Source organism: Chitinophaga sp. (assembly GCF_035538455.1).
GTDB lineage: Bacteria > Bacteroidota > Bacteroidia > Chitinophagales > Chitinophagaceae > Chitinophaga.
The window spans coordinates 1-45116 of the sequence record NZ_DATLKJ010000020.1 but is presented as its reverse complement, the minus strand read 5'-3'; the positions used below and the strand labels follow the sequence as shown (position 1 = coordinate 45116).

General features: G+C 45.4%; 32 protein-coding genes. 25 read left to right on the top strand and 7 right to left on the bottom strand.

Going from position 1 to position 45116, the window contains the following annotated elements:
* Nucleotides 1-244: 244 nt before the first annotated feature.
* The 7 genes from VM802_RS01960 to VM802_RS01930 all read left to right on the top strand — a co-directional run bounded on the left by VM802_RS01960 (nucleotide 245) and on the right by VM802_RS01930 (nucleotide 8703).
* Nucleotides 245-2293 (top strand): thioredoxin domain-containing protein, encoded by a 2049-nt coding sequence (locus VM802_RS01960; protein WP_325527406.1) that lies wholly within the window; start codon nucleotides 245-247, stop codon nucleotides 2291-2293.
* 285 nt (nucleotides 2294-2578) lie between these two features.
* Nucleotides 2579-3847, top strand: coding sequence for a T9SS ring complex lipoprotein PorK/GldK (gene porK / locus VM802_RS01955; protein ID WP_325527404.1), 1269 nt, complete (start codon nucleotides 2579-2581; stop codon nucleotides 3845-3847).
* Between the two features lie 144 nt (nucleotides 3848-3991).
* On the top strand, nucleotides 3992-4729 hold the full coding sequence (porL, locus tag VM802_RS01950; protein WP_325527402.1) for a type IX secretion system motor protein PorL/GldL: 738 nt from the start codon (nucleotides 3992-3994) through the stop codon (nucleotides 4727-4729).
* A gap of 56 nt (nucleotides 4730-4785) precedes the next feature.
* Nucleotides 4786-6327 carry a type IX secretion system motor protein PorM/GldM gene (gene porM / locus VM802_RS01945; protein WP_325527400.1) on the top strand — a complete coding sequence of 514 codons (1542 nt, stop codon included), beginning with the start codon at nucleotides 4786-4788 and terminating at the stop codon, nucleotides 6325-6327.
* A 21-nt stretch (nucleotides 6328-6348) separates the two neighbouring features.
* The gene (porN, locus tag VM802_RS01940) at nucleotides 6349-7386 is read left to right on the top strand and encodes a type IX secretion system ring subunit PorN/GldN (protein ID WP_325527398.1); all 1038 of its coding nucleotides are present in this window, start codon (nucleotides 6349-6351) and stop codon (nucleotides 7384-7386) included.
* A gap of 118 nt (nucleotides 7387-7504) precedes the next feature.
* Nucleotides 7505-8041, top strand: a complete 537-nt coding sequence (locus VM802_RS01935) for a Crp/Fnr family transcriptional regulator (protein ID WP_325527395.1) — start codon at nucleotides 7505-7507, stop codon at nucleotides 8039-8041.
* Nucleotides 8042-8109: 68 nt separating this feature from the next.
* Nucleotides 8110-8703 carry a DinB family protein gene (locus VM802_RS01930; protein WP_325527393.1) on the top strand — a complete coding sequence of 198 codons (594 nt, stop codon included), beginning with the start codon at nucleotides 8110-8112 and terminating at the stop codon, nucleotides 8701-8703.
* Between the two features lie 8 nt (nucleotides 8704-8711).
* Here VM802_RS01930 and uvrC read toward each other — a convergent pair whose 3' ends face one another.
* From uvrC to gpmI, 3 genes are all read right to left on the bottom strand, one after another.
* A complete protein-coding gene (gene uvrC / locus VM802_RS01925) occupies nucleotides 8712-10523 on the bottom strand; it encodes an excinuclease ABC subunit UvrC (RefSeq protein WP_325527391.1) in 1812 nt (603 codons plus the stop codon).
* 2 nt (nucleotides 10524-10525) lie between these two features.
* Nucleotides 10526-11107, bottom strand: coding sequence for a hypothetical protein (locus VM802_RS01920; RefSeq protein WP_325527389.1), 582 nt, complete (start codon nucleotides 11105-11107; stop codon nucleotides 10526-10528).
* Between the two features lie 240 nt (nucleotides 11108-11347).
* Nucleotides 11348-12871, bottom strand: a complete 1524-nt coding sequence (gpmI, locus tag VM802_RS01915) for a 2,3-bisphosphoglycerate-independent phosphoglycerate mutase (RefSeq protein WP_325527387.1) — start codon at nucleotides 12869-12871, stop codon at nucleotides 11348-11350.
* A 307-nt stretch (nucleotides 12872-13178) separates the two neighbouring features.
* Here gpmI and VM802_RS01910 point away from each other — a divergent pair, with 307 nt between their 5' ends.
* The 4 genes from VM802_RS01910 to VM802_RS01895 all read left to right on the top strand — a co-directional run bounded on the left by VM802_RS01910 (nucleotide 13179) and on the right by VM802_RS01895 (nucleotide 15857).
* On the top strand, nucleotides 13179-13595 hold the full coding sequence (locus VM802_RS01910) for a DUF4783 domain-containing protein (RefSeq protein WP_325527385.1): 417 nt from the start codon (nucleotides 13179-13181) through the stop codon (nucleotides 13593-13595).
* Between the two features lie 162 nt (nucleotides 13596-13757).
* Nucleotides 13758-14609 carry a carboxylating nicotinate-nucleotide diphosphorylase gene (gene nadC, locus VM802_RS01905; RefSeq protein WP_325527383.1) on the top strand — a complete coding sequence of 284 codons (852 nt, stop codon included), beginning with the start codon at nucleotides 13758-13760 and terminating at the stop codon, nucleotides 14607-14609.
* Nucleotides 14610-14619: 10 nt separating this feature from the next.
* Nucleotides 14620-15501 (top strand): diacylglycerol/lipid kinase family protein, encoded by an 882-nt coding sequence (locus VM802_RS01900; protein WP_325527381.1) that lies wholly within the window; start codon nucleotides 14620-14622, stop codon nucleotides 15499-15501.
* A gap of 17 nt (nucleotides 15502-15518) precedes the next feature.
* On the top strand, nucleotides 15519-15857 hold the full coding sequence (locus VM802_RS01895) for a translation initiation factor (RefSeq protein WP_325527379.1): 339 nt from the start codon (nucleotides 15519-15521) through the stop codon (nucleotides 15855-15857).
* 132 nt (nucleotides 15858-15989) lie between these two features.
* Here VM802_RS01895 and VM802_RS01890 read toward each other — a convergent pair whose 3' ends face one another.
* From VM802_RS01890 to VM802_RS01880, 3 genes are all read right to left on the bottom strand, one after another.
* Nucleotides 15990-16982 carry an aldo/keto reductase gene (locus VM802_RS01890; RefSeq protein WP_325527377.1) on the bottom strand — a complete coding sequence of 331 codons (993 nt, stop codon included), beginning with the start codon at nucleotides 16980-16982 and terminating at the stop codon, nucleotides 15990-15992.
* 90 nt (nucleotides 16983-17072) lie between these two features.
* The gene (locus VM802_RS01885; RefSeq protein ID WP_325527375.1) at nucleotides 17073-18008 is read right to left on the bottom strand and encodes an AraC family transcriptional regulator; all 936 of its coding nucleotides are present in this window, start codon (nucleotides 18006-18008) and stop codon (nucleotides 17073-17075) included.
* Nucleotides 18009-18689: 681 nt separating this feature from the next.
* A complete protein-coding gene (locus VM802_RS01880; RefSeq protein WP_325527373.1) occupies nucleotides 18690-19433 on the bottom strand; it encodes a biotin--[acetyl-CoA-carboxylase] ligase in 744 nt (247 codons plus the stop codon).
* A gap of 159 nt (nucleotides 19434-19592) precedes the next feature.
* Here VM802_RS01880 and rsfS point away from each other — a divergent pair, with 159 nt between their 5' ends.
* The 4 genes from rsfS (at nucleotide 19593) to VM802_RS01860 (ending at nucleotide 23629) form a co-directional block, all read left to right on the top strand.
* Nucleotides 19593-19997, top strand: coding sequence for a ribosome silencing factor (rsfS, locus tag VM802_RS01875; protein ID WP_325527371.1), 405 nt, complete (start codon nucleotides 19593-19595; stop codon nucleotides 19995-19997).
* 73 nt (nucleotides 19998-20070) lie between these two features.
* Nucleotides 20071-22098: an ATP-dependent zinc metalloprotease FtsH gene (gene ftsH / locus VM802_RS01870; RefSeq protein ID WP_325527369.1), complete on the top strand. Its 2028-nt coding sequence runs from the start codon at nucleotides 20071-20073 to the stop codon at nucleotides 22096-22098.
* A gap of 8 nt (nucleotides 22099-22106) precedes the next feature.
* Complete coding sequence (locus tag VM802_RS01865) at nucleotides 22107-22748, top strand: LutC/YkgG family protein (RefSeq protein ID WP_325527367.1); 642 nt, start codon at nucleotides 22107-22109, stop codon at nucleotides 22746-22748.
* Nucleotides 22749-22810: 62 nt separating this feature from the next.
* The gene (locus VM802_RS01860) at nucleotides 22811-23629 is read left to right on the top strand and encodes a UDP-2,3-diacylglucosamine diphosphatase (protein WP_325527365.1); all 819 of its coding nucleotides are present in this window, start codon (nucleotides 22811-22813) and stop codon (nucleotides 23627-23629) included.
* Here VM802_RS01860 and recO read toward each other — a convergent pair.
* Nucleotides 23594-24331 (bottom strand): DNA repair protein RecO, encoded by a 738-nt coding sequence (gene recO / locus VM802_RS01855; RefSeq protein WP_325527363.1) that lies wholly within the window; start codon nucleotides 24329-24331, stop codon nucleotides 23594-23596. The genes VM802_RS01860 and recO overlap by 36 nt on opposite strands.
* Before the next feature lie 165 nt (nucleotides 24332-24496).
* On the opposite strand from recO, the gene VM802_RS01850 reads away from it, so the two are divergent.
* The 10 genes from VM802_RS01850 to VM802_RS01805 all read left to right on the top strand — a co-directional run.
* Nucleotides 24497-26887 (top strand): efflux RND transporter permease subunit, encoded by a 2391-nt coding sequence (locus VM802_RS01850; protein ID WP_325527361.1) that lies wholly within the window; start codon nucleotides 24497-24499, stop codon nucleotides 26885-26887.
* A gap of 269 nt (nucleotides 26888-27156) precedes the next feature.
* Entirely contained in the window at nucleotides 27157-27855 is a 699-nt protein-coding gene (locus tag VM802_RS01845; RefSeq protein WP_325527359.1) for an IS1595 family transposase, read from the top strand.
* A 501-nt stretch (nucleotides 27856-28356) separates the two neighbouring features.
* Nucleotides 28357-31431: a SusC/RagA family TonB-linked outer membrane protein gene (locus tag VM802_RS01840; RefSeq protein WP_325527357.1), complete on the top strand. Its 3075-nt coding sequence runs from the start codon at nucleotides 28357-28359 to the stop codon at nucleotides 31429-31431.
* A gap of 41 nt (nucleotides 31432-31472) precedes the next feature.
* On the top strand, nucleotides 31473-32924 hold the full coding sequence (locus tag VM802_RS01835; protein ID WP_325527355.1) for a RagB/SusD family nutrient uptake outer membrane protein: 1452 nt from the start codon (nucleotides 31473-31475) through the stop codon (nucleotides 32922-32924).
* Nucleotides 32925-33175: 251 nt separating this feature from the next.
* Nucleotides 33176-36334, top strand: a complete 3159-nt coding sequence (locus VM802_RS01830; RefSeq protein ID WP_325527353.1) for a SusC/RagA family TonB-linked outer membrane protein — start codon at nucleotides 33176-33178, stop codon at nucleotides 36332-36334.
* 28 nt (nucleotides 36335-36362) lie between these two features.
* Entirely contained in the window at nucleotides 36363-38081 is a 1719-nt protein-coding gene (locus VM802_RS01825; RefSeq protein WP_325527351.1) for a SusD/RagB family nutrient-binding outer membrane lipoprotein, read from the top strand.
* A 34-nt stretch (nucleotides 38082-38115) separates the two neighbouring features.
* Entirely contained in the window at nucleotides 38116-38628 is a 513-nt protein-coding gene (locus VM802_RS01820) for a hypothetical protein (protein ID WP_325527349.1), read from the top strand.
* Between the two features lie 441 nt (nucleotides 38629-39069).
* The gene (locus tag VM802_RS01815) at nucleotides 39070-42315 is read left to right on the top strand and encodes a SusC/RagA family TonB-linked outer membrane protein (RefSeq protein WP_325527347.1); all 3246 of its coding nucleotides are present in this window, start codon (nucleotides 39070-39072) and stop codon (nucleotides 42313-42315) included.
* Between the two features lie 18 nt (nucleotides 42316-42333).
* Nucleotides 42334-43776, top strand: a complete 1443-nt coding sequence (locus VM802_RS01810; protein WP_325527345.1) for a SusD/RagB family nutrient-binding outer membrane lipoprotein — start codon at nucleotides 42334-42336, stop codon at nucleotides 43774-43776.
* Between the two features lie 604 nt (nucleotides 43777-44380).
* The coding region (locus tag VM802_RS01805) for a TonB-dependent receptor plug domain-containing protein (RefSeq protein WP_325527343.1) at nucleotides 44381-45116 on the top strand (736 nt) is incomplete at its 3' end.

Genomic DNA, 45116 nt, shown 5'->3' with positions numbered 1-45116 from the left:
AATGGCTGCTGCACTGGACCAGTACCTTGCCTCTTTAACAAAAAAATAAGCTGAGCGATTTCATCGCAAAATAACTACCAGGGATGGCACCATGCTATCCCTGTTTTATTGAATGCAGATACGCCGCAGTCCGCTCCGGGTAACAGTTTGAACAATTGTAGTAAAAAACCTTTGCGTACTTCAGGAAAAAATATTTACTTGGACATGAATATTTTATCAATCAGACAATTGCAATGCGGATTCCATGAATAAACTCTCTGGTGAAACCAGCCCTTATCTGTTGCAACACGCCCATAATCCGGTAAATTGGTATCCATGGGGGGATGAGGCTTTACAAAAGGCCATCGCTGAAGACAAGCCGATACTGGTAAGTATCGGATACGCGGCATGTCACTGGTGCCATGTGATGGAGCGGGAAAGTTTTGAAGATGAAGACACTGCCCGCATCATGAACGAGCATTTTGTCAATATCAAAATAGATCGCGAAGAACGACCAGATCTTGACCACATCTATATGGATGCGGTGCAGGCTATGACTGGTTCCGGTGGTTGGCCCCTGAATGTTTTTCTCACTCCTGACAAAAAACCTTTCTATGGAGGTACTTACTTCCCTCCTGTTAAAGCATATAACCGCCCTTCCTGGAAAGATGTGCTACTATCGTTGGCAGATGCCTTTGCCGGCAAAAGGAATGAAATAGAGGCGCAGGCAGATAATCTTACACAACACATAGATCAGTCCAGTCAGTTTGGTATGCAGGCTGCAGCCATCCTTGGCATACCTCGCGAAGAGCTTTTCACCAAAGACCAATGCGATACCATCTGCGAAAATATCCTGAAGCAGGCAGATAAAACGTGGGGTGGTTTTGGCCGCGCGCCTAAGTTTCCGCAGACTTTTACGATTGCCTACCTGTTACGTTATCATCACGCATATAAACACCCTGAAGCTTTACAGCAGGCATTATTGTCGCTTGATAAAATGTTGCAGGGAGGGCTGTATGATCAGCTGGGCGGCGGATTTGCAAGGTATTCGACAGATGAGAAGTGGCTGGCTCCTCATTTTGAAAAGATGTTGTATGATAATGCATTGCTGATAGATATATTAAGTGATGCCTGGCAACTTACACATAATGAAGTGTATGCACAGACTATAAGAGATACTATAGGGTTTATAGAAAGAGAGATGACTTCCCCTGAAAGCGGCTTCTATGCTGCACTGGATGCAGATTCAGAAGGCGTAGAAGGGAAGTTTTATACCTGGAGCAAGGCGGAGATTGAGTATGTTTTGGGGGAGCAGGCAAAAATATTCTGCCAATTCTACGACGTAAGTGAGCACGGCAACTGGGAAGAACAGAATATATTATGGGTACAGCAACCGCTAAAACAGTTTGCGGCAGAGAAAGGATATGATGCTGCTGTATTAGATGCGATGTTGAAAGGATGCCGGGAAAAACTGCTGGCAGTAAGGGCAGAAAGAATCAGACCAGCCCTGGACGACAAGATACTGCTGGGGTGGAATGCCCTGATGATTCATGCCTGCTGTAAGGCCTTTAACGCATTGGGGGACGAAAAATACCGGCAGATGGCTATTGGCAATATGCAATTCTGTTGGACGCATTTCCGCCAAAGCGAAGCGGGACAGGCTTTTTATCATACCTGGAAAAATGGACAGGCAAAATATCCGGCTTTTCTGGACGATTATGCAGCACTGATCAGGGCACTGATTGCATTACAGGAAATCACCGGCAATACCGATTATCTCTATAAAGCCCACGATCTTACCGCCTTTGTGAATGATCATTTCAGTGATGAAAGCGGCCATTTCTTCTATTATACTATAGAAGGGCAGAATGATGTAATTGTGCGCAAGAAAGAAGTGTATGATGGCGCAGTGCCTAGCGGCAATGCGCTGATGATCCAGAACCTTTGGTATCTTTCTGTTGTTTTCGATAATAAGAACTGGGCGGATAAGGCACTGGGGGCTACTTCCAGCCTGGCGCAGACAGTGGTCCGTTATCCCACTTCCTTCGGCGTGTGGGCGTGTCAGTTATTACAATTTGTAAAAGGAACTCCTGAACTGGCGGTAGTAGGAAGAGATTTTCTGGCAAGAATGAATGATGTGGGTAATTGGTTCCTTCCTTACCGGGTGCTGGTAGGGGCAGAGAAAGATATTTCTGAAATTCCGCTGCTGTCAGGCAGGGAGCGGGAAAACGATACATTAGTGTATTTGTGCAAGGATTATCATTGCATTAAACCTGTCTTTTATATGCAAGAAATAATTAATTTAATAGAATAATTATGTAATTTGCCCGTTATAAGGGTAGAAAAAGGACGTATAAATGTTAATACGGAGATATAATAAAATGTTAAAAAATACGTTTAAATTAGTTGCCGAACCAAGATGAGTGGAATTGAAAAAGTTGTGTAAAAAGTAACTACGGATTAAAATTAATTATTACATTTGCTATCTTTCATATAAACAAAGCGGGTGATCAAGGTATGAGTAACATATACCCTTGCATATGGTTGAAAGCACCAGGCTGGTTAATAGAAAAAAAGTATTCTGATGAAAGCTACCCTTATGAAGCTTAATTATTTAAGAGGTCTGTTGGCACTTTTGCTGGTATCCCTGCTGGCCAGCTGCGGCGGTAGTAAAGGCCCCAAAAATGCGCAAGGGCAACTGATTGGCGTAAGCCCCAGACCAAAATACACTCCCCCTGTACCGTACGGGATGGTATACGTACCACCTGGAACCTTTCATATGGGTCCCAGCGATGAAGATGTAAACTATGCCTATACTGCGCGTAACAAGTCGATCTCGATTTCCGGCTTCTATATGGATGCTACGGAGATCACGAACAATGAGTACCGCCAGTTCGTACAATGGGTGCAGGATTCTATTGCGCATATTCTGCTGGGACATGTTAAACAGGATGATGGACACGATATCATCGACTGGAAACAGAAGATTAACATGAAAGACAAGGGTACGGTTGAGAAACTGGATGCCATGATCTACACAGAGGCAGACAGGCTCTATGGCCGTAAAGATATAGATGTGGGCAAACTGATTTATCACCAGGAAACTTTCAACTGGGATAAGGCCAAGTTGAGGGAAAACTTCGGTAAACCCCGTTCTACCTTCATTGTGAAGAAAGACGTGCCTATCTATCCGGACACATTGTGCTGGATCAGGGACTTCTCTTACGCTTATAATGAGCCAATGACACGTATGTACTTCTGGCATCCGGCGTTCGACAACTACCCGGTAGTAGGTGTAAACTGGCATCAGGCAACAGCTTTCTGCGAATGGAGAAGTAAATTCTGGGAGGATTACAGAAACTCCAAGAAATTATTTACGGAAGATAAATTCCAGCTGCCTTCTGAAGCACAGTGGGAATATGCAGCACGCGGCGGAAGAGAACAGACGCCATATCCCTGGGGTGGTTATTACATCCGTAACAAAAAGGGATGTCTCCTGGCCAACTTTAAACCAGGCCGCGGTAACTATCCTGAAGACGGAGGTTTCTACACCGTTCGTGCAGATGCTTACTGGCCAAATGATTATGGCCTGTACTGCATGGCTGGTAACGTAGCAGAATGGACTGCAGATATCTTCTACGAAAATGCTTATTCTTTCACTTCCGATATGAACCCTTACCTGAGAATGGACGTGCCAGACGACGCTCCGCTGAAAATGAAGCGTAAGGCCATTAGGGGTGGTTCCTGGAAAGATGTGGGATATTTCCTGCAGACAGGTACCAGAACATACGAGTACCAGGACAGCTCTAAATCATATGTCGGTTTCAGATGTACGATAGCATTGAGCAGAAGAAACAAACATAAGTAACAACCTGGTCGCCGATGATCATTATTATAAACTTGTAAAGCCTTTTATAATATGTATACTATCAGCAAATCAGTGAGAAATAACTATTCCAGACAGAGAACTTTAACACTAAACACTTTAACCAGTAAATTTTAACCTATGGCTATGAATCCTAACAAAGCTAAATGGCTGAACTTTTTCGTATGTATTGCAGCTTCAGTGGTAATCGTCGGAGCATTGTTTAAACTGCAACACTGGCGGGGAGCGGATATCGCTTTGATTTTAGGTCTGAGTGTGGAAGCACTTATTTTCTTTGTGTATGCTTTTGTACCTGATAGCGGTGCAGCGCATGCTGAGGCAACCGTTGCGATTGCAGGTTCCCCAGCCGTTGCCGGCCTGGACAAAATGCTGCAGGAGGCTGATATTACGCCTGCCAGCTTACAACGCTTAAGCGAGAACTTCCAGAAACTGGGTACTACCGTTGACAAGATGAGAGACATCAGCGATGTAGTAGCGGCTACCGGAGATTACACGCAGAAAACAAGAGAGGCAGCTAGCGCAATTGGCAATGTAGCAAACGCTTACACTACTGCCGCCGCTGCGGTGTCTTCCTTCAACAGCGCTTCTGAATCTACCAAAAGCTTCCATGAGCAAATGCAGGGTATGACCAAAAACCTGGCTTCCCTCAACGCTATTTACGAGCTGGAATTACAGGATACCAATAACCACCTGAAAGCAATGAACAAATTCTACAGCAACCTGCAGAATGCTTCAGCTGCAATGAGTGGTAGCATTGATGATGCCAAGAAAACACAGGAACAGATCTCTTTGCTGGCTAAAAACCTGAGCAACCTGAATTCCATCTACGGTAACATGCTCTCTGCAATGCACGGAGGTAGATAAAGTATTGCTAATAGTTTTTTGAGCTAACAAATCTTAATTAAATCTGAAAACAAACTATGGCACTACCTAGAGATCCTAGGCAAAAGATGATCAACATCATGTACCTGGTCCTCACGGCCATGCTCGCGTTGAACGTCTCTGCCGAAATACTGAACGCATTCAATATCGTCAATAATTCTATCAATACTTCCAACAAATCCTTGACTGACAAGAACGATCTGATCTATCAGCAGTTCGAAGCTCAAATGAAGGAAAACGCCGCGAAAGTGGCGCCACTGAAAGCTAAAGCTGAAGAGGTGAAAAAACTTTCTGCTGATGCCTACAGCTATGTTGAGTCTCTCAAAGATCTCATCATCACTGAAAGCGGTGGTAAAGACGAACATGGCGAAATCAAAAGTAAAGCTGACCTGGATGCTCCTACCCGTGTAATGGAGAACATGAGAAACGGTCCGAAACTGGAAGAAAAACTGAAAACGCTTCGTACCCAGTTCCTTTCTTTTGTAGAAGCTAAAAACAAAGAGAAGTTTGATAAAACATTACCGCTGAAAATAGTAATGGGTAAATCCACAGATGATCATGGTGGCGGTGCCCCCAAATCATGGACTACCTACCACTTCAACATGGTGCCTACTATTGCAGCTGTAACCATCCTGAGCAAATTCCAGAACGATATTAAAAACTCTGAATCTGCTATCATCGATGACCTGTTCCGTCAGATTGACGCACAGAACTTCAAATTCGATAAAGTAAGACCTTTCATCTCGCTCAATTCCAAAAACCTGATGGAAGGCCAGACACTCACTGCACAGATTGCAGTAGGTGCCTACAGCAGTACTGTGAATCCTACCATTACTGTAAACGGCCAGTCCGTTACTGCTAATGAAGGTCTGGGAACATTTACTTTACCTGTTTCCGGTATCGGCGAAAAATCTATCTCCGGAACTATTACCCTGCCTAACCCTAATGGTGGCGATCCGGTATCTTATCCCTTTTCCGAAAGTTATAATGTAGGTGCTTCAACCACCTCCATTTCAGCCGACAAAATGAACGTACTGTATATCGGTCTGCAGAACCCGATTTCTATCTCTGCTGCCGGTGTACCTGCTGAAGCGGTATCTGCTTCTATCAACGGTGGAAACATCACCAAACGCGGTTCCGGTGAATACATTGTTACTGTAAGCCAGCCTGGTAAAGCTGTAATCAACGTAGTTGCCAACATCGACGGTAAAACCAAATCACTCGGCCAGAAAGAATTCCGCGTGAAAAGAGTACCAGATCCGGTGCTGAAGGTTGGTGTGAACAAAGGCGGTAACATGAAAGCTGCTGACTTTAAAGTACAGGGCGGTTTACGCGCTGACCTGGAAGATTTCGAATTTGAAGGCGTGAAATATGAAGTGGTGGGCTACCGTGTAGGTGTTTCTGCAAAAGGTAAGGAATACCAGGAAGGTGAGGCTAACTCTGCATACTTCCCAAGCAATATCGTTTCCTCCATCCGCGCACTGCGCCCAGGTGACGAAGTATATTTTGAAAACGTGAAAGTGAAAGGTCCGGATAACATTGTTCGGTCTATGCCTAGCACTATCTATAAATTAAACTAACGGTCAATAAATTACTGAAATATGCGAGCAGTAATATTTAACAGAATTGGTTGGTGCACATTATTGCTGGTTATGCTGGCAACAGCCGCCGATGCTCAGCGCCGCGGAGGTACAACACGCCGCAGAACTGCTACTGAAGCTGCACCTCAGCAGGATCCCAATGCGCCGGTTGTAAACCCCGCAACAGGGAATGCTGTTACGCCTCCTCCTGCTCAGCCCACTCCTCCTACCCCTCAGCGCCCGGACGGCCTCTCCGCCCCGATCGTTGATACTCCACGCAAATCATTGCGTATTGACGGAGTAGTGGAAAGAAACCTCACCAGGGAACGTACTCCCATCCCATACGACTACATCCGCGAAGATGACCGCTTCTGGGAAAAACGTATCTGGCAGGTGATCGATGTAAGAGAAAAGATCAATCTTCCTTTCCAATATAACGTGGAAGATGAATCAGGCGTAAATCAGCTGTTCATCAATATTCTGCTGACCGCAATCAAGAATAAAGAGGTAGAGGCTTTCAGCGCTATCGACGACCGTTTCACTACCATAATGCCTTACGCCGATATCCTTAACAAGATCAGCGGTGAAGAAAGAACAGTACGCAGCATCGATCCGGTTACCGGTGAAGAAAAAATGGTAACCACCCGCGATGACTTTGATCCACGTACTATCAAACAGTACAAGATCAAGGAAGTATGGGTGTTCGATAAAGAAGCATCTGCGCTCAAAGTTCGTATACTCGGCATCGCGCCCATGGTATCACGTATGAACGAAGACGGATCTGTGCGTGCATCTATTCCACTCTTCTGGGTATACTATCCTGACCTGCGTCCTACCCTGGCTAAATTCGACGTATATAACCAGAATAACGACGCGGCCACCATGAGCTGGGAAGACCTTTTCGAAATGCGCTTCTTCGGTAGCTATGTGGTGAAGGAAAACAATGCCTACAACCGCGAGATCAAGGATTACATCAAAGATGGTACAATGCGTCTCTTGGAAGGCCAGTCTATCAAAGACCGTATCTTCAACAAGGAACAGGACCTCTGGCAGTATTAATAGTACAACAGATCAACGATCCATATAGAGATGCAATCAGTATTGTTTACTGATTGCATCTCTTTTTTTATCTTTCTGTATGTCTCTGGATCTATTACAACAAACTGTATGCAATGTCATGCCTCTCCCACAGGCAGAATGGGAGGCTTTTGCCGCATGCTGGCTCCCCGTAAAGTATAAACGGAAAACGATTATTACCACAGCAGGGGAGACTGAACGTTACCTGTATTTTGTGCTGGATGGTGTACAGCGTGTATTCTGCCTCGATGGGGACAAAGAATCAACCATGCTATTTACCTATACGGGCTCCTTTTCAGGCATTATGGATTCTTTCCAGTTGCAGCGCCCTTCGCCCTGGTATCTCGAAACACTGACCGCAAGCAGGTTGCTGCGCCTGAGCTATACAGATTTTGATCAGCTTATTGGGAGGTACCCATTGATAGAGCGTATGGTGCGGTTAGGTACTGTAGCCGCTCTATCAGGCCTGCTGGAAAGACACCGGGAGCTGCTTTCCTTCAGCGCTGAACAGAAGTTCAGAGTACTGCTCACCCGCAGCCCACATGTGTTGCAGCTTATCCCCCAGAAATACCTTGCCTCTTACCTGGGTATAGACCCCGCTACTTTCAGTAAGCTAATGCATTCTGTAAAGCTGTAAAATGTTGATCTGTACCAACTTTTTATCTTTCTGCCCGGTTTAGTTTTGTAGTGGAAAATTTGAAGCATATGATTTCATCCGCATTACTACAATACCTGCGTGAACAGACTGTATCTGTGAGTGACAAAGCACAAGCCCGTTTTGGCGGCGTGCCGGAAGCAATACTGCAGCATAATCCCGCTCCTGGTGCATGGAGCGCTATCCAGTGCCTGGAACACCTGAATACCTACGGGAGGCATTATCTGCCTGCACTGGATAAGGCAATAACCAAAGCAAAACAACGTGGAGGCAGACCTGCTGCATCATTCAACAGCAGTTGGCTGGGAGCATACTTCACCAAATTGATGCAGCCGCAGCAAAATGGTACGCTACGCTCAAAGATGAAATCCCCCAAAGACCATCTGCCTGCTGAAAAACCTGATGCTGGCGCTATTCTCAGTGAATTCATACAACAACAGGTTACTATGCTGCAATTGCTGGAACGAGCCCGGGAAATAAATATGCAGAAGGCGAAAGTGCCCACTTCTTTATCTCGATTTATAAAGCTGTCTGTTGGGGATACATTCAGTTTTGTAATAGCGCATATCAACCGGCACGTGCTGCAGGCTGAAAATGCCATTGCTGCCGGCAAACAGCAGCATAAGCAATACACAGAAAACTGATAATTCGTTTAGCTCTGGGTGTTATGAAAATGATTCCAGACCAGTTTGGCTTTTGACGGGCCTATTTCTTTGGAGAGGTCTTCTTCGGTCAACTGCTTTACCTTGGCAACGGAGCGGAAGGTTTTTAGCAGCTGGGTAGCCGTATTCTCCCCGATGCCCTTGATGCCTTCCAGTTCATTTTTGAAAGTGCCTTTGCTGCGTTTCTGACGGTGAAAGGTAATACCGAAACGGTGTACTTCATCACGGACCCGGCGAATGAGCTTCAGGCTCTCACTGTTGAAAGGAAGACGGATACTTTCAGAGTCGCCGGGGAAGAAAATCTCTTCTTCATTTTTTGCGAGCCCTACTACTGTCATACTACCTATCAATCCCAGCTCACGGATGCTCTCCATTGCGGAACCCAGCTGACCTTTACCTCCATCAATAATCACCAGCTGGGGCAGTGGCTGTTGTTCAGCCAACAGACGGCTATAGCGGCGGTACACCACTTCTTTCATAGAGGCAAAGTCGTTGATGCCCTCCACGGTTTTGATATTGAAATGGCGATAGTCTTTTTTGGATGCTATCCCGTCTTTGAATACCACACAGGCAGATACGGGGTAGCTACCCTGGAAGTTAGAGTTATCGAAGCATTCAATATGTTCAGGCAGTGCTGGCAGCTCCAGATCAGCCTGGAGCTGGTACAGCACCTGTTTTCTTTCCATATCGCTTTTGCCTTCCAGGTGGAGGATCTTTTTCCGGAATAATTCGTCTTTAAAATAATTCACATTCTTCTCAGACAATTCCAGCAGTTTCTTCTTATCTCCTCCTTTAGGGACCGTTACTAAAATATTGCTTTCCGGATAAGATAAGGGGAACGGTACTACGATTTCTGTAGTGATGCTTTTGAAAACCTCACGGAGGTAAGCAATTGCGTAGCTCAGTACCTCTTCGTCACCTTCCTCCAGCTGCTTCTCAAGGGTAACGGTTTTGGTATCAGCGATAGTTCCGTTCAGAATACGCAGGTAGTTGACATACGCATGGTTGCCATCGCTAATGATGGAAAACACATCCACATTGCCCATACGGGTATTCACTACTGTTGATCTGGCAGAATACGACTCGAGGCTCTCAATTTTTTTGCGCATAATCTCCGCCTTCTCAAACTCCATATTGGTAGCATGGTGCAGCATCTGATCCTTGAAGAGGTTCACTACCGGGGTGAGGTTCCCTTTCAGTACGTTCTTTACCTGCTGCAGTCCTTCGCGGTAATCTTCTTCTGTCTGTAATCCTTCACATGGGCCTTTGCAGTTACCAAGATGATATTCCAGGCATACCTTGAATTTGCCCTTCCTGATATTCTGTTCTGTCAGGTTGAGGTTGCAGGTACGCAGCGGTATATTGTACCGGATTACGTCCAGTATCTCACGTACGCGGCCTACTGATGTAAAAGGTCCCAGGTAATCAGAGCCGTCCTTCACCACATTGCGCGTGAAGAATACACGGGGGAAGGCCTCATGTTTGATGACGATATACGGGTAGGTTTTGTCATCTTTCAGATTGATGTTGTACCTGGGCTGAAATTGTTTGATCAGCGAGTTTTCCAGCAGAAACGCATCCTGCTCGGAGTTAACGATGGTAAACTCAATATGATGAATATGCTCAACAAGCTTCCGTGTCTTATAGTTGTCGTGGTTCTTTACAAAATAAGAGCTGACGCGCTTGCGCAGGCTTTTGGCCTTCCCTACGTATAGAAGGGTGCCATTGATGTCGTAATATTTATAGATGCCCGCATCCAGCGGTATGGTGTGAGATATTTGTTGAAATTCCGCTGCAGTCATTTTCAGATCCCGGTTTTAGGTAAAATTGCTACGTTTATTTCCAGCTGCTTCGGCGTCAGGAAGGCAATTTTCTGATAAGTGGCTATACGCATGCTTTTATTGCGCTGATATGACAGATCCTGCCGGAATTCGTAAATCATATTGCTGGTGTAGGAGTGAATATTTACCTGCTGGATGTTACTATTCTTATCTAGATCCATGGTGATCTCTGAAGGAAAGGTTTGTTTCCCTTTAGATTTATAGATCACGGACTTTCTTCCTGAAAATGGATCATAGAGGCTGGAGGTATCATATTCATCCCGCAGGGATGGTTTGTTCAGGTCTATGGCAAATGGTTTCAGCAGATCCTGTACAGCGGAGCTGTCCGTTCCGCTGATGAGGGTGGTGTCTGTCTGGCCGTTGAGCGCCACGGTTTTCCGGAGCATATAGTTCCCCTCCCCGATGTGTGACCTTTCCCCTTTGAAGTATACGGGAAGCGGTTCATATTTATTGTCTTTGGAACTGGTTCCCTGTTTATTGTCTGTATTACAGGCTATACAACCGAGTATGGTTAATAGTACCGTTACGTAGCGGTAATTTTTCATACAGTAAAATTAGCACTTAAATATGGGGAAGAAAAAATGCGCCGTAAAAACGGCGCATCGATGCATGAGCAAATCTGTCGAGAGCACTAAAAATATGAAAATCAGCCTTTCGGCCTCTTTTATTTCTATTGTATTCGTAGTTAAACGGAACTGTTAGTGTAAAAGTTACAGGGCAATAAAAAAAGCGGACTTGTCTTTTTCTGCAAGATAAAACTCCTTTTCTGATTATTATAGTTTTACTTACACAAGTAAAGTTCCAGTCATCTCCTTCGGAGCTGGCAGCCCCATAAAATGAAGAATGGTTGGTGCAATATCTCCCAATTTACCATCTTTTACTGTGCCTTTAAAATCATTGTTGATAATAAATAAAGGCACCAGGTTCAGTGTATGGGCTGTATTGGGAGTACCGTCTTCATTGACCATGTAATCTGCGTTACCATGATCTGCTGTGAGGAAAACAGTGTAGTTGCTGGCCAGGGCCGCCGTTACTACTCTTTCCACACAATGGTCTACCGTTTCCACTGCTTTTACTGCTGCAGAGAAGACACCTGTGTGCCCTACCATGTCAGCGTTAGCGAAGTTAAGACAAATAAAGTCAGCTGTCTTCTTTTCTATTTCCGGTATGATGGCATCCGTTACTTCGTTCGCACTCATTTCCGGTTTCAGATCGTAAGTAGCTACTTTAGGAGAAGGTACCATGATCCTGCGTTCTCCGTCAAATTCTTTCTCGCGGCCACCGGAGAAAAAGAATGACACGTGCGGATACTTCTCTGTTTCTGCAATACGGATCTGCGTATAGCCGTCTTTTGCCAGTACTTCGCCCAGCGTCATGTTCAGATTATCGTTTTCAAAGATAACATGAACATTTTTATAGGTCTTGTCATACTCCGTCATTGTAGTGTAGTACAGCTGCAGCGGCTTCATGCCGAAGTCAGGAAATGCTTCCTGGGTAAGTACCTGCGTGATTTCGCGGCAGCGATCAGTACGGAAGTTAAAACAAAGCACTGCATCGCCATCTTGTATGGTGGCAATGGGCTTATTTTGTTCATCCTGTACTATAATCGGTTTGATGAATTCATCGGTAACACCTTCTGCGTAAGATGCTTTTACTGCGGTGATCACGTCATGGGTAGCTGTACCTGCGCCATTAACGAGGGCGTCGTAAGCCAGTTTCACACGCTCCCAGCGTTTGTCACGGTCCATAGCATAATAGCGGCCGGTCACTGAAGCAATCTTGCCGGTGGTTTTAGCCAGGTGGGCAGACAAGTCTTCGAGGAAACCCACGCCGCTCTTGGGATCGGTATCACGGCCATCTGTGAAGGCGTGTACAAATACCTTATCCAGGCCATTATCTTTGGCTATCTGTATGATGGCTTTCAGGTGTTCTGTATGGGAGTGCACACCGCCGTTACTCACAAGACCGATGAGATGCAGCGGCTTGTTGTTGCTTTTGGCATATGCTATGGTATCGAGCAGTACCTGGTTTTTAGCCAGTTCTCCATCTCTGACAGCTACATTAATGCGCTGCAGCTCCTGGTAAACGATCCTGCCGGCGCCGATATTGAGATGGCCTACTTCAGAGTTGCCCATCTGGCCTTCAGGCAGGCCTACGGCTTCACCACAGGTTACGAGGTTACTGTGCGGGTATTTGTTATAAAGACTGCTTACAAAAGGCGTTTTTGCTTGCGCAATGGCATCGGCAGCCGGTACTTTACCTTCGCCCCATCCATCCATAATTACGAGAATGGCTCTTTTCTTTTCCATATCCTGTCTGGTTAAGGTTTAACTTTTTTAGTTCTGTCTCAGGAGGTGAAAGTACTTATAATGATGTTGAATACTTTCTAAATTTTTTACAAAAATAAAAACTTAATAAAGAAAGTTAATGTGATGACCCTGTTTAACAGATTTCTGAATCAAGTATTTAAACTAAAAAATATATTATCTAAGTGTTATTATTTATGCATTCATTGCTACCACGATGATGTGATTTTGTTGAATTACAGCGTGTTTGGCATAGTTTTCGCATTTAATTTGTGTTTGGAAAAACACATTTTAAATAAAATAACTGACAATGAAGAAGCTATTGATCGTGCTGGTGATATTGTTGGGAGGATTTGTTACAGCATTTACAGTGTCGGCTAGTTCGTTCTATGAAGAGAGTGTAGCTGCCGGTCCATTTGAAGATGTAGTAAGCGCTATCAAACAAGGAGATATAAATAGCTTATCCCGTTACCTTGATAATAATGTGGAGATCAATATAAGCGGGAAAGCCAATTCCTACAGTAAAGCGCAGGCTGAGATTATTCTGAAAGACTTCTTCTCCAAGAACCAGGTTAAATCTTTTGAGCTGGTACACCAGGGAGGAGAAGGTTCAAGATTCGGTATCGGTACGCTGACCACATCCGGCGGCAATTACAGACTGTCTTTTTTTCTGCAGAAGAAAGGCGGCTCCATGGTACTGAATGAACTGCGGTTCGAAAACAAATAACTTCCTACCATAAAATCATTGAAAAATCATGGTGCTCCGCGATTAATTGCGGGGCACTTTTTATTTTTGCACTGTTTTTAACAAACAGGCAAGGCGTATATGATGCTACTATAACATACACCCCCGCACCATAACGCAGAACTAACAACAAACTCATTAGATATGCTGGATGAAACAGCGCTGAACGCGTTTATAAGAAGTGCTCTCGCAGAAGATATCGGAAATGGCGATCATTCTACAATGGCCTGTATTCCCCCCACCGCCAAAGGAAAAGCGCTGCTTAAAATAAAGGAAGATGGTATACTGGCTGGTATGCAGGTGGCAGAAGCTATATTCAGATGGCTGGATATGTACACTGTATTTACACCCTTCAAGAATGATGGTGATGCAATGAAAAAGGGAGAGGCTGCCTTTGAAGTAGAGGCTGCTGTACATACACTCCTGATGGGGGAAAGACTGGTGTTGAACTGCATGCAGCGTATGAGCGGCATTGCCACGCTTACACATCAGTATGTAGAGAAGCTCAAAGGGTACCATACCCGTGTGCTTGATACCCGTAAAACCACGCCTAACTTCCGTTTGCTGGAAAAAGAAGCTGTTCGTATAGGTGGCGGTGTTAACCATCGTATGGGGTTGTATGATATGGTGATGCTGAAAGATAATCACATCGACTTTGCCGGTGGTATTACAGCGGCAGTCAACAAGACAGTGGTTTATCTTAAAGAGCGTAATCTGCCGCTTAAAATTGAAGTGGAAACCCGTAACATTGAAGATGTAAGGGAAGTGCTGGCAGTGGGCCAGGTAGACCGCATTATGCTGGACAACTTCTCGCCTGATCAGATGGCGGAAGCATTGAGCGTTATCAACGGCCGTTTTGAAACAGAGGCCTCTGGAGGTATTACGCTTGATACGCTGGAAGCATATGCTAAAACCGGCGTAGATTTCATATCAGTTGGCGCTATTATTCATCACGCAGTGAGTCTGGACCTCAGTCTCAAGGCTGTTATATCATAAAACAATTTTTTTGAAGAAGATCCTTTTTATCATAAACCGCAAAGCGGGCACCGATCGTGAAAAGCGGCTGGAACATGCTATCCGCCGGTACTTGCCGGCATCAGCGTATGAAGTGAGCATTACCTATCTCGCTTATCTCGGCCATGGCGCTGACCTTGCAAGGGAAGCCGTGAAGAATGGAATAGATACCGTTGTTGCTGTTGGTGGCGATGGGTCGATCAATGAAATTGCACAGGGCCTTATAGGCAGCAACACTGCTATGGCCATTCTTCCACTGGGAAGCGGCAACGGCCTCGCCCGTGCGCTCCGGATTCCGCTGGATGTGCATAAGGCGCTGAAGTTGATAGCGGCCGGAAAACAAAGAGCCATTGATGTGGGATACGCCAATGAGCACCTGTTCCTCAGCAATGCGGGTGTCGGCTTTGACGCGTTGATCGCCGACCAGTTCCGTCATACGAAGAAGCGGGGATTATCCGGCTACGCAAAGCTGGTGCTGAAGAGCTTTACAGACTACCAGCCCGCTGAATATACGATTGATATAGATGGAAAAATAATGACGGAAAAGGCATTCCTGCTCACCGTAGCCAACGGCAACCAATTCGGATATGAATTTAAACTGGCGCCGGGAGCTAATGTATTCGACGGAGAGCTGGACATTTGTATTATGCCGCCAGTAAGATTTTATCACCTGCTACCGGTAAGTCTTTACTCATTGCTGGGAAATATAGACCAGACACGGTTTCTCAAGCACCTAACCGGTAAAGAGATTACCATCAGCAGCAATGAACTGCAATACCTTCAGGTCGACGGCGACGCTGTGCCTCTCTCCGGAAACGGAAAGGTGACACTGAAAGTGCTGCCACAAGCCATGAAAGTAATTGTGAATGATTAACTATAAAATTTTGCAGGATGTCTAAAAAGAAAAATACCCCTGGAAGCGGTATCGTTTATTCCACCGATCCGAACTTTTCATTTGAACCTGAGCACATAGAAGAACAGGAAACACTGCCCCCAGCGCAGCAGCCACTAAAAGTGAAGCTGGATACAAAACAGCGCGCCGGTAAAGTAGTGACACTGATAGAAGGATTTGTAGGAAAAGACGAAGACGTGGAAAAGCTGGGCAAAGAACTGAAAACAAAATGCGGCACCGGCGGAAGTGTGAAGGATGGTCTGATCCTTATCCAGGGCGATTATAAAGAGAAAGTGATTAAATGGCTCCAGGACTGGGGCTATAAGAAAGCAAAATGATTTAGTTATTTATTGATTTAGGTATTTAGATATTTTAAATGCAGCGGAGATTATTATATGTTATAATCATCAACAAATCTCCGCTGCATTTAAAATATCTAAATACCTAAATCAATAAATAACTAAATATTTCTATCTGTTAACCAGTTTCATCCCACCTTCAGTGTAGCGGGGACCTGCTATAGCATAAGTTTTCAGGATACGTTGAATCTCTTCCAGATCTGCTTGCGTCAGCTGTACATCAGCAGCAGCGGCATTTTCCTGCAGGTACTTTCTGCGTTTGGTGCCGGGGATCGGTATGATGTCTTCTCCCTGCGCCAATAACCACGCTAATGAAAGCTGTGCAGCAGTAATACCTTTCTCTCCGGCGAAGTTTTCCAACGCAGTAGCGGTTTGCACATTCTGTTCAAAGTTACTTCCCTGGAAGCGTGGCAGGTTTTTGCGGAAATCGCCGTCGCTCAGGGTGGCGGCATCTTTGATCGCGCCGGTAGACAAACCCCTTCCCAGCGGACTGTAGGCAATCAGCGATACACCCAGTTCCCTGGCAGTTTGCAGGATCTCTCCTTCCACATCTCTGGTAAACAGGGAGTATTCACTTTGCAATGCAGCGATAGGATGTACTGTACTGGCCTTTTTCAGAGAGATAGCACTGGCTTCCGAAAGACCGAGGTAGCGAACCTTTCCTTCCTTTACCAGTTCTGCCATAGCGCCTACCGTTTCTTCCACAGGTATTTTGTCGTCAATACGATGTGTATAATACAGATCTATCACATCTACTTTCAATCGTTTCAAACTCGCTTCACAGGCCAGTTTCACATATCTTGGCGAGCCATCAAAGTAAGTGGTGTTATCTTCATTATACCTGAAACCGAATTTAGTGGCCAGAAATACTTTATCTCTTTTAGTAGCCAGTATTTTTGATAACAGTATTTCATTGGCGCCCTGGCCATACATGTCTGCGGTGTCCCAGAAGTTGATGCCCAGGTCTAATGCCAGTTCAAGTGTAGCAAGAGATTCCTGTTCATTGAAGTCTTGTGCGTTGCCGTATGCAAACGACATACCCATGCAACCCAGTCCTATTGCGGATAATGATGCACCGGTGTTTCCCAGTTTTCTGTACTGCATATGTGTTTAAATTTTAGAGCCCCAAAATTACATGCAGGTAGAAGGATAGCAATTGTACCAGGCAAAGTATTAATTGTTAAAATCAAAGGATCATTGTGTCCGGTAAATATGAGGCAGCTGACCACTCTGGTTTTTGAAGAAGTGCGTGAAGTTGCCCGGCTCTTCAAAGCCAAGGCACCAGGCTATTTCAGCAATCTGCCAGCTGGTATGGATAAGCAACAGTTTGGCTTCCAGTAATAAGCGCTGGCGGATATGCTCACTTACTGTTCGGCCAGTTGCCTGTTTTACACATGCGTTGAGGTGATTGGGATGTGTGTTCAGTGCATTGGCAAACTGCTTGGCAGTTTTTAATGTTACCTGGTGATGAGAGAATTCAATCGGAAACTGTTTTTCGAGTATATCGGTAAAGCGATGGGCCAGCTGATGTGCAGCTGCCATCGGTTTTTTTGATACCCTTACCCGCGCCAGCCGTTTCCCTTCCAGCATGAGTAATTTCAGATAGATCAGAATGGCTTCCTGTTTGAAAGCAGCGTTGTCCTGGTATTCCTTCAGCAGTTGCCTGAAGATAGACTGAAAATACTCGCTCTGCTCTTCAGTCAGTGTATATATTGCTTTTGCGCCCACACGCAACAGTGGGTGATGCAGCAGTTCTTCGTCGTGATTATGTGGAGATTCAAACAGCAACTCCGTGAAGAGGCAGAAGTAACCTTCCTGTTCCGGTGATGTTGCTTTCCATGTTTTGATTTCGTGTGGATTGAGGAAAAGAATGGTAGGGCCATTGATTTCATATTCATCTTCCCCCATCTGGAATATGCCGGTTCCCTTGGTGAACAGGCTGATCTTGTAATAGTCCCTTCTGCTGGCAGTTACCTCGTCCTGGCAAGGGTATTCAGACCTTTCATGAATAGCGAAGCTCCCGCGGGCAGGTGCTTTCGGGATCATTGGTTTTTGAGAATAAAGCAGGATGTTGTCGTTGAAATCTTCCATCGTTTGCAGGCGGATGGAAACAGGTTTATATGTGGACATAATCAAATTTAGATATTAATCCTGATATAGTTTCTTGCTGAGGATGATATGCCAATGTTAAGTTTTAGGGAAAAACAATCTGCGGAAAGCCTTATTACATCTGTATAAAAAATAAAAGTGCATCAGTGTTGCAAATTCATTTTTTGTTTATTTCAGAAAATTTCACAATTTGTTAACGCCTTTATCAACCAAAATCTTGTTATCATCATTCCCGATGTATTGCTTATGCAGAGCGGATTGCCACGTAAGCCGATGAACAAGATTCCCGAATTTATCAACGGAAGTACTGTCACCTGATCGGTACTTCCGTTTTTTATTTGTTGCTTATGTGCCTGTTTAACGTTAATACTATACCTGCTCAAATCCTTCTTCCAATCATTCAACTGCAATAACCTGCTTCTTATCTGACAAGGGCGTACACGTGACAAACATACTCCGTTTACACACCCTGTTTCGCCCGCAAGTGCAGTCCCGTGCCGGATTGTGTGAGTATCATCCGCATTTCATGTCCGTATCAAGTCCACCTCATGTCCGTATTTACTTCCATATTACTATACTATACATTCTATATTCCTGCTATATTGAGTGCTGTCGCGGGCTGGTATTGTAACGCACAGATACATCTTTTACTTTAGTTCCGGGGAGGAAAACAGGGTGGTAAGCATCTGGCCTGAGTCGTATTTACCTGGTTACTACAAACTCCACTTCTCCAAAACCAAGTTGCAGGATTTCTCCATCTTTTTCCAGGCACAGGTGCCCGTCAGGGAGTACGTCCACGATGGTGCCGTAGAAGAGTTCGCCGTCTTTGCGGTAAGGGGCCGGCTGCTGCCAGCGGAAAAGCCGGGATTTGTATTCATTCAGTAATGAAGGGAAACCGGAGGGCTGCAGTTGCCGGAATCGTTTTCCCAGGAAGCCACAGAGTTCTTTTGCCAGCTCAGTAGCGTCCCAGGCTTTGCCGGTGATCTGCTTCAATGACACGGGATTGGGCAAATGGTCAGGAAACCTGGCCTGATTGATATTGAGACCTATGCCGATAATGGCATAATGCCATATACTGCCTCTCAGTACATTTTCAATGAGAATGCCTCCTGCCTTTCTGTCACGCCAGTAAATATCATTGGGCCATTTGATGATGGTCTCATCGCCGGCATGGGAAGCGAAGAAATCAGATACACCGAGCGCAATGGCTGCGCTCAGCATAAACTGCCGGGAAAGCGGCAACATAGCAGGTTGCAGGGCAATAGTAAGCGCAATAATGTCTCCGGGATCAGCCAGCCACTGCTTGCCACGGGTTCCTTTTCCCGCAGTTTGGTTGCTTGTAAACCAGGCTGTACCGGATGTCACATGGCCTGAATTTACCTGCTGCATGGCATAGTTATTGGTGCTGTCAATTTCGTCTAGAATATAAAACGGTTGTCCTATCACGTGAATCTTTTTTAGTCTGATTTCTGGCACGAAAAGTAATTCATTTTATTATTTTCTTAACAATTAGGAGCCCGTAAGCATGATATTTCTGCATGTTATATTAGTGCTTGTTTAGTAACTTTGACAATTAAAGTTTATTTTTAACAAAAACGAGATTTATTGGCACCCTTAACCGTTCTGAGCACGAGGAAAAAGACGCCAGCACGTCTTACCAGAGAAAGTGAAATTTTTACCACCATCATAAAGGCCATACAGGAAAAGAAGGGGGAAAATATCGTATCCCTGGACCTGCGCCAGATTCCTGAAGCCGTGGCCGATTTCTTTATATTATGTGAAGCCAATTCCAATACCCAGGTAAGGGCAATTGCAGACTTCGTAACCGATGAGATAGAGAAGCAGCTGGGGGAGGAACCCTACAAACATGAAGGGTTTACCGCTCAACAGTGGATTTTGGTGGATTATGTGAATGTAGTTCTGCACGTTTTTCAACCGGAAACCAGGAAGTTCTATAATCTCGAGGAAATGTGGAGCGATGCTGACAGGATGGAGCACCATGAAGACTGAACAAATCAGTCAAGAAAGTATTAATATTTTATAATTCTGATTGCAATAAACATCCGTAAAGGAGCGAAAGATTATGGAAAAAGGAGGCAATAACTTCAACAAGGGTTCGGAAAAATCGCCTAAGAAAGGACCGAAGTTCAATATATACTGGGTGTATGCCTTTATAGGTATTGCACTGCTGGCAATGAACTTTTTTGATTTCAGATCCCCTACGAAAGAGATCAGCTTCCAGGAGTTTCAGCTCAACTACCTGAAACCTGGAGACGTAGATAAGTTGATAGTTATCAATAAGAAATATGTAGATGTCTACATTAAACAAGACAGTTTAAAACAGCCTAAGTTCAACGATGTTGCCAAAAGTAAATTTGGCGGCGCCAATCTGGGTCCTCATTACCGCTTCTCTATCGGCAGCGAGGAGTCTTTCAAGAAAGATATAGATAAAGCCCAGGAAGGTATTCCGTTGGAACAACAGGTAAAGATCTCTTACGAAGAGCGTCAGAGCTGGTTTGAACCGATCTTCCAGCTGTTGCTGCCGATTATTCTGATCATTGGTCTGTGGATACTGCTGATGCGTAAAATGGGCGGCCCTGCTGGTGGTAGCGGTGGTCCGGGCGGAATCTTCAACATTGGTAAATCCAAAGCTACCCTCTTTGATAAAGGCACCCGTGTAAACATCACCTTCAACGATGTTGCCGGCCTGGACGAAGCAAAGGTAGAAGTAATGGAGATCGTGGACTTCCTCAAAAACCCGAAGAAATATACCGCTCTCGGTGGTAAGATTCCAAAAGGTGCGTTACTGGTAGGTCCTCCGGGAACTGGTAAAACGCTGCTCGCTAAAGCGATGGCAGGCGAAGCACAGGTTCCGTTCTTCTCCATGTCCGGTTCAGACTTCGTGGAACTGTTTGTGGGGGTGGGCGCCAGCCGTGTGCGTGACTTGTTCAAACAGGCCCGCGAGAAAGCACCTTGTATCATATTCATCGACGAAATTGATGCTATCGGTCGTGCCAGAGGAAAGAACGTGATGATGAGTAACGATGAGCGTGAAAATACCCTTAACCAGTTGCTGGTGGAAATGGATGGTTTCGGAACAGACAGCGGTATCATTATCCTCGCTGCTACCAACCGCCCGGATGTACTGGATAGCGCGTTGCTGCGTCCCGGTCGTTTCGACCGTCAGATCTCCATCGATAAACCAGACCTGGCAGGAAGAAAAACAATTTTTGAAGTGCACCTGAAGCCTATCAAAACTTCCCCTAACCTGGATGTGGAGAAACTGGCTTCCATGACACCTGGCTTTGCAGGCGCCGATATCGCCAACGTTTGTAACGAGGCGGCTCTCATCGCAGCCCGTAAGGGTAAATCACAGGTGGAAATGGATGACTTCAATGACGCTATTGACCGTGTGATCGGTGGTCTGGAAAAGAAAAACAAGATCATCTCTCCGGAAGAAAAAGAAGTAATCGCTTATCACGAAGCCGGACACGCTATCTGTGGCTGGTACCTGGAGCACGCCAACCCGTTGGTGAAAGTAACCATTGTACCGCGCGGTGTGGCTGCGCTCGGATATGCACAGTATCTCCCTAAAGAACAATACCTGTACAATACCGAACAACTGAACGACGATATCTGCATGACCCTTGGCGGCCGTGCCGTAGAAGAACTGGTGTTTGGTAAAATATCCACCGGCGCTCAGAACGACCTGCAGGTGATCACCCGCATGGCCTACGCTATGGTGACCGTTTACGGTATGAACGAAAAAGTAGGTAATGTATCCTTCTATGATCCTAACAGTGATCAATCTTTCACCAAACCTTACTCCGAAGAAACATCCAAGATGATCGACGAAGAAGTGAGGAAGCTGATCGATACGGCTTATGTAAGGACCAAGAACCTGCTCAGCGAGAAAATGGAACAGGTGAAAACACTTGCCAAAGAATTGTTGCAGAAGGAAGTACTTTATCAGGCAGACCTTGAAAGGCTGATCGGTAAACGCCCTTATGATACACATAAGGAGCATCATCTGAACAAGGATGGAATGACTACGGATGGCGTACACCCGTCAGACATCATCAATCCTTCACCTTCACCTGCTAATGCGTAACTATTAATATGAAGATTTCTCCTGCCAAGGAAAATATTCTCAAGAGAGTGCGGAATGCATTAAGTCAGTCAGTACAGTTGCCCTTCCCTAATTCGGAGGGCAACTCTTCTGTTTTTAAGACAGAGAATGAAGGACTTGAGCTGAAGTTTGCAGAAGAGTTTGCCAGGCTGCAGGGGAAATTTGTTTTCTGTACCAGCAAAGCAGAGCTTATCGATAACCTGCGTGCGCTTACAGAAAACAAGGAATGGCAGAATGTTGTATGCCAGACACCTTCCCTGTTGAAAACACTGCGCTGGGAAGAACTGCCGTTTCTGAATAAAGGCAATATGCATGAAGCAGATGCCGCTATCACTGACTGTGAACTGCTGGTTGCACGTACCGGTACAGTGGTTTTAAGCGCCGCACAGGCCAGTGGCAGAGCATTGCCAATATACGCTCCCGTTCACATCATCATCGCCTATACACACCAGTTGGTATTCGACCTGAAGGATGCTTTCAACAGACTGAAAGATAAGTACGGGAATGATTTACCATCTGTTGTTTCTTTTGCTACAGGCCCCAGCAGAACAGCAGACATTGAAAAAACACTGGTGGTAGGTGTCCACGGGCCTAAAGAAGTATACGTATTTTTAGTTGATGTCGGCTTTTAGTTATCAGCTTGCGTGATCCTATGACCCAATGCTGACAGCTAAAGCTAATGGCTTTTTAATTCATGGACTTACTTTTACCAGCCAATAAGAAAATATATTTTGCTTCGGACTTCCATCTGGGTGCACCAGATCCTGCTGCCAGCCGGCAACGGGAGAAACTGATCATTCAATGGCTGGAGCAGGCCGAACAGGATGCCCACCACATTTTCCTGGTAGGTGATATTTTTGATTTCTGGTTTGAGTACAAGCATGTGATCCCCAAAGGCTACAGCCGTATCTTAGGCAAGCTGGCTACCCTCTCTGACAAAGGTATTGGTATATCAGTTTTTATTGGCAACCATGATATGTGGATGGACGGCTATTTTGAAGATGAGCTGAATATCCCCGTGTATTATGAGCCGCAGACCTATAACATTGCCGGAAAGAAATTCTATATCGGCCATGGCGATGGGCTTGGTCCCGGAGATCATGGATATAAATTTCTGAAGAAGATTTTCCGTAATCCTTTCTGCCGCTGGCTCTTTTCATGTATCCATCCGGTGGCGGGTATCTCGCTGGCTAATTATTTCAGCCGCAAGAGTCGTGCTGCCACAGGCCAGGAGCTGGAAAAATTCCTGGGAGAAGACCAGGAATGGCTGGCCATTTATAGTAAGGAAGTGCTGCAACGCGAGCATTTCGATTATTTTATCTTCGGGCATCGTCATCTTCCACTTGATATTAAAGTGGGCGAAAACAGCCATTATATCAATCTTGGCGACTGGCTCAACTACTTCTCTTATGTTGTATTTGACGGACAGCATGCAACATTGAAATTCTTTACTGAAGCAGGTGAGAAGGCCGCCAGATCAGGCGTCCAGAATTTCGTGCAGAATGGGCGGTGAGTGCAGCTCAGTAAAGTCTGGCATATGCAGCCGCAGAAAGTCCAGATAGGCATATAATAGCTTTCTTCTCTTTTCTTTACTCATATTGATACTTTCAAGTTGCTGTGCTTCATGGCAGCCAAACAGACGGTCTGTAAGCTCGCTGTTGTCTGGTTCGAGGTGGTTGGAGTGATGTGGCGGCAGGTCGGTAAAAGTGCCGTCCTGGAGGTCCAGGTAGGGCGTATATTCGGAATAGTGGCCGTTGAGCCTGAAACCCATATGTTCCGCCAGTTTCAGGGTGAAATAGAGTGGCAGATTGGCTGTTGTTTGCGAAGGTGATATATCCAGCAGCTGTAATGTGTTTTCTGTGAAATAGTACAGTTCCAGGTGCTGTTCCGGTTGTTTCAGACTTTTCTGCAGTAATTCGATGATGTAAAGTGCAACGGTATTTTTAACCACATTAAAGTGCACGGCATTGTAAATGTATGCCAGCTTGAATTCGGAGATCCGTTGCAGGTTCTTTATTTCGTTATGATACACCACCAGCTCCAGTATATTACCGGGTTGCAGCAGGTTGCCTTTGGCGGCCTTCGGTTTGGATGAGCGCGCGCCATTGACAATATAGGATTGCATGCCGAATAATTCTGTGAAAATACCTACGATCAGGCTGGTGTCTCCATACTTCACGGTACGTAGTACGATGCCACGTGTTTTGTGTAACATTTTTGCAGCAGTTAGCTATCAGTTATCAGCGTTTAATAATTGTAAAGGTAGCAATTTAGTGAAAAGATGATTACCGGAGCGGTGGGGGAATGAGCGGCTAAAAGCTACCTGCCAATGGCTATTTTTATTTACCTTTACTCCCATTTAACAAATTGAAAAATCCTTATGTGGCAACGCTTAGCAGGTCTGGTGCTGAAATACCGGTTAACTCTTCTCCTTTTATTGCTGGCCAGTACCGGCGTTATGGCCTACTTCGCGAGTAAGGTACAGATGTCTTATGAGTACGTATCTACCATACCGCATGATAATCCAAAGTACCTTGCATTTCAGCAGTTTCAAAAGAAATTCGGCACAGACGGTAATGTACTGATGCTGGCTGTGCAAACCGATAAGTTTTTCCAGGCAGATTTCTTTAATGATTATGTGAAGCTGAACAGAGACATGAAGAATGTTTTTGCAGTGGAGAATATCATGAGTGTGCCGATGGCAATCAATTTGATCAAAAATGATAGCTCCCAGAAACTGGAGGCAAGTCTGCTGTTTAAAGGAGATCATTTTGACCAGACTTCTATCGATAGTATTTCCGGTGTTTTTAAAACATTACCGTTCTATAAAGGGTTACTGTACAACCCGGATACACATGCTTACCTGATGGCGATTTATGTGAACAAGGATGTCTTCAACTCGCCTAAGCGTACCAAGGTAGTGGAAGAAGTAACAAAGCTGGCCAAAGCTTTTGAAGAGAAGCATTATACAGAGGTGTATCTGAGCGGATTGCCATTAATTCGTACAGTCATGGCCGTTAAGGTGGCGGATGAACTGAAACTGTTTCTGAAGATCTCGTTCCTGCTCACCGCGCTGATCCTGTTCCTGTTTTTCCGTTCCATTGGCGCAGTGCTGATGTCTATGGTAGTGGTGGCAATCGGTGTGATATGGTCTGTGGCTACCATTGTATTGATGGGTTATAAGATCACGCTGCTTACGGGGTTAATTCCTTCGCTGATAGTCGTAATAGGGATTCCGAACTGTGTGTATTTCCTAAGTAAGTATCATACGGAATACGCGAAGCACGGCAACAAAACGCGTGCGTTGATGCGTATGATACAGCGCATGGGGATTGTTACGTTGTTTACCAACATTACAGCGGCTATCGGATTTGGTGTATTCTGTTTTACCAACAGTGCCATCCTCAAAGAGTTTGGCGTAGTAGCAGGATTGAACATCATGTTCATCTTCCTGATATCTTTCATCTTCCTGCCTGCGGTATTAAGCTATCTGCCTGAGCCGAAGACAAAACATACAAATTATCTCGAGAACAGGTTCTTCGGAAAAGTACTTGATTTCCTCACTACACTGGTGTTTAAATACCGGCCATGGATATACATTGTAAGCGGAGCTTTGGTGTTGTTGTCTATAGCGGGAATGGGCAGATTGCAGTCTGTGGGTTATATGTTAGATGATCTTCCGCATACAGATAAATTGTATATGGATCTGAAGTTCCTGGAGAAGAACTTCAAAGGGGTGATGCCGCTTGAAATTGCGGTAGACACTAAAAAGAAGAATGGCGTGATTAACCTTCAGACGTTGAATAAGCTGGATGAGCTTACGAAGCTGATATCTTCGCAGCCGGATTTTGCAAGACCATTGTCTGTGGTGGAAGGTATCAAATTTGCGAAGCAGGCATATTACAATGGCGACAGCTCCAACTATGCGGTGCCTAACCAGTTTGACCTGAGCTTCCTGGCGCCATATCTGCGCATGAAAGGCTCAGCTAATGCGAATGGCGCCACATCTACATTCTCGAAGCTGGTTTCTTCCTTTATGGATAGCACCAGGCAGGTGGCCCGTCTGAGTGTGAACATGAAAGATGTGGGCTCTCAGAAACTGCCGCTGCTGCTTGATTCGCTGGAGCCGAAAGTGAAGGAGATATTTGACACTGCACATTATAAGGTAACCTTTACTGGTACCAGTGTTATATTTCAGGAGGGAACAAGATTCATCATCAATGGTCTTACAGAGAGTATTCTGCTGGCATTTGTGCTGATTATGCTGTGTATGCTGTATCTCTTCCGTTCATGGAGAATGCTGCTTATATCGCTGATTCCGAATATCATTCCGCTGTTGGTAACTGCGGGAATTATGGGTTGGGCAGGCGTACCCCTGAAACCTTCCACTGTACTGGTGTTCAGTGTGGCGTTGGGGATTGCTATAGACGTAACGATCCGTTTTCTGGTGAACTTCAAGCAGGAGCTATCGAGGCATGATTTTGATATCAGTGCTACCGTAAAGCAAACGATTCACGAAACCGGACTGAGTATTATTTACACATCGATGATCCTGTTTGCGGGATTCATGATCTTCAGTTTTTCAGGATTCGGAGGCACGAAGGCGCTCGGATGGCTTACATCGCTGACGCTGGTTGTGGCGATGATCACGAATCTCACGATATTGCCCGCATTGCTGTTGTGGATGGAAAAAGCGCTGTTGAAGAAAGCGAGGAAAAAGGAATTATGGAAGGTATTGGATGAGGAAGAGGATGTAGAAATAAAAGACTGACGAAGGTGATTCGATAAAACGATGTTCACCGGAACTGATTGAAAGCGGGAGATCCTTTAGGGGGCCCGCTTTTCCTTTTCAGGGATGGGTAGAACAGGTTAAGGTTACTGCTAAACCACCACAATAATTTAGCTAAAACGGACAAAAAACAATCCTGAAATAATCTAGTGGGTAACATTCAAATACCATTATCACCGTTTGTATAAAAGCCGTGTGGATACCCATAAAAAAGTATGAGGTTTATAATGCCATTCTAACCACACTAGTTCATGAAAAACAAGTACTTAAAGGGTGCTCACTTATCTGAGCGCAAATTTAAGGAGATCTTGCGGCTGTTTGCCGATGATCTCACTGCAACCCAGATAGCCAATATCAGCGGTGTAAGCAGGGTAACTATCAACAGCTACCTGAAGAAATTACGACACCAGATCGCCCGCTACTGCGAAACGTTGCATCCTGTGCCTGCTCACGTTGTTGTTTGCAGCCCATCGGTAGAAACCCATGCCGATAATGACAGCGACACGCTGGTGGCTGTGAAGCCCGGCGTAAGCAAGCTGGTAAAACCTGTGATTTTTGGAATCAGCAAAACACAGGACCGGTTACACACCGAAATTCTTCCTGACGTAAGCCGATCGATGATCCATGCTGCTACCAGGGGGCGCTCCGTTCTGGAGACCCTGGAGGCCACGGAGCGTCTGCGCAGATTCAGCGGTGTTGTAGACCTGGGTCAATATCGTTTGTACCGATTGGGTAACTCTTTCAGCGATGTAAAGGGAGCTCCGTTGATGGATGATATTGACGCTTTCTGGGGCCTAACCAAGCACCGGCTGGCCAAGTTCAAGGGATTGAACCGGAATACAGCTTATTTGCACTTAAAGGAGTGTGAATACAGGTTTAACCACAGAAATGAAGATTTGTATGCGGTACTGCTGGAATTGTTAAAGGCATATCCGCTTACATTATCTTGATAAAATATTATATCCCCTCTTCCTGAAAAAGGTGGAGGGGATAAACTTAATCTCGATTTAGATTTTGGTTGATGAGTACAGGCGGTATTCTTGCCGCTTGTTTTAAATCATTTTGTTATAACATTTAGTTATTGTTAATATGTTAACGATAAGTTAAAAAATTGTTATCTAAATGTTATGGCCAAATATCCCAGCTTAATTTTTTGTTAATAAAGTTTATATTTACAGCCGAGTTGAAATTTTGTTAAGGAAACTGCTTATGGACAGGAAGTTAATTACTTCTGCGATTTATTTGTTGAATAAATCGCAACAGAGGTGCTTAATTTTTCGTCATTGTATATCTCGTACTGTATGATACGTTACAACAAGCCAACATCAAAGAGTCTCCACAAAGGTTAGTCAACACTATTTATTTACGGTGAACCAAAATGAATTAGAGTTAAAAGCTCTGATATAGATCTAATAATTGAAGGTTAAAAAACAGGAAACAAAATCATGCTTATGAGGAAAGTTCTATTTCTCCTCCTGTCCGTGTTTTTCCTTGCCGGACAGGCATTTGCGCAGAACCGCACGATAACGGGGAAAGTTACCGATGGAAAAGACGGGTCTCCGATACCTGGTGCCACCATTCAGGTAAAAGGTACAAGCAAAGGCGCTGCCACCGCACCGGATGGTTCGTTCAGTCTTCAGGCTGCCGACAATGCAGTTCTGGTAGTATCATTTATTGGTTATGAAACAAAGGAGATTGCTTCAGGCACCGCTGAAAAGCTGAATATCCAGCTGAAAGTGGATTCTAAAAGCCTCGATGAAGTAGTCGTAACAGGTTACACCGTTGAGAAAAAAATCAACTCCACTATTGCTGTGGCATCTATCAGCGGAACAAAGATCAACAACATTGCGCTGCCGGATGTGAACCAGATGCTGCAAGGTAATGCGCCTGGTATTGCGGTATCCACCAACTCCGGTCAGCCTGGTGCTAAAACCGAAGTAAGGATCCGTGGTATCGGTTCCATTTCTGCCAGCAACAGCCCGCTGTATGTATTGGACGGGGTGGTAATGTCTACTGGTGACCTGACACAGAATACTCCCAGCCAGGACATCATCGCCAACCTGAACCCGGCAGACATTGAAAACATCAGCATCCTGAAAGATGCGTCTGCAACTGCACTGTACGGTTCCCGTGGTTCTAACGGTGTGGTAGTAATTACCACTAAAACCGGTAAAAAAGGTCAGAGCAGAATCAACTTCAATGGTAAATACGGTTTCCAGCAACTGGCTAAGAAAATCGAAATGATGAACGCTTCTGAGCTGCTGGCTTATCAGCGTGAGGCATTGAAGAACACTGGCAAATACACTGATGCTGAGATTCTGAAATACCGTCCTGATCACCTGGCTGATTATAACACCAACTGGATGGACGAAGCATTCCGCACCGGTAAAACACAGTCTTATGGCATCAATGCCAGCGGCGGTAATGAAAAAACAACATTCTATGCTTCCGGTGACTACTTCAAACAGCAGGGTATCCTGATCGGTAGTGATTTCAGCCGTTATGCAGGCCGTGTGAACGTAGATCATAAGTTCAATCAGAAGTTTGACCTGAGCGTTAAAATGAGCGGTTCTTATACCGATCAGCGCAGCGCTTCTCCAGGTAATACCTATTCCTCTCCTCTCGGTGGAGCCATGACACAGGTTCCCTGGATACCTTCACGTGATGCTAATGGTAACGTTTACAACGGTTACCTGCCAGGTTCTCCTGGTTCCAGCACCTGGAGCGGAATTGGAGACATTCCTGATGCCTTCCGTCCTACATTACAGGGAGGTAACTTCGTGCACACCATTCAGCAGAATTACACCAAGAACTACAATACTCAGACCGTATTCAACATCGCACTGGGTTATAACATCATAGATGGTCTCCGTTTCGTGGTAAAAGGTAACGCAGAGCTTACCGGTATCCGTGAGAAACAATGGACCTCTCCCAACACCTACGACGGACGTAACAACGGTGGTGCATTATATAATGTAAACACTAACGCCGGGCTGTATACCACACAGCAGTTGCTGACTTACAACTTCAATGTTGGTAAAGATCACAGCATCCGTTTACTGGCTGGTAATGAATACTCTTACCGCAACCTGTCATGGACAATGGCTAGTAAGAATATGTTCCCTAACAGTGATCTGCAGGTGCCTAACGTAGGTGCTGTTGCTGCTGATGTACTGGGTCAGGAAAACAACTATGCTTTCCATGGTATCCTTGCAAAAGCTGACTATGATTATAAAGCGAAATATTTCCTGAGCGGTAGCTTCAGAAGGGATGGTTCTTCCCGTTTCCCTAAAGACAGCCGTTATGGTAACTTCTACTCTGTAGGTGCTGCATGGCGCATTACTGAAGAGAACTTCACCAAATCTATTGGTTGGCTGAACGACCTGAAACTGCGTGCCAGCTATGGTATCATGGGTAACGCTGAAGGCCTGGGCGACTATCCTTATATGGGACTGTACAGCTTCAACGGTGCTTACAATGGTGTAGCTGCCGGTTATGCCAACCAGCCTGCCAACCCTGCCCTGAGCTGGGAAAAACAGAACCTGTTTGATGTTGGCCTTGACTTCAGCATCTTCAATAAACGTGTATATGGTAGCATCGGATTCTACGACAAGCGCTCTTCTGCACTGCTGATGCAGCTGCCACTGTCTATGACAACCGGCTACGATGTGATGAACCTGAACGTGGGTAAAATGCTGAACCAGGGCTTTGAAATTACACTGGGCGCTATCCCTGTTTCCACCAAAGACTTCCAGTGGAGCACAGACCTGAACTTCGCTACATTGCGTAACAGGGTATTGTCTCTGGGGGGCCTGCAGTTTATTCCTGCCGGTACCAGACAGCGTATTGAAGTGGGCCGTGCGTATGGTTCCTGGTATATGCCTTTATGGTATGGTGTAGATCCTGAAACAGGCTCTCCTTTGTGGGTTGGTCCGAATGGCGTACCTACCAAAAATGTAGGCGAAGCACAGCGTGGGTACGTTGGTCAGGCACTGCCTAAGATCACCGGCGGTTTCACCAACAAATTCAACTATAAAGAGTTTGATTTATCCATCTTCATCACTTTCAGCGCGGGTAACAAAGCATACAACTACAACCGCATGAACCTGGAGAGCGATGGCGCCAACCTGCGTAACCAATCGAAAGATGCGCTGGGTTACTGGAAACAGAAAGGTGATATCTCCGACAGGCCTAAACCAATCTATGGTGGCGGTGGTACAGGTTCCAGCGGCGTTTCTTCGCGCTACCTGGAAGATGTGTCTTATGCAAGGGTAAGAAACGTAACCCTGGGTTACACACTGCCTAAGCGTTTACTGACAAACATGAAATTGCAGTCACTGCGCGTATACGCACAGGCTGAGAACCTCCTGACTTTCACTGGTTACAAAGGATGGGATCCGGATATCAACACCAACCCGCTGTCTCCGAACAGCACGGCTTCCATCGCTACTACCAATGGTGGAAACGACGCATGGCGTTACCCTACTGCACGTGTTATCACCTTTGGTATAAACGTGGGTTTGTAAACGAAGATGTTCTTCTAACAAAAAATTGTAGTTAATTGATTATGAAATATTCTAAACTTTCTATACTGGCTTTATCTGCTGTGGTTACTTTTTCAGCTTGTAATGACAAGCTGGACCTGGCCCCTTCAGACGCGCAGGAAAATGGGGTGGCTGTAAATGAGAGCAATGTGAAGCTGCTGGCCAATGGTTTGTATGAAAAAGCACAGGAGCTTGAGTATTATGGTCGTGATTTTATGGTAACCACCGATGTGGGTGGTATTGATATGAAGATTACCGGTGACAACTCAAACCGTTTCATCCAGGAGTTCCAGTATTTATACCTGCCTTTGGTGTCTCCTCAGACTAAAACCTGGCTGAATGCTTACCGCGTAGCTAACCAGGCAAGTGTGATCATTGACAAGCTGCCAACCAATGCCAACACTTCTCCTTACAAAGGTGAAGCTTATTTTATGCGTGCGCTTGCTCACCTGGACCTCACAAGAAGATATACCAGACCGTACACCGGCACAGCTGTTGGTGGTGGCAAGGTAGATCCGAATGCAGAGAACTCGGGTATTACGCTGATCACAAAAGCAGCAGAATCAGCTCCAAATACACTGAAGCCTAAGCGTAATACTTTAAAGGAAACTTACGACTTCATCATCAGTGACCTGAAACAGGCGCAGCAACTGGCTCCTGCCAGCAAGCCCAATACTCAGGCTTCTTTCAGAGCATCACAACAAGCTGCTACCGCTTTGCTGTCACGCGTGTATGTATACATGGGCGACTGGACCAACGCTGTTGCCGAAGCAAGCAAACTGATTGGTACTTACCCCCTGTGGGAAGCAGATGGTCTGTTGGCTGCATATACTGCTGACAATCCAACTTCAGAGGATATTTTCAGTCTTCGTTTCCTGACTGCTGAAAACAGAGGTTCCAATAACTTTGGCTATATCTACCTGCCCAAAGATCCGGCTTCTTCCGTTCAGGGCTATGGTGATATCCGCCTCTCTGACAGCTTCATGAGCATCCTCGATGTGAAAGATGCCCGCAGATCACTGATCAAACTGTTCAATGGTAACAACTACCTTATTAAATGGCAAGGTAATGGTCAGGGATTTGTTGGTATGGTGAATGTGAAGATCCTCAGAATAAGCGAAGTGCTGCTCAACCGCGCAGAAGCTTATGCTGAAATGAAGAACCTTACAGGCGCAGTAGCAGATATCAATACCCTGCGTGCTAAACGTGGCCTGGCGCCATATGCCGGTAATGTAACCGATGCTGCCGTTATTACGGAGATCAAACAGCAGAGAAGACTTGAGTTGGTAGGTGAAGGTCAGGCAATGACAGATCTTTTCAGAAAGAATGACGTCCGCATCATCAATGATAAAGACGCTATCCTGCCTCCTAATATGGAAGTTAAACCAGACAACTTCCGTGTTGCTTACCCTATCCCACAGACAGAGGTAGATGCCAACGCTAACATGGTACAGAATCCAGGTTATCCAAAATAGTTTTTTATAAACTGAGTGATGAAAAGGCTCCCTCGCTGCTGCGGGGGAGCTTTTTTTTGTGCCTGTCAGATAAATGAGTAAAATGTGATTGTGGTCACATGTTTTGAAATATAGCCCCATTCGCTTTTGACCGGAGCCTCAAAAAGATAGTGATCCTACCTAAATTATTTCTTCAACAATTCTTCTTCTTCGCGTGTTATCTCTTTTTAAGGTCTATCAATCAAAAATCTATCAATCAAACCTAATCGCTTATGAAAACAGTGCTACTAATGTTGCTGATCGTGGGCAGCAGCATCCTCAATGCGGTAGCCCAAACGCGAACGATCAATGGTAAAGTAATTGATGCAAAAGACGGCTCCCCTTTACCTGGTGTTACCGTAGTCGTAAAAGGTACAAACAAGGGCGTATTCACGTCCGGAGATGGTTCTTACAAGCTAAGCAACGTTTCAGACGGGGCTACGCTGGTATTTTCATTCGTTGGCTACCTTAACAAGGAAGTGACGGTGGGTACAGAGAATACCGTCAATGTGACGATGGAAACAGACAAGAAACAGCTCGGCGAAGTAGTGGTAACCGCTATGGGGCTGAAGCGTAATGAAGTGGCCCTTGGTTATTCTGTGACCAGTGTAAAGCCTGACCAGATACTGCAGAAGTCTGAGCCAGACATGTTGAAAGGTTTACAGGGTAAGGTGGCCGGTGTGGATATCAGAACCTCACAGGGTACGCCTGGTGCGGCAACGCGCATTAATATCCGTGGTAATACTTCGTTTTTTGGTAACAACGAACCATTGATCGTGGTGGATGGGATTCCTTACAATAACGACCAGGTAACTACCTCCAGCCAGACATCGGGTGGCGGTGCTTATTCAAGTGGTCTGTCTTCCCTTGATCCTAACGACATTGCATCCATGACGGTACTGAAAGGCGCGGCTGCAGCGGCGCTTTACGGTTCAAGAGCTTCCAACGGTGCTATCATCGTTACTACAAAATCAGGTAGTGCAGGACGTTCACGCAAGGGGCTTGAAGTGACCTATTCCTCTTCTCTTGCATTTGAAAGAGTGGCTAGTTTGCCCAAGTATCAGAATGATTACGGTGCAGGTTCCCTTTTTACTTATGCCAATGCCAATGGTTCCTGGGGTCCTAAGTTTGGCACCCGGGATTCTATACCAGCCTGGCCTGATTACCGGAATGCATTCCCGAATCTGTTCCCGAACGGGAAAACTGTTTATAAGGCATATCCCAATAACGTCAAGGATCTATTCAGAACGGGTTCAGTGTTTGAGAACTCAGTATCTGTAAATGGTGGAGATGAAAAATCATCTATCAGTTCTACCGCTTCTTATCTTACACAGGACGGTTATGTACCTGCTTCCTCTTTCAACCGCGGAAGCATCAGTGTGGGCGGACAAACGAGACTTAATGTGGGGCTTACCGTCAGCGCCAACTTCGCCTATTCGAGAACGAATCAGGTAGGTAGCGTATTCGGTGAAAACCAGGTGGACGGATCCGCTTCTTCTTTCGCGCGTAACCTCTTCCTGGCGAGGAACTGGAATATTGCAGGGTTACCTTTTGAAGATGCAAACGGGTTCCCGGTTTCAACGAGTAACGCTCAGTATGATAACCCGTTATGGTCTTTCAGGCACAATACAGTTAAAACAAACACCGACAGGTATGTAGCGGGTATCAAATTCGGATATAACATCCATGACATTGTTAATCTATCTTATCAGATAGGTACCAATACCAATAACCTGTTCCGCAGAGAGGTAACAGACATCGGATCACGTGCGGCAGAAGGAAAGGGAAGGATCATTGAAGAGAACTATCAGTTCCAGGAAATAGAATCCAACCTGATTGCCACTATCACACCGAAATTAAAGAATAAGGATTTTGACTTTAAGGCAATACTCGGGCACAACGTTAACCAACGTACAACCCGTGACCAGGTGATACTGGGTAATGAAATCATTTCCCCCGGCATTTATACGATCACCAATACCAAATCTATATTGCCCAGTAACGGCACTTACCAGCAACGGCGCCTCTGGGGCATATTTGCAGACCTTGAGTTTGCGTACAAACAGTTTGCGTTCCTGACCGTCACAGGCAGAAATGACTGGTCGTCTACCCTGCCTACGAACAATCGCAGCTATTTCTATCCGAGTGTGTCTGCCTCCTTTATATTTACAAGAGCATTTAATATGGAAAACAAGGTGCTGACCTTTGGTAAGATCAGGGGCAGCTGGGCTAAAGTAGGCCGGGATGCCAACCAATATTCGCTGCAGAACGTATTCCTGCTGAATAACCCCATACTGGGTGTGCCCGGCGTGATACAATCGCCCACCTCGAACAACCCGAAACTGAAACCTGAGTTTACACAGGACTTTGAAGTAGGGCTCACGCTCGAATTTTTCGACAGAAGAATAGCGCTGGATGCTGCTTACTATAATCGCAGCTCCACCAACCAGATTGCAGCGATTACCACCCCAGCCTCTTCAGGGTTTACTCAGTTGTTCGAGAACTTTGGAAAGATCAGTAATAAAGGTGTGGAAATAGACCTGAACGTAATACCTGTGCAGACAAAAGATTTTACCTGGAATCTGCACTGGGTGTTCACCAAGAACAAGAGTGAAGTGGTATCTCTGCTACCGGGTGTAGAGAGGATTCCTTTGAACAATATCCTGACAGAGATATCCCCATATCTTGAGCCAGGCAAGCCTTTCGGCTATCTAAGGGGTACCGTGGATTACCGTGACGCCAAAGGCAACCTGCTGATCAACCCGGCTACCGGCCTGCTGATCAGAAACCCGGAACAGCAAATGATCGGTGATCCCAATCCTGATTTTAAGACGGGGCTGAATACTACGTTCAACTACAAGGGTGTTTTCCTGAGCGCCTTGTTTGATCTCACCAAGGGTGGCGATATGTATTCTGTAACGGTGAGCTCACTGTTAGGCCGCGGTGTAACCAAAGATACCAGGGATCGTGAAACGGGTTATGTGATTCCTGGTTATTACGGAGATGGGAATACCGGCAAGCCCATACTGGACAGTAAGGGTGAGCAGATCCGCAATACTACCAGTGTGAGTTTGCGCGAGTTGTATTTCGGAGAATCTTTTGCCATCAATTCTGCTACAGAATGGAATGTATATGATGCTACCGTATATACATTGCGTGAAGTAACCCTGGGCTATGACTTGCCGAAGAAATGGTTCCAGAGAACGCCTATCGGTAGTCTCACAGTTACATTAACCGGCAGAAACCTCTGGTATGTAGCGCCTAATTTTCCCAAATACACCAATTTCAATCCTGAGGCCAACAGCTTTGGTAATACAACCACACAGGGTATTGAATTGTCTGCTGCGCCCACTACGCGCAGGTATGGCGTGAATCTCAAGGTTACATTCTAATTGGTGAACATTTTCAAAACAGGAAATTATGAAAAGGTCGATCTATATATTTTTCGGGATGCTGGTCACGTTAACTGCATGTACCAAGGGGTTTCTTGATATTAACACGGATCCCAACTTTGCATCCAAAACATCTGAAAACAGGCTGCTGCCTCCATCGCAGCAAGGGCTGTCTTATGCGCTGGGGTTCAATAATGACAACCGCGGGGCCAGGGGGCTTACGGAAGTAACGTCTGTATACATGCACCAGATTACTGTGAGGGAAGACCAGGACCAGTATGGTGCAGATGGAAACGATTTCTCCATCAACGGCTCATGGAAGGGCATGTATAGCAGTTCTCCTGCGCAGGTGGGTTCTGATGTTCTCGGTACTTTACAGAACACAGAAGCGCTTATTGCGCAGGCTACAAAGAATGGGAATATGATTTATGCCGGCATAGGTAAGATCATGAAAGCATATGCCATCAGCGAGTTTGTAGATGCTTTTGCGGATGTGCCTTTTTCTGAGGCCAACAAGCTGCTGAGCAACGGCATAGTTTATCCAAAGTATGACAAAGGCGCAGAGATATACCCCAAACTGTTTGCGCTGCTGGATGAGGCTATTGCTAATCTGAAGGATGCCGGTGCTGCCAATACACTGGTGCCATCCGGTGACGATCTGTTTTATGGCGGTGATGCCGGAAAGTGGATTGCATTGGCAAATACTATTAAGTTGAAAATGTATAACCAGGTAAGACTGGTACAGGATGTAAGTGGTCAGGTACAGGCGCTGGTGGGCGGAAGTCTCATCAGCTCAACAGCCAATGGCTTCATGTTCCCATACGGACGCGGTACAACACCGGATGACCGTAATCCCGGATTCAGCGAATACTTTGCCGGGCAGAAGACGCATTATCAGAGCCCCTGGTTTTATGAAATACTGAGAGGGTATAACAAGCGGATATTTACTGGTATCAGAGACCCCAGGATACCATATTATTTCTATGAGCAACTCACATTTGACCAACCCGCCCAGAACCCTACAGATTACAGGGATAGTGGTTTTCTGAGTATACCGTTTGGCTCCGTGAGTGTGAATCGTGATTTTTCGCAGGACCAGTCAATGACGTTGTTTGGCATCTATCCTGTTGGTGGCCGGTTTAATCTCGACACTGTACAGGTGGATGGTACCAGCGGTACCGGTGCAGCACCCCTCAGGCTGCTGACCTATGCAGATCGTTTGTTTATTGAGGCGGAACTGCGTCAGGTAGGCCTGCTGCCGGGAAGTGCAAGAGACAAGTTAAAAGATGCGATCAACGAAGCTTTTAACCTGGTGGATTATGTAGTGACGGCGGCGTCAAAACAATCCGGTATTCCCGTGTTGGCTGGCAGTACTGATGCCAGTGATTATGTTAACAAAGTACTGGCAGAATATGATGCGAAAGATGCCGCCGGCAAGCTGGAAGTGATAATGACACAGAAATGGATTTCCAGCTTTGGTAACAGTAATGATCAGTATACCGACTACCGGCGTACTGGTTATCCGGTAATATTTAATCCTAGTGATCCTACGCAGGCGCCGGGAGGACGCTTGCAGCCACCCATCAATGGTGATCCTACCAGGCCAGGGGCACAGCCTTCTATCCCTGTGCAGCTGAGCAGGGCATTCCCATTGTCGCTGCCCTGGAGTAATGATGACCTGAACGTAAACAAAAATGCACCTAAACAGAAGCCACCTGCAACTACTCCCGTATTCTGGGATAAGTAATGAGGTTGATTTATGTTGATCTAAAAAATGAATTATGAACAGACTACTTAACTTATTTATACTACTCGCAATCGTGTTTTCAGCAGCCTGTAAGAAAGACCAGAACCCCAGGCTGCCTGATGGACTGGAGAAGTCGCCTATTCCGCTGGTTCAGATTGTAAAGGGCTCTGACGCAAGTATTGGCGATGTGAATACCTTCAAGGGAAATTTTAATGTAGGATTACTATTTCCAAACGATATCAAGCCAAAGAAAATGGATGTGGTTGTGGCATTAAACGCAAATTATGATGTAGTGAAAGTGCTGCAGGCAGACGTTACCACCTATCCTACTTCAATTACTGTAACTGCGCAGCAGCTGGCAGCCTTGTTTGGTAAGAATGCTGCGGACCTTGTTTCCGGCGATTTCTTCGAGATAGGAGCTGATGTAACGCTCAACAGCGGCCTGGTAGTTACTATGTTCAGTAAGGCTAACGTTGCAAATCCGTATGGCCCTGATGCACCCAATTACCCGGGTAGCAGCTTACAGATCACCTACACAAAAAAATAGTAACGTTGAGGTATACACGATTTTCAAAGCCGCCCTGGTAAGCCGGGGCGGCTTTCCCTTTATGGGTAAAGGCTTGCAGCGAAGTGATCCTGAAGTTTATTCTTATCAAGATAAAAAGTAAATGTTTCCTTGAAGAAAATTATGCGGGGCAGATTATTGAAAACCTGTAATAATTTATATATTGCATATGGTTATTTAAAAATTATTTAACAATTGTAGATCAAAATCTAAACTTTAGAAGTTGGACCCGGCTTAACGCTACCTAATTTGCTTATGATGTTGTTTGGAACCTATGCTGAGAATAAACAGATCTCCTGAGTCTTTTTTCTCCAGTATATGTGAATACCTGTTATCCATGGGAATGTCGTCAGAGATCCTGACTGGCGCATTGTTGTTCTGCTAAAGTTTAGCTGAGAAAATTTATTAAAATCTAAATTGCTTATGAAAAGAGGACTACTCTTATGGCTGCTCGTGGCCATCAGTGTGCTGCATGCCTATGCACAATCCCGAACGATCAGGGGCAAGGTAACTGATGCCAAAGATGGCACTGCCCTTCAGGGAGTTACTGTTACAGTGAAAGGAACTAGAGTTGGAACAGTAACGGGTCCTGACGGATCCTATAAGCTTGATGCTCCCGCCAATGCAACACTTATTTTCACCTTTATCGGTTATGAACAGAAAACAACTGCTGCTACTGGCGATGTAGTAAATGCGCAATTGGGCACAGATAACAAACAACTCAGCGAAGTTGTCGTAACGGCGCTCGGTGTTACCAGAGAGAAAAAAGCGCTTGGTTATTCTGTAGGAACAGTAAAATCAGAAGAGCTGGTGCGTGCAGCCAACCCTAATATAGCTACAGCTATTCAGGGTAAAGTATCCGGTGTGGAAGTAAGAGCTTCCAGCGGTATGCCTGGCGCATCTGCACAGATCCTGATCCGTGGTCCCCGTTTCTTTGATTCAGATAATACACCGCTGTATGTAGTGGATGGGATGCCTATCAACAGTAAACCTGACTTTGATGTGGCTAGTAGTGGCGTTACCGGTACTGACTTTGCAGGCCGTTCCATAGATATTGATCCCAATGATATTGAAAGCATCGACGTACTGAAAGGTCAGGCTGCTTCTGCACTGTATGGTATGCGTGCTGCGAATGGTGTGGTGATGATCACCACCAAAAGCGGTAAAAGCAATAAAGCCGGCAAGCCTGTGATCACCGTATCCAGCAACTACTCTTTCGATAATATCTCCAGGCTGCCTGATGTACAGAACAAGTACGCACAGGGTAATAACAACAAGACCTTCAATAACTTCGTTTCCCAGTCATGGGGTCCTGAAATCAGCAAACTCGCTGATGATCCAAAGTTTGGTGGTAACGTACCCAACGATTTCAACAACCAGACGCCTACTGACCAGACAAGAGGTAAATACTGGAATCCGCAGAAGCAGGCATGGGTTACCCCACAGGCTTACAATAACCCGAAAGACTTCTTCCAGACAGGACATACCTTTAACACCTCTCTGAATATGTCTCAGGCGAGCGAGCGCGGTAACTACGCGTTTGGCTTCGGGAATACTGACCAGAAAGGTATTATCCCGAGCACTGATATGAAGCGTTTCAATGCCAAGTTCAACGGTACTTTCAACCTGAGCCCGAAAGTAAGAGTAGGAACAAGCATTAACCTATCAAATACTAATATTAACAAACTGCCAACCGGTAATAACAGTATCCTGTTTCAGATCTATGGCGCGCCTTCGAGCTATGATATGAAAGGTACGCCTGCTTATGAAGCCGGTAATCCTTACAAACAGATCTCTTATCGTGGTGGTACCTTCGATAACCCGTACTGGTCAAATCAGTTTAACTCCTTCAATGAAAAAACAAGAAGGATCTTCGGTAACGCGTTCATTTCCTACGATCCGATCAAAGATCTGAATATACGCTACCAGCTGGGTACAGATATTTATACTACTGATATGGCCGAGCTATACGAAGTAGGTTCAGCAGTTACTGGTGCGCCTAGTACCTCCAATACTGTTCCTTCTTCTACTGCTCCGGGCGGCGGTGAAATTATCAACCGTGCATTTATCAACCGTACATTCAACTCATTGTTAAACATCTCTTATAACAAACAACTGAGCACTGATTTCAAACTGACAGCGCTGGCTGGTTCTGAGATCAACGACAGTTATACCCGTTTGATGGTGCAGGACGGTACTGGTTTGTCTGCCGGAGGTTTTCACAACCTGAACAATGCCTCCAGCGTGATCAGTACTGAACAGCAGTTTAAGAAAAGAACCGTTGGTTTCTATGCGAGTGCAGGATTGGACTGGAGAAAAATGGTTTATCTGAATATCGCTGCCAGGAATGATTATGCTTCTTCTATGCCCAGAGGAAAACGTTCTTTCTTCTACCCTTCAGGATCACTGGCCTGGGTAGTGAGCGAACTGCCTTCCCTGCAGGGCAAAGATATTTATGCAAAAGTACGTGTGTCTCTCGCGCAGGTGGGAACAGCGGGTACCTTCGTATCTCCGGTTTATAAAAAGCATTTAACTGCTTCCGGCGGCTTCCTGAGCGATGGTATCCAATATCCTTTCAATTCCCTCGTTGGCTTCAGCCCCAACCCTTCCTTGTACGATCCTAACTTCAAACCGCAGAATACCCGTGCTATTGAGATGGGCGCTGAGTTAGGGTTCCTGCAGAACCGTATTGGTATCGAATACTCCTATACAAAACAGAATACCATCGATCAGATATTTGCTGTGCCGATGGCTGGTTCTACAGGCTTTACGCAAATATATCGTAATGGTGGTGAAATGTCTGCCAGTGTACATGAGGTGAGTGTGAAACTGATACCTGTTAGAACGAGAGACTTTGAGTGGAATCTCAATGTTAACTATTCAAAAGTGATCAGCAAGGTGGTGAACCTCGCTGAAGGTGTGGATAACATTTCTCTCGGTGGCTTCACTGACCCACAGGTACGTGCTGCTATCGGTTATTCCTATCCTTCTATCTTCGGAACGGCCTATCTGCGTAACAATGAGGGCAAGCTGGTGCTGAATGACGATCCTAACGATAAAGCCCGCTATGGTATGCCTATCCAGGCTACTGACAATAAAGTGATCGGTAATGTTACCCCTGACTTTATTATGGATTACAACACTACCCTGCGATATAAATTTGTACGTCTGAGTGTATTGCTGCAATGGAAAAAAGGTGGTCAGATGTTCTCCGGCGCCAACAGGCTGATGGATTTCTATGGTACTTCCAAACGTACTGAAAACCGCGCAACAGATGTTATTAATTACGAAGGTGTAGGTTATTCCACACTGAAGCCTGACGGTACAGGTGGTACTGCCTTCAAAGGAGAGATTAAAGGCGCTGATAGAATTAAAGAACTTTACAACCTGATGAGTACTATTTCAGAAGCAGGTGTTTATGGAACCGGTTATCTCAAACTGAGAGAAATTTCTCTTGCCTTTGATTTGCCGTCAAATATCTGCCAGCGTACAAGGGTCTTCAAGGCTGCATCACTGGCTGTATCTGCACGTAACATCCTGTTATGGTCTGAGATGCCCAACTTCGACCCGGAAGCATCTCAGGGTAACGGTAATATGCAGGGAGGTTTCGATTATATGTCTCTGCCACAGACTCGTAGCATTGGTATTGGTCTGAATCTTACATTCTAATTTTAAAAACAAGCGATTATGAAATATTGGAAATATATAGCCGGATCAGTGATTGCTTTATCCTTTGCTGCATGTTCGGATGACGTAATGGATAGAATAAACGAGAACCGGAATGATCCGAAGGATGTGACAGCGGTAAACCTGATTGCCACCGTAACGACTGAAACTGCCGCGGGTACAGTTGGTACGGATATCGCCTGGTATGCGTCTGTATTCATCGAACATAATGCCGGTACTTACAACCAGATGTTCCAGGCTGATGACAGAACTGGTCTGAATTCGTCTTCACTCAACAACGCCTGGACTGCTGTTTATGATAACCTGATGACGTTGAATGATATCATCAGGAAATGTTCTCCTGGTGGTACTGAGCCGGAGAATAAGGCTACCCTGGGTATAGCGCAGGTACTCACTGCCTACAACCTCGCCATCACTACTGATATGTGGGGACAGGTTCCTTTCAAAGAGGCGCTGAAAGGCATGGCGAATTTTCAGCCTGTTTATGACAAACAGCAGGATAATTACCAGAAAGTGATCCTGCCGATGTTGGACAACGCTATCACTAATCTCACGCAGGAAACACCATCCGGTATTATAGCCAGTCTCGGTAAAACTGACCTGATCTATAAAGGATCTACTGACAACTGGATCAAGGCCGCCTGGAGCCTCAAAGCAAGATATTACCTGCATCTCTCCAACGTTGTGCCTGATGCCGCAGATAAAGCCCTGGATTGCATTTCCAAAGGATTTGAAAGCGCAGAGAGCGAGTTTCTGTTTAATGCTTATCAGCGTACCGCTACCGGAGAAAATCCGTGGTACCAGTTTTTTGCAGATCGTCAGTACCTCTCTGTCAGCAAAACATTGTACGACTTGATGGATGCACGCAAGGATCCGCGTATGAAGGCTTATTTCCAGCCATTGTCAAATGGAAAGATTGTGCCTGCGCCGAACGGGGCCTCTGAGCAAACACAGACTGGATATTCAGTATCTCTGCTGTCTACTACCGATAACGCTGCAGCTCAGATCGCACCGACTCCACTGATGACGTACCACGAACTGAAGTTCGTTGAAGCAGAGCTGAAAGCCAAAAAAGGTCAGGATTTCAAACCTGCTTTGCTGGACGCTATCCGTGCTTCTTTCGCTTATTATAAAGTAAGTGGTGCAGATGACTATTATACCAGCCAGGTGCTTCCCTTGCTGGGTACTACTCCCGCAGATAATCTGAAAGAGGTGCTGACTCAGAAATACATCTCTTTCTATGAAGCAGAATCCATTGAAGCATATAATGACTATCGCAGAACGAGGGTACCACAGCTGCACAATCCCAATAATAATCTGGCAGTGTATGGTTTCGTCGAAAGATTTCCTTATCCGCTCAGCGAAACTTCTGCAAACTCCAAGAATGTGCCTAAGGTGAATTTCTTTAAAGATAAAATCTGGTGGGCAGGTGGTACTGAATAAGTAAGCTATCCTTCCTGATAAATTAAAAAGGGCTGCCCCGGATGGGCAGCCCTTTTTTTGTAACATGAAAATGTTAATTAGATTTTTCTCATTTTTAATTATATTTGTCCCTATCATGAAATTTTCATGGGACCAGAATCAAGAATCAACAGTGTGCCTATTATGAATCAAAATAGGCAGAAACAAAAGGTGTATATCAAAACTATTCAATCGCTAGAATGCTTATGGGATAAGTCTAAATCTAAATTCCCTGCAATCAGTAGTTTCAATTATTTCGTCCGGTTTGCCGCGTATTTACATGCTACGGAAATCATAGTAATACGGCCACTGACATCGTTGCAACTACCAAAATCTAACCAGATCGTACTGAAAAGCTACAATGGGGTGTAACTATGTTAAATATTTTTTATTGCTTATGAAGAAAAGGATACTGATGTACAGTAGCTATGGCGGAAGTATCTGCTAACCTGTTTACATATTCTCTTTTCAGTTGGACCAAATTAAAATCGAAATCAAAGGCATAATGCCTTAAGGGGTTTGCTATGCCTGTTGACCAGGGATGGTTACGGATAAACTTTTTTATTTTTTCAAATCAAAATCGCTTATGAAGAAAGGATTGCTTCTCTGGCTGTTCGTGGCCATCAGTACGTTGCAGGTGCTGGGTCAAACACGAACAATCACCGGTAAAGTTACCGACGCAAAAGACGGTGCACCGTTACCAGGTGTAACGGTAAAGTTGGCTAACGGTTCTGGTGGTACTCTCACAGATGTCAACGGTGCATTTAAACTGAATGCGTCTGAAAAAGTATCATCTCTTGAATTTTCCTTTATTGGCTTTGTTTCCCAGGTAGTGAGCGTTGCTGGTAAAAGTACTGTTAATGTACAAATGTCCACTGACCAGAAAGGATTAAGTGAAGTGGTGGTGGTAGGTTACGGTACAATTGAACGCAAAAACCTGACGGCTTCTGTTGCCAGTATCAAAGGCGCAGATCTGAAGAACGCTGCTTCTCCGAGTATCGACCGCCAGCTGGCCGGCCAGGTAGCTGGTGTGCAGGCTACTGTGCCAAGCGGCGTACTGGGACAACCGGCACGTATCCGTATCCGTGGTACAAACTCATTGACAAGTGGTGCTGATCCGCTGTATGTAATTGACGGAGTACCTTTTGTAACCGGCAGCCAGAGCGGTATTACACCTAATAACCCGTTAGGAGATATCAACCCTAACGATATTGAAAGCATGGAAGTACTGAAAGATGGCTCTGCTACCGCTATCTACGGTTCCCGTGCAGCCAACGGCGTTATCCTCATCACTACAAAAAGAGGTAAACAGGGAAAGCCCC

What these genes read in the sequence shown, in the direction of transcription:
- VM802_RS01960 (WP_325527406.1), top strand. Translation starts at nt 245, where the DNA reads ATGAATAAACTCTCTGGTGAAACCAGCCCTTATCTGTTGCAACACGCC.
- porK (WP_325527404.1), top strand. Translation starts at nt 2,579, where the DNA reads ATGAAGCTTAATTATTTAAGAGGTCTGTTGGCACTTTTGCTGGTATCC.
- porL (WP_325527402.1), top strand. Translation starts at nt 3,992, where the DNA reads ATGAATCCTAACAAAGCTAAATGGCTGAACTTTTTCGTATGTATTGCA.
- porM (WP_325527400.1), top strand. Translation starts at nt 4,786, where the DNA reads ATGGCACTACCTAGAGATCCTAGGCAAAAGATGATCAACATCATGTAC.
- porN (WP_325527398.1), top strand. Translation starts at nt 6,349, where the DNA reads ATGCGAGCAGTAATATTTAACAGAATTGGTTGGTGCACATTATTGCTG.
- VM802_RS01935 (WP_325527395.1), top strand. Translation starts at nt 7,505, where the DNA reads ATGCCTCTCCCACAGGCAGAATGGGAGGCTTTTGCCGCATGCTGGCTC.
- VM802_RS01930 (WP_325527393.1), top strand. Translation starts at nt 8,110, where the DNA reads ATGATTTCATCCGCATTACTACAATACCTGCGTGAACAGACTGTATCT.
- uvrC (WP_325527391.1), bottom strand. Translation starts at nt 10,523, where the DNA reads ATGACTGCAGCGGAATTTCAACAAATATCTCACACCATACCGCTGGAT.
- VM802_RS01920 (WP_325527389.1), bottom strand. Translation starts at nt 11,107, where the DNA reads ATGAAAAATTACCGCTACGTAACGGTACTATTAACCATACTCGGTTGT.
- gpmI (WP_325527387.1), bottom strand. Translation starts at nt 12,871, where the DNA reads ATGGAAAAGAAAAGAGCCATTCTCGTAATTATGGATGGATGGGGCGAA.
- VM802_RS01910 (WP_325527385.1), top strand. Translation starts at nt 13,179, where the DNA reads ATGAAGAAGCTATTGATCGTGCTGGTGATATTGTTGGGAGGATTTGTT.
- nadC (WP_325527383.1), top strand. Translation starts at nt 13,758, where the DNA reads ATGCTGGATGAAACAGCGCTGAACGCGTTTATAAGAAGTGCTCTCGCA.
- VM802_RS01895 (WP_325527379.1), top strand. Translation starts at nt 15,519, where the DNA reads ATGTCTAAAAAGAAAAATACCCCTGGAAGCGGTATCGTTTATTCCACC.
- VM802_RS01890 (WP_325527377.1), bottom strand. Translation starts at nt 16,982, where the DNA reads ATGCAGTACAGAAAACTGGGAAACACCGGTGCATCATTATCCGCAATA.
- VM802_RS01885 (WP_325527375.1), bottom strand. Translation starts at nt 18,008, where the DNA reads ATGTCCACATATAAACCTGTTTCCATCCGCCTGCAAACGATGGAAGAT.
- ftsH (WP_325527369.1), top strand. Translation starts at nt 20,071, where the DNA reads ATGGAAAAAGGAGGCAATAACTTCAACAAGGGTTCGGAAAAATCGCCT.
- VM802_RS01865 (WP_325527367.1), top strand. Translation starts at nt 22,107, where the DNA reads ATGAAGATTTCTCCTGCCAAGGAAAATATTCTCAAGAGAGTGCGGAAT.
- VM802_RS01860 (WP_325527365.1), top strand. Translation starts at nt 22,811, where the DNA reads ATGGACTTACTTTTACCAGCCAATAAGAAAATATATTTTGCTTCGGAC.
- recO (WP_325527363.1), bottom strand. Translation starts at nt 24,331, where the DNA reads ATGTTACACAAAACACGTGGCATCGTACTACGTACCGTGAAGTATGGA.
- VM802_RS01850 (WP_325527361.1), top strand. Translation starts at nt 24,497, where the DNA reads ATGTGGCAACGCTTAGCAGGTCTGGTGCTGAAATACCGGTTAACTCTT.
- VM802_RS01845 (WP_325527359.1), top strand. Translation starts at nt 27,157, where the DNA reads ATGAAAAACAAGTACTTAAAGGGTGCTCACTTATCTGAGCGCAAATTT.
- VM802_RS01840 (WP_325527357.1), top strand. Translation starts at nt 28,357, where the DNA reads ATGAGGAAAGTTCTATTTCTCCTCCTGTCCGTGTTTTTCCTTGCCGGA.
- VM802_RS01835 (WP_325527355.1), top strand. Translation starts at nt 31,473, where the DNA reads ATGAAATATTCTAAACTTTCTATACTGGCTTTATCTGCTGTGGTTACT.
- VM802_RS01830 (WP_325527353.1), top strand. Translation starts at nt 33,176, where the DNA reads ATGAAAACAGTGCTACTAATGTTGCTGATCGTGGGCAGCAGCATCCTC.
- VM802_RS01825 (WP_325527351.1), top strand. Translation starts at nt 36,363, where the DNA reads ATGAAAAGGTCGATCTATATATTTTTCGGGATGCTGGTCACGTTAACT.
- VM802_RS01820 (WP_325527349.1), top strand. Translation starts at nt 38,116, where the DNA reads ATGAACAGACTACTTAACTTATTTATACTACTCGCAATCGTGTTTTCA.
- VM802_RS01815 (WP_325527347.1), top strand. Translation starts at nt 39,070, where the DNA reads ATGAAAAGAGGACTACTCTTATGGCTGCTCGTGGCCATCAGTGTGCTG.
- VM802_RS01810 (WP_325527345.1), top strand. Translation starts at nt 42,334, where the DNA reads ATGAAATATTGGAAATATATAGCCGGATCAGTGATTGCTTTATCCTTT.